Genomic DNA, 54,825 nt, shown 5'->3' on the forward strand with positions numbered 1-54,825 from the left:
GATGGGGCAGTCCGGAGCGAAGGCTCCGGACCGCAATCGTTGCCCCGCGCATGGCGGGCCGCCGACGCGACGGGCGTCTTAAGAACCTACAACGCCCGTCAGCAAGCAGAACATCAAGCAGGCAACGCCTCAGGCACCCCAAGGTCGACGGCCAGCTTGGTAAGCCCGTCCCAAATCCGGCTATCAAACGTCAGCGCATCCTCGTTCAGCGCCCGGTTGCGAGCTTCGTACTCGCCCGGATACTGCACGCCTTCGACGCCCGGTTGCGGCTTGCAGGCGTGCAGGTAGTCGATGAACGCGCCCACCTCCATCGACCGCCAGTCCGTATTGAAGTCCACCTGCGGATCCAGCAGCAGCGCGAACATGTTGTTCGTCGCCACGCCGGTGCGCGGATGCTGCGGCTGGATCGTGCCGCCGCCGGACAGCACGCCGGCCAGTAGTTCGGCCACCAGGCCCAGCGCGTAGCCCTTGTGGCCGCCGAACGGCAGCAGGGCGCCGGGCGGGTCGGTGAACAGCGCGTTGGGATCGGTGGTCGGGTTGCCCTGGGCGTCGATCAGCGAGCCCGCGGGCGCTTCCTCGCCCTTGGCGGCCAGCACCCGCGCCTTGTTGACGGCGATCGAGCTGGTGGCCATGTCCACCAGGAACGGCGGACGGCCTCCCGGCAGCGGACCGGCGAAGCACAGCGGATTGGTGGTCAGGCAGGCCTGCGCGCCGCCGAAGGGCGCCACGGTCGGCGAGCGGTTGATCACGTTGGTGAAGGCCAGCAGGATCAGGCCCTTGGCCGCCACCATTTCGCCATAGTGGCCCATGCGGCCCAAGTGATGGCTGTGGCGCAGCGTCAGGATGCACTGGCCGTGCTCCTGGGTGCGCTCGATGGCCTTCTCGATGACGACCTTGCCGACATATTGGCCCAGCCCGTGGTGGCCGTCGTAGGCCAGCATCGCGCCGCGGTCGTTGACCAGCTCGGGCCGGCCGTCGGCCTGGGCCAGGCCCTCGGACAGCACGCGCCGGTAGTTCGTCAGGATGGACAGGCCGTGGCTGGTGTAGCCCACCCGGTCGGACTCGACCAGGTGCTCGGCCACGTCGCGGGCGATGTCCTCGGGCACGCCTTGGGCCATCAGCACGCGGCGGCCGTATTCATTGGCTTGGGCGATCGAAATCTTCATGATGCGACCTCCTTACAGCCAGCCCAGCCAGCGCCAGTAGGTCATGCCCATCAGCAGCATCAGCAGGTAGCCGACGATGGTGACGATGATGCCGACCTTGGCGAACTGCTTGGCATTGAAGGTCTCCGTACCCAGGCACACCATGTTCTGCGGCGCGTTGATGGGCAGGATGAAGCCGTAGCTGACGACGAAGCCCAGCAGCATGGTCATGCCCAGGCGGCTGAAGTCGCCCGGCAGCGTGGCCAGCACCGAGATCAGGATCGGCAGCATGGCCGAGGTCAGCGCGGTGGCGCTGGCGAAACCCAGGTGGATGACGATGAGGAAAGCGGCCAGGATCGCAAAGATTGCCAGCGGTCCCAGGTGGTCCAGTCCGGTGTGCGCCACGACCTGGTTGCCCAGCCATTGGCCGGCCTGGGTCGTCAGCAGGGCGGTGCCCAGGCTGATGCCGACGCCGAACACGATCACGGTGCCCCATGGGATGCGCGATTGCACGTCTTTCCACGTCATCACGCCAAAGCGCGGCAACAGCAGCAGGACCAGGCCGAAGTAGGTGGTGGAGGTGGTGTCGAACTTGTGCAGCTTGCCTTCGGTCGACCAGAACAGCAGCAGCATGAGCGACACGGCCATCAGGCGCTTTTGCGCGCCGGTCATGGGGCCCAGTTCAAGCAGCGACTTCTCGACGGCTTCCTTGCCTCCCGCGATGCTGTCGCTTTCCGGCGGCAGCAGCTTGAGCACGATGATGATCAGCACGGCCGACATGATCAGCGACCAGGGGGCGCCGGCGATCAGCCAGTCCGACCACGCCACGCGTTCGCCCAGCATCTTTTCCATGAAGCCGACGGTCAGCAGGTTCTGCGCGGCGGCGGTCTGGATGCCGACGTTCCAGATGCTGGTGGCCTGTGCCACGATGATCATGATGCCGGCGGCGATGTTGGACCGCTTGTCCACGCCGAAGGCAGCGATGACGCCCATCATGATGGGCACCACGGCCGCGCTGCGCGCGGTGGCGCTGGGCACCACCAGGCTCAGCACAATGGTCACGGCGATACATCCGATCAGGATGCGGCGCGTGCTGGTGCCCACCTTGGCCAGCGTCACCAGCGCGATGCGCCGGTCCAGCCCGGTGAAGGTCATGGCGGCCGCAATGAACAAGGCGCCGGTGACCAGCGCCAGCGCCGAGTTCGCGAAGCCGGTCAGCGCCATGCTGATCGCGGCCGAGGTGCCATAGAGCACTTGCGGGTCTTTGATTGTCGGAGCCGTGCCCAGCAGGAAGGCCATCAGCGTCGTGATCATGATCGCGCTGGCTTCGTAGGACACGGCTTCGGTAATCCAGACCACCACTGCGAATGCCAGGATGGCGAGCATCCGGTGGCCCGCGACGGGCAGGTCGGCGGGCAAGGGCATCATCAGCACGCCGATCATCACTAGGACGCCGGCGATGAGTCCGATTGGAATTTTGGTTTTCTTTGGGGCTTGCGAGGCAGGGACGGCGGCTTGCGCGGTCATATCCATCTCCGGTTGAGGTCAAACTGCCGACACACCGCCCCGCGAGCAACGGGATAGGTCAAATCGGTGTGTCGACGCTACAGCATGATCGTGACGGCATTGCGGAAAACCCGTATTGATACTGATCAAACCTGTGGAGAATTGGGCTTGTGGAAAACCTCTGACGGGCATTATGCTCGTCGCCCCGCGCCGCCGGCAAGCGAAGATTGTTGCATTGAACAATGCAAATCTGCCGAAATAGAGACGGATGGAAAATTAATTGGATCGTGCCACGATGCTAATTGGCACGACGGCCGGATGACCCGGCCTCCAGCTCAGCCCAGCGCCAGGCGCAGCTGTTCGTCCAGATGCAGCGTGGGCGCGATGCGCCAGCCGCTCTGCGCATAACGCAGCCAGCGGCCCAGCACCAAGTGCGTCAGCAGGCTGGCGTGCGCCGCCACATTGGCCTGCGGCGGCAAGCCGCCATCGGTGACCGCGATGCGCAGCGATTGCTTCAACGACGCTTCGATGCGGTCGTTGATGTGGTTGATGCGTTCCTGCAGGCGGTTGTCTTCCGTGACCAGCGCGTCGCCGGTCAGCACCCGTGTCATGCCCTTGTTGCGTTCCGAAAAGGTCAGCAGCATGGAGACGGTCTGGTGGGCCTGGGTCAGGCCATGGGGTTCGGCGATGGCGATCTGGTTCACCAACGTGAAGATGCTGGTTTCGATGAATTCGATCAGCCCTTCGAACATCTGCGCCTTGCTGGCGAAGTGCCGGTAGAGCGCGGCTTCGGAGACTTCCAGGCGCGCGGCAAGCGCGGCCGTGGTGATGCGGGATGCGTGCGGCTGCTCCAGCATCTCGGCCAGGGTCTGCAGAATCTGGGTCTTGCGCTCGCCGGGTTTGCTCGCCATGGAAGGGTCTGCTCTCGCGCAGGCTTGACGGTGAAGGGGAGGGGAGGAGCGCGCCGCTATCCCCGCAGGGGGCGTCGGCGTAACAGCAAATCACTGACGGAGTTTACCCGCAAGTCGACGTAGGCCGGCCGCTGCGAGCGGCCGCGGGCGAACGGCGTGCCCGGGTGATACACGTGGACGGTGCGCAGCCCGGCCTGGCGCGCGCCGCGCAGATTGGCCAAGGTGTCTTCCACCAGCACCGCGTTGCGCGCCTGCACGCCTTCGCGGGCCAGCACGTGGCGCAGCAGGGCGGGCGAAGGCTTGGGTCGGAACTCGCCATGCAGGCGCATGTGCTCGATGGCCCACAGGCTGTCGAACTGCCGCAGGATGCCCAGGCGCGCGAGCACCGCGCGGGCATAGTGCAGCGGCGCGTTGGTCAGCAGCACCTTGCGGCCGGGCAGCCGGCTCAGCTTGTAGGCCAGCGCCTTTTCCGCGCGCACCAGCGGGCCGACGTCGAAGTCGTGGCTGCGGTGCAGGAATTCGTGCGGGTCCACGCCGTGATGGCGCACCATGCCTATCATGGTGGCGCCGTAGCGTTTCCAGTACTGCGAACGCACGCGGTTGGCGGTGTCGATGTCGACGTTCAGCGCCTCGACCACGGCCATGGTCATGCCGTGGTCGATCTTGGGGAAGATGGCGTGCGAGGTGTCGTGCAGCGTGTTGTCCAGGTCGAACAGCCACAGGCGTTCGGAAACGCCCGTGGCGGTGCGGCGGGAGCGGCGCACGCGCACCGCCGGCCGCAGCAGGTAACGCTGTGCCCGCATCAGTGCGAGCTGATCATCGTGCCCACGCCCTGGTCGGTCAGGATTTCCAGCAGCAGGCAGTGCGGCACGCGGCCGTCGACGATGTGCACCGAGTTCACGCCGTTCTTGGCGGCGTCCAGCGCGGACGAGATCTTGGGCAGCATGCCGCCGGAAATCGTGCCGTCGGCGAACAGTTCGTCGATGGTCTGGGCCGACAGGCTGCGCAAGAGCTTGCCGCCCTTGTCCAGTACGCCCGGGGTGTTGGTCAGCATCAGCAGTTTTTCGGCGCCCAGCACTTCCGCCATCTTGCCGGCGACGACGTCGGCGTTGATGTTGTAGGCCGTGCCGTCCTCGCCATAGCCGATGGGCGAGATGACGGGGATGAACTGATCGTCCTGCAGCGCCTTGACCACGGCCGGCTCGACCATGGTGATGTCGCCGACGAAGCCGATGTCGATGGGCTCGGACGGATTGTCCTTGTTGGCCATCAGCTTCTTCTGGGCCTGGATCAGTCCGCCATCCTTGCCGGTCAGGCCCACGGCCTTGCCGCCGACCTCGTTGATCATCATGACGATGTCCTGCTGGACCTGGCCGCCCAGCACCCATTCGACCACTTCCATGGTCTCGGCGTCGGTGACGCGCATGCCCTGGATGAAGGTGCCTTGCTTGCCGATGCGGCGCAGCGCGTCGTCGATCTGCGGACCGCCGCCGTGCACCACCACCGGGTTCAGACCCACCAGCTTCAGCAGCACGACATCGTGCGCGAAGCTACGCTGCAGACGCTCTTCCGTCATGGCGTTGCCGCCGTACTTGACCACGATGGTCTTGCCGTGAAATCGTCGGATATACGGCAGTGCTTCAGACAGCACAGCGGCTTTGACAGCAGGAGACGAAACGGCAGCAGGGTCGGGGGTGTCGGTCATGGCAGCTAAGTCGGCAAATATACGTATGAGTGGTTAGAAAAAATGCCTGCACAAAAACGCGTTCGGGACGCGGTAGCGCAAGCATACGACGGATTGTAGTACCCACAGGTTTCTTATGCTTTAAACCCATGTTCATATGCCCGACAAATAACCGGCATTCAGGTAAATTGGGGGCGATTTCGCAACGGCCGGCCCCGCAAAAGGGGGCAGGGCCACACCGGCAGGGGCATCGGCCCCCGATTTTTTACCCATAAAAGAGGCAACACATGCGTTTGAACTTTGTCCGGTCCGCCCTGGCGGCGTCGGTGTTCCTGATGGCGGCAAACGCCGCCCATGCCGAAAAAATCGTGGTGGGCGCGACCCAGGTTCCCCATGCCGAGATCCTGGAAGTAGTGAAGCCGCAGCTGGCCAAGGAAGGCGTGGAGCTCGACATCAAGGTGTTCAGCGACTACGTGCAGCCCAACCTGCAATTGGCCGACAAGCAGCTGGACGCCAACTTCTTCCAGCACAAGCCGTACCTGGACTCCTTCAACAAGGACCGCAAGGCCACGCTGGTGCCGGTGGCGCTGGTGCACGTCGAGCCCTTCGGCGGCTATTCCAAGAAGATCAAGAGCCTGTCCGAGCTCAAGGACGGCGCGACCGTCGCGATCCCGAACGATCCCTCCAACGGCGGCCGCGCGCTGGTGCTGCTGCAGAAGCAGGGCGTGATCAAGCTGAAGGACCCGTCCAACATCCTGGCGACGGCCGCCGACGTGGTCGAGAACCCCAAGAAGCTGAAGTTCCGCGAGCTGGAAGCCGCCATGCTGCCGCGTTCGCTCGATGACGTGGACCTGGCGCTGATCAACACCAACTACGCCCTGGAAGCCGGCCTGGTCCCGACCAAGGACGCCCTCTTCATCGAAGGCTCGGATTCGCCCTACGCCAACATCCTGGTGACCCGTTCGGACAACAAGGACGCGCCGGGCATCAAGAAGCTGGTCCAGGCCCTGCACACGCCCGAGGTGAAGAAGTTCATCCAGGACAAGTACAAGGGCGCCGTGGTTCCGGCGTTCTGAGCCTGGCCCGCCGCGGCCTGATCTGGAAACCGCCCGTCGGGCGGTTTTTCTTTTGGGCGCCGTCGTGGCGGGCCTGGCCGCCGGGCGAAAAAAAACCGCCCTGTCTGGGGCGGTCCTTTGTGGGGCTGCGGCGCTCAGCCCGCCGCCAGGGCCTTTTCCACGGTGGCGTGGAATTCCGCCACATCGTATTCGCCCAGGTAGCGCTTGATGATGCGCCCCTGCTTGTCGATCAGGAAGGCCGTGGGCGTCAGGCGGATGTCGCCGAAGGCGCGGGCGATGTCGCCCTTGGTGTCCAGGGCCACCGGGAACGGCAGCTTGCGCGTTTCGGCGAAGTTCAGCACGAAGTTGGGCGGGTCGTAGTTCATGGCGACCGCGACCGCCTGATAGCCCTTGGAGGCGTACTCGTTGTAGGCCGAGATGGTTTCCGGCATCTGCTTCACACAGGTCACGCAGCTGGTGGCCCAGAACTTGACCAGCACGACCTTGCCGCGCAGGTCCTGCATCGAGAAGGTCTTGCCTTCCAGCGTGGTGAAGGTGACGTCGGGCGCGGTCTGGGCGGGGCGCATGACAAACCAGGCGCCGATGCCGACCGCCACCAGGACGGCCAGTGCGATGATGGCTTTCTTCATTTGATGGGCATGGCCTCTACGCCACTGCTGGTGCCGGCCGCGTTGTCGCTGGCTGCGCCGGCGCCGCTTTCGATGGGCGCTTTGGTTTCCGTGGAAGTGTTGGACTTGGAACCGGTGTTCGACAGCCGGATGGCTTCCTCGCGGCTGATCGTCTCGAACAGTTTAACCACCTTGGCCACGCCGCCGACGTCGGCGGTGGCGTTGGCGGCATACTCGCCTTCGGCCTGCGTTACCTTGCCCATCAGGTAGACCACGCTGTGGTCGGTCGTGACCGCGATGGTGCCGGACGGCACGTACTTGGTGTTGAGCAGGGCGGTCTTGACCTTGGAGGTCAGCCAGGTGTCGTTGGAGCGCGTGCCGAACGAGGCGATGGGGCCCACGTTCAACTGGTTGATGACCTGTTTGACGTTTTCCACGCCCTGGGCGATGGCGGTGGCCTGGCTCTTGGCTTCTTCGGTGGGCACGTCGCCGGTCAGCAGCAGGTGGCCGCCGTAGGCCATGGCATTGACGCGGGCGGTGTCGCCCAGCTTCTGCGAGATCTGGCTCTGCGCCTTGAACGCCATGTTCTGGTCTTCGAGCTGGACGCCGGAGGTGCGGCGGTCCGTCACGACGACCGCGGTGGTGGCGGCCGCGCCGCCCACGATCAGGGGCGCGCAGGCCGTCAGCGAGAGCGCGGCGGTGGAGAGCGCCGCGGCGAGCATCAACGGGCGGGCTGCGGTACGGACGTCAGAAATCATTCGGTGTCTCCAAGCAGAAGAGCGTCAATGCCGTCGCACAGCGCGTGCAGCAGCAGAATATGGACTTCCTGGATGCGCATCGTGCGATCGCTGGGAACACATAGATGGACGTCCATCGGCGTAATGAGTTCCCCCATCACGCCGCCGCCCTTGCCGGTCAGGGCAAGCACGTGCATTTCGCGGGCGCTGGCGGCTTCCATGGCGCGCACCACGTTGGGGGAATTGCCGCTGGTGGATATGGCTACCAGCACGTCGCCGGCCTGGCCGAAGGCGTTGACCTGGCGTTCGTAGATTTCGTCGAAGCCGTAGTCGTTGCCCACCGCGGTGAGGATCGAGGTGTCGGTGTTGAGCGCGATGCCGGCCAGGGGCAGGCGTTCGCGTTCGAAGCGGCCCACCAGTTCGGCGATGAAATGTTGCGCGTCGGCGGCCGAGCCGCCATTGCCGCAAGCCAGAATCTTGCCGTTGTTTGCCAGGGCGCCGAACAGCACGTCCACCGCCACCGCCAGCGGCTCGGCCAGGACGTTCATACTTTGTTCGCACGCAGCCATGGCGTCGCGAAAGTGCGACGTCATACGAGAGGTCATATCCATGGGCGCGATTATCTCACGGGGCCATGGCGTGGTTCTGTCCAGGCGTAACGACTGTTAGGCAGGTCGTTACCGGGGCAGGCGTAGGCTCTCGGCCTGCCAGAACGCGTCGCGCAGCCATTGGGGATCGCCGGTGTCGAAGACGACCGCGTCAAAGCGTGCCGCCGGCAGCCTGCCGTGCCAGTGGCGCCGGGCCAGCTCCGGCAGCCAGTAGGCCGCGGCGCGGGACAGCCGGGCCTGCTTGTCCGGGCCGATGCTGGCCGCGGCGCCGCCATAGCGGCTGGGGCCGCGCGCGCGGACTTCGACGAACACCAAGGTGTCGCCTTCGCGCATGGCCAGGTCGATCTCGCCGGCGCGGGTCTGCAGGTTGCGCGCCAGCAGGACCAGGCCGCGCGACTGCAGCAGGCGCAGGGCGGCGTCCTCGTGGTGGTCGCCCTTGCGTTGGGCGGGCGAGCGCCGCGGCGGCGGGCGATCCGCGGGCGCCGCGCGGGTGGAACGGCGCCGGCGCTTGGCCGCGCGGCGGCGGGCCGCCAGGGCCAGTTCGCAGGCCAGTCGCAAGGTGTCATCCGTCATGGGCGCTCCGGAAGTGGCGGGCATAGGCGGCTACACTGACATGGTTTCCCGTGTCCGTAGGCTGCAATGAATCAAAATGTCTCACCTCCCCCTGCCGGAGATGCCTGGTCCCGCGTGTCTGAACGCGTGGCGGGGCAGCATTGGCCCGCTGCGACGCTGTATGTCGTGGCCACGCCGATCGGTAACCTGGGCGACTTGGGGCTGCGCGCCTGGCACGCCTTGCAGCGGGCCGACGTGATAGCCGCCGAAGACACGCGCGCCAGCCGCGCCTTGCTGGACGCCTGGGGCGTGGGCACGCCGCTGATGGCCGCCCACCGCCACAATGAAGCCGCCGCGGCCCAGGCCATCTGCGAGCGCCTGGCCCAGGGCCAGCGCGTGGCGCTGGTGTCCGACGCCGGCGCACCCGCCGTCAGCGATCCGGGCGCGCGCATCGTGCGCGCCGTGCGTGAAGCGGGCTTTGGCGTGGTGCCGGTGCCGGGGCCCAGCGCCGTCATCGCGGCGCTGATGGGCAGCGGCGTCACCACGGATGAAAACCCGGGCTATGCCTTTGCCGGCTTCGCGCCGCCCAAGACGGTCGCGCGCCAGCGCTGGCTGCGCACCTGGTGTGCCTTGCCCGCGCCCGTGGTGATGTTCGAATCGCCGCACCGACTCGCGGCCACGCTGGCCGACCTGCTGGAAGTGTGCGGCCCGGACCGGCTCTTGACCGTGGCGCGCGAACTGACCAAGCGCTTCGAGGAGATCGCGACCTTTCCGATGGGCGAGGGCGCGGCCTGGTTGGCCGCGGACTCCCACCGCGAGCAGGGCGAGTTCGTGCTGATCGCGCATGCGCCCGCCGAGCAGGAGATAGATGAAGAAGCCGATCCGCGCACCGATGCGCTGCTGGACGCCTTGCTGGAGTCGCTGTCGCTGCGCGACGCCGCGCGCGTGGCGGCCAAGGTTTCCGGCTTGCCGCGGGACGTGCTGTACAACCGGGCCCTGGCCCGCAAGAAATCGGCGGAGTAAGGCATGGTGTATTCGACTGTCGTGTCCAACAAGCCTGCGGATCCCAACGAGCGCCTGGTCTATCGCGATATCCCCACGCCGCTGGGCGACATGCGCCTGGTCGCCAGCCCCAAGGGCCTGCGCGGCGCCTGGTTCACCGACCAGGAACTGCTGCCTTCGGCGGAAGGCTGGATCCTCACGCAATCCGATCCCATCCTGGAGCAGGCGCGCCGTGAGTTGGACGAATGGTTTGCCGGCCAACGCCGTATTTTCGAGGTGCCGCTGGACCCCGTGGGCACGACTTTCCAGCACCAGGTCTGGCACGCCTTGTGCGATCTGGAGTTCGGCGTGTTGACCAGCTACGGCGCCCTGGCGCGCACCGTGGGGCGGCCCAAGGGCGCCCAGGCGGTCGGCGGAGCGGTCGGACGCAATCCGATCAGCATCATTATTCCGTGCCACCGGATCATCGGCGCGGACACCTCGCTGACCGGCTTCGGCGGCGGGCTGCCACGCAAGCAGGCCTTGCTGGCGCACGAAGGCAATTTCTATCGCAGCCGCAGCGCCAGTGCGCGCCGGGTGTGCGACGGACAGGCGGAACTGCCCTGGTAGCGTGGGGCAGCCTTGACAGGCCTGAGGCTTACTGCGAGGCGATGCTGGGCAGGATGCCGATGCGGTCCGACACCAGCGGCACGGCGTTCAAGGCGCTTTGCCGGTCGGGGTAGGGGCCGATCTTGACCCGGTAGAGGTTGTTCGACTGTTCGACCGACGCGGGCGGCGCGCCTTCGGCGCCGAGTTGCGTGTTGATGCGGCTGACCAGTGATTGCGCGTTGGCCGGCTGGCTGAACGCGCCCACTTGCAGATAGACGCTGCCGATGCCGCCCGCGGCCGGCTGGCGCACCGGCGCGGAACCCGGGGCGGGCCCGGGCAGCGGTTCGGCCGCCAGCGCCACCGGCACGGCGGCGATGGGCGCCGCCACGGGTGAAGAGCCCGTCGCCGACGAGGGCTCGGGCACGGCCGTGGCCGAGCCCTGCGAGGCCAGCCGCCGGATCTCGTCCTGCGGTATGGCCTCGACGACTACCTGGCCGCTGCCGGGGCCGATGATGCCCAGCTTGTACGCCGCGACATAGGACAGGTCCATGATGCGGTCGCTGTGGAACGGGCCGCGGTCGTTCACCCGCACGATGATGGTCTTGCCGTTGACCATGCTGGTGACGCGGGCGTAGCTGGGCAGCGGCAGCGTGGTGTGGGCTGCCGTCATGGCGTACATGTCGTAGGACTCGCCGATGGACGTGGAATTGCCGTGGAACTTCTTGCCGTACCACGAGGCGGTGCCGCGCTTCTTGTAGGGCTGGCCGCTGGTATCCGGCACATAGCGCTGGCCGAACACCACATAGGGCCGGTTCGCGCCGCTGGCGTAGGGTTCGACCCTGGGCACCGCATCGGGCACCTGGTCCAGGTTCGAAGGCGGATTGGCGTCCGGCCCGTCGTCCTTGTAGTACCCGCCGCCCTTCTTGCGTCCGCCGGTGGAGGAGCAGCCAGCCACGGCAATGGCCAGCAGCAGCATCATGAACAGGCGGGTCGGGCGGGACAGGGTCATGCGGATTCGTCAGGCAGTTGGGTGCGATGGCGCACCAGCAGCGGGTCGTGGTCGGCAAAGCGCAGCGCCAGCTGTTCGACCACATACACCGAACGGTGCTGGCCGCCGGTGCAGCCGATGGCGACCGTGAGGTAATTGCGGGTGTCTTGCGTGTACTGCGGCAGCCAGCGGTTCAGGAAACCGGCGATGTCGTCGATCATCTGCCCCACCAGATCGAAGCCCGCCAGCCAGGCGGCCACGGGCTCGTCGCGGCCGGTCAGCGGCCGCAGGTCGCGGTCGTAGTAGGGATTGGGCAGGCAGCGCACGTCGAACACCAGGTCCGCGTCGCGCGGCACGCCGCGCTTGTAGGCGAAGGATTCGAAGGTCAGCACCAGCGGCGCGCGGTCGGCCTTGATCAGGTCGCGGATCCAGACACGCAGCTGGCCCGGCGTCAGGTCCGAGGTGTCGATGACGTGTTCCTGCTCGCGCAGCGGCGCCAGCAGTTCGCGTTCCAGCGCGATGCACTCGGACAGCGTCGGGGTCTTGCCGCCGCGCTGCAGGCGGTCGGTCAAGGGGTGGCGGCGGCGGGATTCGGAATAGCGCTGCACCAGCGTTTCCGTGCTGGCGTCCAGGAACACCACGCGCAGGCTGGTGCCCATGGCGCGCAGCGCGGTGACCACGTCGGGCAGTTCGGCCAGTTCGCCGGGGGAGCGGACGTCGATGGCGACCGCGACGCGTTCCATGCCGTCATCCCGGGCGTTGGCGATGAATTCGGTCAGGAACCGCACGGGCAGGTTGTCGACGCAGGTATAGCTCGCGTCCTCAAGCATGCGCAGGGCGACGGACTTGCCTGAGCCAGAGATGCCGGTGACGAGGACGACTTTCAACATGGACATGATTGTGGCACGCTTTTCGAGGACGATGCCGGCGGGATGACATCTGATATGGCCGTAAACTGCCAATCTGCGCCTGTACCGTTTTGGCTCCCCTGGCGTAAGCTTGGGGCCGGATACTCGACAGATTCACATACGCGCCCCGCCGTCATGCGTTTCGGGGGAATGGAATTCGACCTAGATGTTAGCCTTCATTTCCTTTCGTAGTATTTCACTGCCGCGTTTTTGGGCAATTTCCCTACTAGGGGCCGCTGCCGCCCTCCTGGCAGCGCCCGCGCCGGCCCAGCCCGCGCCCCAGGAACGCCTGCGCCCCGACACCATGGACGCCCGCGTCGCCGCCTGTACGGCCTGCCATGGCGCGCAAGGCCGGGCCGGCGCCGACGGCTACTATCCGCGCCTGGCCGGCAAGCCCCAGGAATACCTGTACCACCAGTTGCTCAATTTCCGCGACGACCGGCGCCAGTACCGGCCCATGACGCACCTGCTGACCGGACTGCCCGACGACTACCTGCGCGAGATCGCCGCGTATTTCTCCTCGCAGCATGTGCCGTATCCGGCGCCAACGCGCGCCGAGGTCTCCGCCGCCACCCTGGAGGCCGGGCGCAAGCTGGCCCTGAACGGCGATGCCGCGCGCGGCCTGCCCGCCTGTGCCGCCTGTCACGGCGCCGCCCTGGGCGGCGTGCTGCCCGCCATCCCCGGCTTGCTCGGCCTGCCGCGCGACTACATCGGCGCGCAGATCGGCAGCTGGAAGAACGGCTTGCGCCGCGCGGCCGAGCCCGATTGCATGGCCGACATCTCCAACAAACTGACTCCCCAGGACATCGGCGCGCTGGCCGCGTGGTTGTCCTCGCAGCCCGTCGTGGAACCCTACGCGCCAGACGCCGCGGGTTCGATACGCCTGCCCGCGGAATGCGGCAGTCAGGCGCAACGGTAAGGGAGAGGCCGGATGTCGCTCATGAAGAAAGTCCTGTCGGTCCTGTTGCTGTTCGTGATCGCCGCCGTGGGCGGTCTCTACTGGCTGGGCACGCGCGACGATGCCAGCACGGGTCCCGCCGCGGCCGCGGCCGACGCCGCAACGCTGGTCGAGCGCGGACGCTACCTTGCGCTTGCCGGCAATTGCATGGCCTGCCACACCAGCCGGGGCGGCAAGGCGCTGGCGGGCGGCACGCCTATCCCCACGCCATTCGGCACGGTGTACGGCCCGAATATCACGCCCGACCAGAAATCCGGCATAGGCGCGTGGACCGCGGACGATTTCTGGCAAGCGCTGCACAACGGCAAGTCGCGCGACGGCACGCTGCTGTATCCCGCTTTCCCTTACACGGAATACACGCGCGTGACGCGCGCCGATTCCGACGCGCTGTACGCCTATCTGCGTACCGTCGCGCCCGTGGACCAGCCCAACCGGCCGCCCGAGATGGAATTCCCCTACGACCAGCGGGCGCTGCTGGCCGCCTGGCGCGCGCTGTACTTCAAGCCGGGCGTGCAGGAGGCGGATGCCGGGCAATCGGTGCAGTGGAACCGCGGCCGTTATCTGGTCGAAGGGCTGGGGCATTGCGCGGCCTGCCATACGCCGCGCAATAGCCTGGGGGCGCTGCGTTCGGCCGACCCGTTGGCCGGGGGCGTGATCCCGGTGCTGGACTGGTACGCCCCGCCGCTTACCAACGACATGGAAACCGGCATGGGCAGATGGTCCGCCGAAGACATCGCGGCTTTGCTCAAGACCGGCATTTCGAAGCATTCCAGCGCCAGCGGGCCGATGGCCGAGGTGGTGCTGGGCAGCACGCAGCACCTGACCGACGCGGACGCATTGGCCATCGGCGTCTACATCAAATCCCTGCCCGCCACGGCGGCTTCAACGGAGCGCACGCGGACGGCTGTCGCGCCGGCGGCGATGGAATTGGGCGGCAAGATCTACCGCCAGCAGTGCGTGCAATGCCATCAGTCCGCAGGCGAAGGCAGCGGCATGGCATGGCCCGCGCTGGCCGGCAACCCGACCGTGACGGCGCCGTCGCCCGTAAACGCCATCCGCATGGTGCTGGACGGCGGCTACGCTCCGGCCACGGCGGCGAACCCGCGGCCTCACGGCATGCCGCCCTTCGGGCAACTGCTCAACGACAGCGACATCGCGATGCTGGTGACGTACATCCGCAATAGCTGGGGCAACGAGGCGGGCGGCGTGACTCCGCTGGAGGTCAAGCGCGCGCGCGCCGCGTCGACCTTGAACTGAGGCGCGGCTAGCGCGCCTTCAAGGCTTGCGCGCAGGCCTCGCGCGCCAACTCGCCCAGTACGCGGATGGCGGCCTGCGCAGCGGCGTCCCAAGGGTGCCCGTAGTTCAGGCGCAGCGCGCTGCCGAACTGGCCGCTGGCCGAGAAGATCGGCCCCGGCGCCACGCTGATGCCGCGCGCCAGCGCCTGGCGGTGCAGCGTCAGCGCATCCACGGCGGCCGGCAGCTCCAGCCACAGGAAGAATCCGCCTTGCGGGCGCGTCACGCGCGTGCCGGCCGGGAATTCCCGGGCGATCGCCTCGGCCATGCGCTGCTGCTGCGTCTGCAGCGTTTCGCGCAGGCGGCGCAGGTGACGGTCGTAGCCGCCTTGCTCCAGGTACTCGGCGATCGCGCCCTGGGCCGGGCCGGACGCCGATAGCGTCGATGACAGTTTCAGGCGCTGCACGCGTTGCGTGTAGCGGCCGGCAGAGGCCCAGCCGATGCGGTAGCCGGGCGCCAGGCACTTCGAAAACGACGAGCAGTGCAGCACCAGCCCTTGGGTGTCATAGGCCTTGGCGGGCACCGGCCGCGCCGCGCCGAAATACAGCTCGCCGTACACATCGTCTTCGATCAGCGGAATGCCGTGGCCTGCAAGCAGCTGGACCAGCTGCCGCTTTTTTTCGTCGGGCATCAGGCTGCCCAGCGGGTTCTGGAACTGTGTCATCAGCCAGCAGGCCCGCGGCGCATGGCGTTCGATGGCGGCCTGCATCGCGTCCAGGTCGATGCCGGTGCGCGGATGGGTCGGGATTTCCAACGCCTTCAATCCCTGGCGTTCGAGCGCCTGCAAGGCGCCGTAGAACGTGGGGGCTTCGACCATGACGGTGTCGCCGGGCTGCGTGACCGCTTGCAGGCAGAGGTTCAGCGCTTCCAGCGCGCCGTTGGTGACGACGATGTCGCTGGCCGGCACGTTGATGCCGCCGATCAGGTAGCGCAGCGCGATCTGGCGGCGCAGGCTCGGATTGCCCGGCGCCAGGTCTTCCACCGTGTCCAGCGGATCCTGGCGCTTGAGATGGGCGGCCATGGCCTGGGCCAGCCGCGGCAGCGGGAACAGCAGCGGCGAAGGGAAGGCGGAGCCCAACGGCGTTACGTCGCGGTTGCGCACCGAGCCTAGGATGTCGAAGATGCGCTCGCTGATCGCGAGTTCCGTCGATTCGCCATCCGGATTGGAGGCGCCGGGTTCCGGCGGCAGGGAGGCGGTGGGGGCGTTGACGTAATAGCCGGAGCGGGGCTGCGCCCGGATCAGGCCGCGCGCTTCCAGCAGGTAGTAGGCCTGGAACACCGTCGACGGGCTGAGTCCGCGCGCCGCGCAGGCGTCGCGCACGGAGGGCAGTTTGTCGCCCGTGCGCAGCACGCCGTCGCGGATCGACTTGGCGATCTCGGCGGCCAGGGTTTCATACAGGCTCAAGGTGCCGCCGGCCGATGCGCGCCTACTTGCTGCTTTGCAGGATCGCCATGGCCTGGCGTTCCATGAATTCGCCCAGCGTGTCGATGCCGCGCAGCTTCAGGATGGTGTTGCGCACGGCGGCCTCGACCAGCACCGCCAGGTTGCGGCCCGCGGCCACTTGCAGCATGACCTTGCGCACCGGCAGGCCCAGCATGTCCTGGGTGATGTCCTGCAGCGGCAGGCGTTCGAACTTGTCCTGCGCGGTGGCGCGCACCAGGTGCACGATGAGCTTGAGGCGCATCTTGCGGCGCACGGAGGTCTCGCCGAAGATGGTGCGGATGTCGAGCAGGCCCAGGCCGCGCACTTCCAGCAGGTTCTGCAGCAGTTGCGGACAGTGGCCTTCGATCATGTTGGGGGCGGTGCGCGAGAACTCCACGGCATCGTCGGCCACCAGGCCGTGTCCGCGCGAGATCAGTTCCAGCGCCAGTTCGCTCTTGCCCAGGCCGGACTCGCCGGTGATCAGCACGCCCAGTCCCAGCACGTCCAGGAACACGCCGTGCACGGTGGTGGTGGGCGCCAGCTTCTTGCCCAGGTAGATGCGCAACAGGTCGATCAGCTGCGCGGCTGCCACCGGCGTGGACAAGAGCGGCACCTGATGCTGGTCGCACTGGTCGATGAGGTCTTGCGGCGGGGTCAGGCCGTCGGCCAGCAGGATCGCGGGCACGCCGCCGATCAGCAGCTCGTCCATGTGGTGCATGCGGCGGCGCAGGTCGAAGCGGGTGTAGTACGCCAGCTCTTCCTGTCCGAACACCTGGATGCGGGACGGGTGGATCAGGTTCAAGTGGCCGACGAGGTCCGCGGCCGACATGCCGTCGTCGGGAATCGCGCGGTCCGCGGCGCCCTGGCCGGAAATCCAGTTAAAGGGGATTTTGTCGGCGTTGTCGTCGACGAGTTCCTGCACCGTGAGCATGGCAGCGCTTCCGCGTGGAGTTCAGAGTTGGCCGGTCGTGAGCATCTTGTGGACGATGGCCGGATCGGGCTCTGTGGCCAGGGCTTCGCGCAAGGCCTTGTTCGACATGAGCTGCGCCAGTTCGGCCAGGATGTCCAGGTGCTGCTGCGTGGCCGTTTCCGGCACCAGCAGGCAGAGCAGCATCGACACGGGTTGTCCGTCAGGCGCATCGAAGGTGATGGGCTGGGCCAGGCGGATAAAGGCTGCCAGGGCCTGCTCCAGGCCCTTCACCCGGCCATGCGGCACCGCCACGCCCTGGCCGAGCGCGGTGGAACCCAGGCGTTCCCGGGCAAACAGGCTGTCGAACACGAGTGCGCGCGCCAGGCCATGGTTGTTTTCAAAGAGAAGGCCGGCCTGTTCGAACGCACGTTTCTTGCTCGTTGCGAGCATATCGAGCACGACGTTGCCGGCGGGTAGGATGCGCGACAAATGATTCATCGGGGCATTATATGGTTATATGACGCACTGCAATAATCGGCCTCTGCGATGCGTCCTTGGCTCGGTCGCATCATGGGGCGGCAAGAGCGACAGCATAGACCGATAGCGGGGGATTGTGGGCATTCTCGCGCCTGGCGCCGGTGCGCAGCCGTGGGAAAACGTCGGAAACCTGGGAAAACGGAATCGCCGGCGAGGCCGGGAATGGGGGACAAAGAAGGAAGGGGTACTGCAGGAGGGGTAGTTTGCCGATGCCCCAGCTGGACGTTGCGTCTAGCGGGACACCGGGACTCAGGCAGGATTTCTAGAATCGCTGTTTAGCTAGTCTCGCAGTGCGAGTGCTCATGAAGCGCGTTACTGCTGGGGTGGCGTGAGATTCGCCGCTTGCCGCTTCACGGACTCCGCCGTGTGACTTCGTACCTTGTCCTTGTGCTTGATGACCTGACGGTCGACTTTGTCAGCAAGAAGGTCTATGGCTGCATAGAGGTTTTCATCGGTTGCTTCACAATGAATGTCCTTACCGCTTAGACGCATGGTGATTTCGGCTCTATGCCGCAGGGGCTCTACCGAGAGCATGACCTGGGTATCGATGACGTGATCGAAATGCCGCAGCACTCGCGCCAGTTTGTTCATGACATATTCCCGGATGGCCGGGGTGACGTCGAGGTGACGACCGCAGATGCTCAGGTTCATAGTGTGCTCTCCTTCTAAAAGAGGAAAAAAGGGTGCGCAAAAAGCGCGGCTGATTCGTTAGGCGTTCTCCTTGATCGAGAGGGTTCGTTTAGTACTAGTGTATAGACTCGGGCCGATAAAACAAGCTGACCTAGCGCAAGTTCATGGCATTTTTATGGCTGAGCCCCTAGGGTGCATGCGTCTTTGCGCAGGCGGCGCCTAGGGGTCTTCCCCAGGACCGCATTACATGCGGAAATGTTCTCCCAGATAGACCCGGCGCACGGCGGGATCGCCCACGATTTCATCGGGGTGGCCGTCGGTCAGGACCTTGCCTTCGCTGATGATGTAGGCGCGGTCGCAGATGCCCAGGGTTTCGCGCACGTTGTGGTCGGTAATCAGCACGCCGATGCCGCGTCCTTTCAGGAAGCGCACGATGCGCTGGATCTCGATCACGGCGATGGGGTCCACGCCGGCGAAGGGCTCGTCCAGCAGGATGAAGCGCGGGCTGGTGGCCAGCGCGCGCGCGATCTCCACGCGGCGGCGTTCGCCGCCTGACAGGGAGATGGCGGCGTTGCTGCGGATATGGCCGATCTGCAGCTCTTCCAGCAGCGATTCCATCTGCTCGTTGATCTTGGGCGTGGACAGCGGACGTCCATCCGGCCCCGATTGCAGTTCCAGCACGGCGCGGATGTTCTGTTCCACCGTGAGGCGGCGGAACACGGAAGCGTCCTGGGGCAGGTAGGACAGGCCCATGTGCGCGCGCTTGTGGATCGGCATCGAGGTGATGACGGAACCGTCGATCTCGATGCGGCCCGCATCCGCGGGCACCAGGCCCACGATCATGTAGAAGCTGGTGGTCTTGCCCGCGCCGTTGGGGCCGAGCAGGCCGACCACTTCGCCGCTGACCACGGACAGGGACACGTCCTGGACCACGGTCCGGCCGTTATAGGTCTTGCGCAAGCCGGTTGCGCGCAGGCTGCCCTGCTTGACGCCCGAGGGCGCGGAGGTTACCGGAGTCGGCACTGAAGGTTGGTTCATCGTGGCTGCGAGTGGTGTTGCATGGGAGGCGTTCAACGCCCCTTCTTGGCTGCCTGCTGCTTGCGGCATTCGGCGATGGCTGCATCCGACTTGGCGCGCGGTTCTGCCACCGAGCGGACCCGGCCGCCGGCTGCGGCGGAGTTGGGGCCGCCATGGGCTTCGTAGGTGCCGGTCTTCTCGTTGTAGCGTACCCGCTCGCCGCGAATCGTGTCGAACGGTTTTCCACAGACAAAGCGGGTCACGACCGCCTGGCCGATCAGGTCGAAGGTGCTCTTGGTGCCGTCGTACTCGGCGCGCAAGCCGGTGCCTTCGATGAGTTCGAAGGTTTCCGGGCGTTCCTGGCGGATGGTCACGATCTTGCCCTTGTTGGCGGTGGCCGTGCCGTACTGGTTGCCCTGAGCGTCTTCGTTCATCTCCAGCACATCGGAGGTCAGGGTCATGAGGCCGCGCGTCATGTTGACGTTGCCCGTGAAGACGCTCTTTTTCTTCACGTCGTCGTAGTGCAGGGTGTCCGACAGGATCAGCGTGCTGGGCTCTTCAGCCGGCGTCGCTGCCTTGGGCGCCGGATCCGCGGCATGGGCCGGAGCCAGCGCCGAGGCCGTCAGCAGGAGGGCGCCGAGCAAGCGGGCCGTCGGGGCAAGGAGAATCCGGAGGTCGGTCATGGTTTTTTCTGGTCAGTGTTGTTGGCGGGAATTTCGGTCCGGCGTTGCTGCTTGCCTTCGGATCCGGCAATTTCCACATCGGTCGATGCCGAAACCTGCAGTTGGCGCGTCTTGTTGTTGTAGTGCATGCCCGTGCCGTTCATGCGCGAACGGCCCTTGATGACTTCCGCCGGCAGGTCGGTGTAGACCACGTCGTCGTCGGGCAGGATGATCAGTTGCTGGCTGCGCACGTCCAGCAGGTCGTTGTTGGCGTCGGGCTGGCGGCGCACATGGGCGTCGCCGTTCATGACGATGCGCTTGCCGCCTTGTTCCATCACGGCGGTCTTGGAGATGGCCACGGTGATGGGGTTGTCCTCGCGCTGGCCCACGGCGCGCGGCGAGGTCACATGATAGGAGTCGTCATCCGGGAAATGCTCCGCGTATACGCCTTCGAGCCGGTTGATGGGCTTGCCGTTCGGGTCGGTGCGCAGCATGACGAAGTCGCGCGACCAGGCGTCCATTTCGTGGGTGATGCGGCGCGGCGGATCCGTCTGGATGGCCCGCTGCGCGTAGTCTGCCGCCCACCACGAGCTGGCGACCAGCACCAGCAGCAGGAACAGCGCGATCAGGGAGGGAAAACGTTCTTTCATCGGGTCTGCCGCAAGGGCGTATGGGTTGTCCTGGCGGTCATTATTGGATGGCGCCCGGACCGAGCAGGCCCGGCGCCGCCAGGAAGGCGCCTAGGCGTCCCTGGGCCGCCAGCAGCAGGTCGCAGCATTCGCGCACGGCGCCGTTGCCGCCGGTGTGCGTGGAGATCCAGTGGGCGGCCTGGCTGACGTAGCCCGGCGCGTTCGGCACGCTGGCGGCGAAGCCGGCGCGCTGCAGGGCAGGCAGGTCGATGACGTCGTCGCCCATGTAGCCGGCCTGGTTCAGTTGGACACCGCAGCGCTGCGCAAGTTCGGCCAGGGCGCCGCCTTTGTCGCGGACGCCCTGGATGACCTCGGCGATGCCCAGTTCGGCGGCGCGGCGTGCCACGATCGGGCCGGAGCGTCCGGTCATCAGGGCAACCTTCAGGCCGCCTTCCATCAGCAGGCGCAGTCCGTGGCCGTCCAGCGCGTTGAAGCGCTTTTGCAGCTCGCCGTTTTCGCCGTAATAGAGGCTGCCGTCGGTCAGCACGCCGTCCACGTCGAACACCATCAGGCGTACCGCGGCGGCGCGTTCGCGCACGCCTGCGGGGATGCGGGCCAGGACCAGCGCCTCGGCCGGATGCGTCATGGGTACAGAAAGAGTCATAGTCATACCACTTTGGCGGCCATCAGGTCGTGCATGTGCAGGGCGCCGAGCAGAACGCCGTCGCTGTCCAGCACGAGCATGTGATTGAGCCGTTGTTTGTCCATTTGCTGGGCGGCCTCGACGGCCAGCGCGTCGGGGGTGATGCTGCGCGGTGAACGCGTCATGCCGGATTCGACGGTCAGGCTGCGGATGTCGCCCTGGCGGGCGATCAGGCGGCGCAGGTCGCCGTCGGTGAAGATGCCTACGGGGCGGTGCTGGGCGTCGGTCACGACGGTCATGCCCATGCCTTTGGCGGACATGACTTCCAGCGCCTGCGATACCGGGGTGCCCGCCATGACGATGGGCAGGGCGTCGCCCTGGCGCATGACGTCGCGCACGTGGGTCAGCAGGCGGCGGCCGAGCGCGCCGCCCGGGTGCGAGCGGGCGAAATCCTGCGGGCCGAAGCCGCGGGCCTCCAGGCAGGCGACGGCCAGGGCGTCGCCCAGGGCCAGCGCGGCGGTGGTGCTGGCCGTGGGCGCCAGGTTCAGCGGGCAGGCTTCCTGGGCCACGCTGGCGTCCAGGTGGACATCGGCCAGCTGGGCCAGTTCGGACTGCGGGTTGCCGGTAATGGCGATCAGCTTGGCGCCCATGCGGCGGGCGACGGGCAGAATCGTCAGCAGTTCCTGGCCGGAGCCGGAATAGGAAATCGCGATGAGGACGTCATCCTGGGTAATCATGCCCAGATCGCCATGGACGGCCTCGGCGGCGTGGACGAAAAAGGCTGGCGTGCCGGTCGAGGCCAGCGTCGCCGCGATCTTGCGGGCGACGTGGCCAGTCTTGCCGATGCCGCTGACGACCACCCGGCCGCGGCAGGCCAGCAGCATCGCGACGGTCTGCGTGAAGCTGTCGTCCAGCCGTGCCGACAGGTCCATCAGGCCCTGGCATTCAATTTGCAGCGTTCTGCGCGCAGATGCCAGCGCGGTCTCGGACGATGTTGTGGGATGGTCAGTCATACGTGGATTTTAATATCAGTATGCGGGTTTGCCCCCAGAAAGGGCATATGGCATGCTGGCGGGTCATTTCAACGGCTTTCCAACTTTCTTCCAGGCCCGCTCCATGTCCAGCATTTCCAGCCCCGTTCTTGGCACGCCCCTGTCCCCCTTGGCCACCCGCGTCATGCTGCTCGGGTCCGGCGAATTGGGCAAAGAGGTCATCATTGCCCTGCAGCGGCTGGGCGTGGAAGTCATTGCCGTGGATCGGTATGCCGATGCCCCTGGCCACCAGGTGGCGCATCGGGCGCATGTGGTCTCGATGACGGACCCGCAGGCGCTGCGCAAGGTCATCGAACAGGAACGGCCCCACGTTATTGTCCCCGAAATCGAAGCCATTGCCACCAATTTGCTGGTGGAGTTGGAAGAGGCGGGCGTGGCCCGGGTGACGCCGACCGCGCGCGCGGCCCAGCTGACCATGAACCGCGAGGGCATCCGCCGGCTGGCAGCCGAGACCCTGGGGCTGCCGACCTCGCCCTACCGCTTTGTCGACACCGAAGCAGAACTGCGCGCGGCCATCGACGGCGGCATCGGCTATCCCTGCGTCATCAAGCCGGTCATGTCCTCCTCGGGCAAGGGCCAGTCCGTGATCAAGGGCGCCGACGACGTCGAGTCCGCCTGGCGCTACGCCCAGGAGGGCGGCCGGGTGGGCGGCGGGCGCGCCATCGTCGAGGGCTTCATCCGCTTCGACTACGAAATCACCCTGCTGACCGTGCGCGCCCGCGGCGCCGACGGCCAGGTCGAAACCCGCTACTGCGAACCCATCGGCCACAAGCAGGTCGACGGCGACTACGTGGAAAGCTGGCAGCCGCACCCGATGTCTCCCGCCGCGCTGCAGCGTTCCCGGGACATCGCGCTGGCGGTCACGTCCAATCTGGGCGGCCTGGGCATCTTCGGCGTGGAGCTGTTCGTGGCCGGCGACCAGGTCTGGTTCTCGGAAGTCAGCCCGCGTCCGCACGACACCGGCATGGTCACCATGATCACCCAGGCCCAGAACGAATTCGAGCTGCACGCCCGGGCGTTCCTGGGGTTGCCGGTGGACACCAGCCTGCGCCAGCCCGGCGCCAGCAGCGTCATCTATGGCGGCGTCGAGGCCGCGGCGGTCTCGTTCCACAACGTGGCCGAAGCGCTGGCCGAGCCCGGCACCGACATCCGCCTCTTCGGCAAGCCCGAGTCCTTCGTCAAACGCCGCATGGGCGTGGGCCTGGCCGTGGCCGACGACGTGGCGGCGGCCCGGGCCAAGGCCAAGCGCGTTTCGGCGGCAGTGTCCGTCAAGGCCGGCTGAGCCCTCTTTTTCCCTTTTCTTCTTCTTTAGGCGGCCACCAGCCCATGGGTTGGTGGCCGCTTGCGTTTGTCCGCGGCTATCCCAAAGACCCGGCAAGGCGGGTCGTCGCTGCCTCGGCGCGTTGCCTTGAGATCTTCCCCCTGCCGCCAGTGTGGTTTGCGCTTTCGCATGGTTTGTTTGATAATTTCGGAAATTTCAGAATTTTCTGAAAGCGGTGTAACTGATATTTATCGACCCAGGGCTGAGGCCCTGACCCTGCCGGTGTAGCTCGATCATGGCCCTGTCCCCCCAAAACGAACGCTTTGTCCTGCATTTCGGCGAAATGGGCAGCCGATGGGGGGTGAACCGCACGGTCGGGCAGATCTACGCTCTGCTGTTCCTGTCGCCCAAGCCGCTGAATGCGGATGACATCGCCGAGACCCTCGGCTTCTCGCGCTCCAACGTCAGCCTGGGGCTGAAGGAGCTGCAGTCTTGGCGCCTGGTCAAGCTCATGCATCAAGTCGGCGACCGCCGCGACTACTTCGAAACTCCCAAGGACGTCTGGGAGATCTTCCGCATCCTGATGGAAGAAAAGCGCAAGCGCGAAATCGATCCCACGCTGACCCTGCTGCGGGACACGCTGCTGGAGCCCCCCGCCGGCCCGGATGAGGCCTACGCGCAACAGCGCATGAACGAAATGCTGGAGCTCATCGAACTGTCCACCGGATGGTTCGATGAGGTTCAACGACTGCCGCCAGAAACCCTGCAGAACCTGATGAAGCTCGGTTCGAAAGTGCAGAAGGTGCTCGGTTTCGCCGGCAAATTGCGGGGCAAGGGCTGACATTGATCCGCCCCGATTTTTCAGGAAACCTCTATGAAGTTGTATGCAACGCTCGTAACATGGCGCGAGAGACGGCCTGGGAACCATGCCGGTTGCCGCGGCACCTCAACTGCTTGGGAGCGACCCAATGATTGATCTCGACGTCGTAAATCTGTCGCGATTCCAGTTTGCCGCGACCGCGCTTTACCACTTCCTTTTCGTTCCCCTCACGCTAGGCCTGTCGTTCATCCTGGCCATCATGGAAAGCGTGTACGTCATGACCGGCCGCCCCATCTGGAAGCGGATGACCATGTTCTGGGGCACGCTCTTCGGCATCAACTTCGCATTGGGCGTCGCCACTGGCGTTGTGATGGAGTTCCAGTTCGGCATGAACTGGTCCTACTACAGCCACTACGTGGGCGACATCTTCGGCGCGCCGCTGGCGCTCGAAGGGCTGATGGCCTTCTTCCTGGAAGCCACCTTCGTCGGCCTGTTCTTCTTTGGCTGGAACCGCATGTCCAAGGTCAGCCACCTGGTGGTGACCTGGCTGGTGGCGTTCGGCACCAACTTCTCGGCGCTGTGGATCCTGATCGCCAACGGCTGGATGCAGAACCCGGTCGGTTCGATCTTCAACCCCGACACCATGCGCATGGAGATGACCGACTTCGCCGCGGTGGTCTTCAATCCGGTGGCCCAGGCCAAGTTCGTGCACACGGTCAGCGCGGGCTACGTCGCGGGTGCCATGTTCGTCATGTCGATCAGCGCCTGGTACCTGCTGAAGGGTCGCCACATCGACCTGGCCAAGCGCTCGATGGCGGTTGCCGCCAGCTTCGGCCTGGCCTCGGCGCTGTCGGTCGTGGTGCTGGGAGACGAAAGCGGCTACCTCACCACCGAACACCAGAAGATGAAGATCGCGGCCATCGAGTCCATGTGGCACACCGAGCCGGCCCCCGCGTCCTTCAACCTGATCGCCATCCCCAATCAGGCCGAGCGCAAGAACGACTTCGCGATCGAGATTCCCTACGTCATGGGCATCATCGGCACGCGCTCGCTCACCACGCCGCTGCTGGGCATCGACGACCTGATCCGGCGCGCCGAAAACCGCATTCGCGACGGCATGGTGGCGTATGACGCCTTGCAGAAGATCCGCGCCAATCCCAAGGACGTGGACGCGCGCATGGTGTTTGACAAGACCTGGCCCGACCTGGGCTATGCGCTGCTGGTCAAGCGCTATCAGCCCGACATGAGCAAGGTCACCGAAGACGACATCAAGAAAGCCGCCGTCGATACCGTGCCCAACGTGGCGCCGCTGTTCTGGGCGTTCCGCATCATGGTGGCGGTGGGCATGTACCTGATCCTGTTCTTCGGCGTGGCGTTCTGGCTCGCTTCGCGCGGGCGGCTGGACAGCCGGCGCGGCCTGCTCAAGGTGGCCTTGTGGAGCCTGCCGCTGCCCTGGGTCGCCATCGAAAGCGGCTGGTTCGTGGCCGAGTACGGCCGCCAGCCCTGGGTGATCGAAGGCGTGCTGCCGACCTATTACGCGGCTTCCGGCCTGACCATCGTCGATCTGGCCATCAGCCTGACGATATTCCTGGTGCTGTACACGGTGTTGCTGATCATCGGCGTGAAGGTGATGCTGCACGCCGTGAGAAAGGGACCGAAAACCGATGGGCCGGCGCCCGGCACTGCCGCCGCCGATCCTGTGCGCGCAGCCGTGCGGGCCTGAGGGAGAGACAGCGATGGATACTCTTATTCCTTTCGACTACGGCACGCTGCGCGTGGTCTGGTGGGTTCTGCTGGGCGCCTTGCTCATCGGTTTCGCCGTCATGGACGGTTTTGACCTGGGCGTGGCCGCGCTGCTGCCGGTGGTCGCCAAGACCGACACCGAGCGCCGGGTGGTGATCAACGTGGTGGGGCCGGTCTGGGAAGGCAACCAGGTCTGGCTCATCACGGCGGGCGGCGCCATTTTTGCCGCCTGGCCCCTGCTGTACGCCGCATCGTTCTCCGGCTTCTATCTGGCGATGATGCTGGTGCTGATCGCGCTGATCCTGCGTCCGGTGGGTTTCAAGTACCGCAGCAAGATGGAAGGCACCAGCTGGCGCAACCGCTGGGACGGCGTGCTCTGTTTTTCGGGCGTGGTGGCTTCGCTGGTATTCGGCGTGGCCATGGGCAATATCGTCCTGGGCGTGCCGTTCACCTTCGATCCGGTGACGTTGCGCCCGATCTATGAAGGACATTTCTACCAGCTGTTCATGCCGTTCGCGCTCTTGGCCGGCGTGCTCAGCGTGGTGATGCTGGCCATGCACGGCGCCGTGCTGCTGGCCTGGCGCACCGAGGACCCGATCTCGTCGCGGGCCCGCAACTGGGGCAGGCTGTGCGCCTTGCTGACCGCGGCGCTGTTCGCGGCCGGCGGCTTCTGGGTGGCGGGCGGCGTCGGCGGCCATGTCATCACCAGCGCGGTGGACATGGCAGGCCCGTCCGACCCGATGCTCAAGACCGTGACGGTACAGAACGGCGCGTGGATGGCCAATTACGCGAAGTGGCCGCTGATGTGGATCGCGCCAGCCCTGGGCGTGGGCGGCGCCGTGCTGGTGGCATTGCTGCTGACCGTGCGCGCCAACGTGCTGGCATTCCTGGCATCCGCGCTTTCGATCGCCGGCGTGATCCTGACGGTGGGCTTTTCGCTGTTCCCCTTCATCATGCCGTCGTCGTCGAATCCGAAGGCCGGCCTGACCATCTGGGACGGCTCGTCCAGCCACTTGACGCTGTGGATCATGGTGATCGCGGTCGCCATCTTCCTGCCCCTCATCACGCTCTACACATCCTGGGTCTACCGCGTCATGCGCGGCAAGGTCACCGAGGAATCGGTGAGCGACACGCCCAACTCATACTGAAAAAGGAGCCTCCACCATGTGGTATTTCTCGTGGATACTCGGTCTGGGCCTGGCGTGCGCCTTCGCCATCCTGAATGCAATGTGGTTCGAGCTGCGCGAGGGTCATACCCATGATCCGCGCGCCAGCCGCAACGACGAGTGAGCGGCGGCGCCAACGGCCTCGAGCACGATCCTTCGGCAACCCTGAACAAACCGCCGCGCGCCCAGTCGCGGTGGTTGATGGCGCTCGCCAAGGCGGCCAGGCTGCCGCTGATGCTGGCGGGCGCCGCGCCCCTCGTGAGCGGCGCCTTGCTGGTGGTGCAGGCCTGGCTGCTGGCCAGCGTGCTCGACGCGGCCATCGTCAGGCAGGCGCCTCGGCAGGAACTGCTGGGCGACATCCTGGCCATAGCCGGACTCATGCTGCTGCGCGCCTGCATCACCTGGGCGGGCGAGCGCGCGGGCGCGGACGCGGCTGAGCGCATCAAGCGCCACTTGCGGCTATCCCTCTTCAGGCGCCTGGTGCAGAAGGGTCCGTACTGGAGCCGGGGGCAGGCGTCGGGTGAGCTGGCGAGCGCGGTGGTGGACCAGGTCGAAGCCCTGGACGGGTTCTTCGCCAAGTACCTGCCCGCCATGGCCGCGGCAGCCATGCTGCCGGTGGCGTTTTCCGTGGTGTTGTTGCCGATGGACGTGATCGCCGGGCTGGTCCTGCTGATCACGGCGCCCTTGATTCCCTTGTTCATGGCCCTGGTGGGCTGGGGCGCCCAGGGCGCCAGCCGCCGGCATCTGCGCGCCTTCGCCCGTTTGTCGGGCTTCTTCGCCGACCGGCTGCGCGGCCTTTCCACGCTGAAGCTCTACGGCCGCGCCCAGGCCGAAGCCGAGTCGGTCGTGGCGGCCAGCGACGCGCTGCGTCAGCGCACGATGTCGGTGCTGCGCATTGCCTTTCTCTCGTCGGCGGTGCTGGAGTTCTTCGCGGCGCTGGGCGTGGCCGGGGTGGCGGTCTATATCGGTCTTACCTATCTGGGATTCCTGGACCTGCGCTGGTCGCCGCTGACCTTGCAGGCGGGGCTGTTCTGTCTGCTGATGGCGCCGGAAGTCTACGCGCCGCTGCGCCAGTTTGCGGCGCACTACCACGACCGCGCGGCTGCGCTGGCGGCGGTTTCGCAGATCTCCCTGCTGTTCGATGGCTTGCCGCAGGAAGGCGATGGCCCGGCAGGCGGCGAATCTGGCCCGGGCAAGCTGGCCGAGGCCGCCGCAGGCCCAGGACGCCGTGGCCCAGGCGCTGCCCTTGCCATCGCGGATTTGAATCTGGACGCGCCGGGCCGCAGCCAGGCGGTGCTTGCGCAAGCCTGTCTGACGCTGGCGCCGGGCGAGCATGCCGCCCTGATGGGGCCCAGCGGCATCGGCAAATCCTCTCTGGTCGAGGCGATCGCGCGCCTGCGTCCGTTCCAGGGCGACATCCGCATCGACGGCCTGCCCTTGGCCGATTGGGACGAGGCGGCGCTGCGTCAGCGCGTGGCGCTGATCGGACAGAAGCCGCAACTGCTGACGGGTTCCATCGCCGACAACATCCGCCTGGGCCGCCCCAATGCTTCCGATGCCGAGGTGCAGGCCGCTGCGCGCCGCGCCTGCGTGCTGGAGTTTGCCGAGGCCTTGCCGCAAGGGCTGGCGACGCAACTTGGCGGCCGCGGACATGGCCTGTCCGGCGGTCAGGCGCAGCGCGTCGCGCTGGCGCGTCTGTTCCTGCGCGACCCGGGCTTGATCCTGCTGGACGAACCCACGGCGCATCTGGACGAGGCCACGCAGGCGCGCGTGCTGGACGAGATCCTGGAATTCTCCGCTGGCCGCACCTTGCTGCTGGCGACGCATGCGCCCGCGGTGGCGGCCCGGCTGGGCCGGACCCTGCGCGTGGCTGGCGGAAAAGTGGAAGACGCATGAAGAATCTGTTGTTGCTCCTGCCGCTGTATGCGCGCCGAAAAAGCGGGCTTTTGCTCGCATTGTTCTGTGCGCTGGCCACCGTGGCCGCCGGCGTGGGCCTGTTGGGCGTGTCGGGCTGGTTCCTGACCGGCGCGGCCTTGGCGGGGGCAGGTGGCGCGTTCAATCTTTTTGCGCCCTCGGCGCTGGTGCGCGGCTTGTCGTTCCTGCGGATCGTCGCGCGCTATGCCGACCGCGTGGTCGGCCATTCGGCCACGCTGCGCCTGTTGGCGGACCTGCGTGCGAAAGTCTTTTCGGCGCTGATCCGGCTGACGCCGCGGCAACTGGCGCGCTATCGCGATGGCGACCTGGTGGCGCGCATGACGGGCGACGTCGACGCTCTCGATACGGTCTTCCTGTTCGTGCTGGCGCCCTTGATCACCGCCGTCCTGGCGGGCGCGGTGCTGACCGCGGTGCTGGGATCATGGGTGCCCGCCGCCGCGCTGGCGCTGGCCCTGGCCTTGCTGATCGCGTGCGTGCTGGTGCCCCTTTGGCTGCTGCGGGCCGCGCGCAAGCCGGGCGCGGCGGCCCAGGAAAGCGCAGCGGGCTTGCGGGCCGCGACGCTGGACGCCGTGGATGGACACGCGGACATGGTGGCCCTGCATGCGCAGGCGCAGACGGCCGCGCATTTCGAGCGCCTGTGTGCAGCCAGCGCGCTGGCTCGCCGCAGCCAGGCGCGGGTGGCGGCCCGGGGACAGTTTTTCCTGCAGGCAGCCGCCGGCGCATCGGTGCTGGCCTTGCTCTGGTTCGGCCTGGACACGCTGGAGTCTGGGCGGATCGAAGGTCCGGCGCTGGCAGGCCTGCTGCTGGCGGTCATCGGAATTTTCGAGGTGGCCGGTCCCATCATGCGGGGGGCGTCGCGCATGGGTTCGGCGATATCGGCGGCGGCGCGCATCCGCGAGGTGACGCAATGCGAGCCGGACATGCAGGATCCCTCCGCGCCGCGCGCGTTGCCCAGTAGCGGCGCGCTGGAACTGGATGGCGTGCGCTTTGCCTATCCCGCGCGCGTGGAAGGCGCGAGTCCGCTAGTGCTCGATGGCGTCAGCCTGCGCGTGGAGCCGGGCGAGCGGGTCGCCATCGTCGGCCCCAGCGGCGCGGGCAAGTCGACCTTGTTGCACCTGCTTTTGCGCCTGGAGGATCCGCAGGCGGGGCAGGTGCGTTTCGGCGGCTGCGATGCCCGCGCCTGCACACAAGCTGATTGGCACCGGCGCATCGCGCTGCTGTCGCAGGACGCTCCGGTATTCCTGGGGACCCTGCGCACCAACCTGCTCATCGGTGATCCCGAGGCGGACGACGCCGCCTTGTGGCGCGCGCTGGATGCGGCGAGGCTGGGCGACTTCGTGCGCGGCCTGCCCGATGGCCTGGATACCTGGGCGGGCGAGACGGGGTCGCAGCTGTCGGCCGGACAGGCGCGCCGCCTGTGCCTGGCGCGGGCGCTGTTGTCGCCAGCTGCGGTCATCGTGTTGGACGAGCCGACCGCGGGGCTGGATGTCGAAGCCGAAGCGGCGTTCTACACCGATCTGGCAGGCGCCGTGCGGGGACGCACCGTGGTGCTCGCCACTCACGCGGCCTTACCCTCCGGGGCAGTCGATCGCCGCTATGTATTGCAGGGCGGCCGGCTACAGCAATGTGAATTGTCATCGGGGACGGCAACCCTGGCTTAAGCGCGGTTGCGAGGTTATAGTTCGCCTTGCTTCAATTCTTCAGGGCCGTCTTCCATGCAGACCGACAACGCCGAGTACATCCGGCGCACCATCCGCAGCGTTCCAGACTGGCCCCAACCTGGTGTCATATTCCGCGACATCACGCCCGTGCTGCAGGATCCGCGCGCGTTCCGGGTGCTTATCGATCTTTTCGTCTACCGCTACATGCGCCAGCGCCTGGACCTGGTGGCTGGCGTGGATGCGCGCGGCTTCATCGTGGGCAGCGTGCTGGCCTACGAACTCAACCTGGGTTTCGTGCCGGTGCGCAAGAAGGGCAAGCTGCCGTTCCGCACCGTGGCCGAGGAATATTCGCTCGAGTACGGCAACGCGTCGGTCGAGATGCACACCGACTCCGTGCGTACCGGCCAGCGCGTCCTGTTGGTGGACGACCTGATCGCCACGGGCGGCACCATGCTGGCCGCCATCAAATTGCTGCAGCGCCTGGGCGCCAACGTGGTCGAGGCGGCCGCCATCATCGATCTGCCCGACCTGGGCGGTTCAGCCAAGGTCGCCGCCACCGGCACACCGCTCTACACGGTCTGTCAGTACAGCGCCGACACCGCTGCGTAGCGGTTACGTGTCCGACAAACGCGGCTGGATAAAGTCCAGGAATGCCTTGGTCTTCGCTGGCAACATGCGCGAAGGCAGCAGGGCAAAGAGCGGCAGGGGCGTCAGGCTCCATTCCGGCAGCACCCGCACCAGGCCGGCCTGCTTGATGGCGCGTTCCATCGCGTCGAAGACCAGCAGCGGCGTGATGCCCAGGCCTTGTCCGGCCAACCGTCCCAACATGCCGACGTTGTTGGCCGACAGGCGTCCCGACACCTGCACGCGCTCCACTTTATCGCCCGAATGCAGCATCCAGAAGGATGATTCCTCGCGCATGGTGGGGCGCAGGCATTCGTGATGGCTGAGATCCGCCGGCACCCGCGGTTCGCCGTGGCGGGCCAGGTACTCGGGCGAGGCATACAGCTGGTGGGCCATCAGCACGATCTTGCGCGAGATCAGGCTGGAGTCCGGCTGCTGGCCGAAGCGCAGGATCAGGTCGAACGGATTGCTGATGGGATCGATCGGCCGCATGCTCAGATCGAAGTCGCACTCGATGTCCGGATGCTGCTCGCGGAATTCGCTGATGACGGCGGGCAGGAACAGCTGCGCCAGGCTGGTCGGCAGCGAGATGCGCAGGCGCCCCTTGGGCTGCACCGCCATGTCCAGCAGCTGGTCGTGCGCGATGCGCGCCTCTTCCACGATGTGCCGGCAACGCTCGAAGTAGATGGCGCCGGCCTCGGTCAGGTCGATCTTGCGGGTGCTGCGGTTCAGCAGCCGCATGCCTATGCTGCGCTCCAGCTCACTGACGCGGCGCGAGAGCGTGGACGTCGGAATATTCAAGGCTTCGGCCGCGTGGCTGAAGTTCTTGCGCTTGGCGACTTCGACAAACAGAGCGATGTCGTTCAGCTGGATATCCATGGGGCCCTCGAAGTTCAAAATTCCATTTCTGGCAGATTCGTATCATAAATGGAATCATTGTCCCGCCAGCAGAAATGTCTATTTCCCCAAGCGCAACGGTGCCTCCATCGGATCACCCGCACATCTTCCGTTACCCAGCTTGCTTGCGGCTGAACGTCGGCAAGGCTTGCCCTTGCTTGATCCGGCGCTTTGGTGTGCAGAAAATGCGCAGATTCTGGCGGCGACAACCGCTAATTGTCCCATCTGTGCAAATATGTTCACCAAAATAAGGGTTTTTACTAACCCGCAATCGCCAGATACTTCGTCCCAGCAATCAAATTGTCATATCGCACCTGCCAGCCTGGCAGAAGACGATGTGCAAGGTTTAGGATGGAGTCATCTCAATGAAAGCCCTAGCTACCGCACTCATGGTTACCGCAACGTTGGTGGGTATGTCCGCCGCTCACGCTGATGGCAAGACGCGTGAACAGGTCCAGCAGGAACTGCAAGCCGCCAAGGCCGCCGGCCAGGTCACGTTCGGTGAACTGGACTACCCGCCCGCCACCGTCGAGCGCACCAGCCTGTCGCGCGAACAAGTCCAGCAGGAACTGCAAAGCGCCAAGGCCGCCGGCCAAGTGACCTCGGCCGAACTGGACTACCCGCCCAAGGCCGCCGTGTCGCAGAGCGCCGGCAAGAGCCGCGAACAAGTGCGCCAGGAACTGGCCGAGGCCAAGGCCCGCGGCGAGTACACCTTTGGCGAACTGGACTATCCGCCCCAAGGCCGTTAAGCCGTTCCGCAGGCAAGGAAAAGCCCCTACGGACGCCGAGGGGCTTTTTTTCTGCGCGGGACGCATGGCTGTCCAATGGCCAATAGTGTCGCGTTTGCGCATCAGAATTGTCCGGATCCACCAACAACTCTTGTTGGTCTTTCAGGCCCGGCAGGAGAATATTCAAGGCCCGCCGGATGTTTTGCGAGCCTTGATTCGCATTTGATATCAATACGTTAACGCAGGTTTCCAAAGAGAGCAGCTAGTAAGAAGGCCGTCATTATCCCAACCATGGAAAGTAGTTCTTCGAAATCCGGGTTACTTCGAATTGGCGCAGGCTGGACACTGATTCCAGTGCATGCGCCGCTAACTTGTTCGCAGCGGCACGCAGATTCCCTGCCCTGTGCGCGGTGGGTTTGCGGTTTGCCTTTCATCTCGCCATTTTGGGGACTTATATGAAGAAGACGCTATTGGCTGTCGCGCTGCTGGCTGGTTTTGCCGGCGTAGCGCAAGCCGCTGACTCCGTGACGCTGTACGGCTTGATCGACGCCGGTATTGGCTACGAGAAGGTCAAGTTCGACGGCAATTCGCAAAGCCGCTTCGGCGGCGTGCAGGGCGTGAGCAGCGGCTCGCGTTTCGGCCTGCGCGGCACCGAGGATCTGGGCGACGGCCTGCGCGCCGTGTTCACCTTGGAAGGCGGCTTCGGCCCCATGAACGGCAAGTCGCTGCAGAACGGACGCCTGTGGGGCCGCCAGGCCACCGTGGGCCTGGACAGCGATACCTGGGGCCGCCTGGAATTCGGCCGCCAGACCAACCTGGCTTCCAAGTACTTCGGTTCGATCGACCCGTTCTCGATCAGCTACAACACCGCCAACATGGGTACGACGTTCGGCAGCGCCAACACGATGCGCCTGGACAACATGGTCCTGTACCAAACCCCCAGCATGGGCGGCTTCAAGGTGGGCGTGGGCTACTCGTTCAGCGCCGATGACGCCGTCAGCGATACCTCGCAGACCGGCTTCCAGACCGGCAACAACAACCGCGTGCTGACCGCGGGCGTGCAATACGTCAACGGCCCGTTGAACCTGGCCGCGGCCTATGACCGCTTCAACCCGTCCAATGGCCAGACCGGCGGCAAGTCCGAAGCGCGCATCCAGGAATACATCCTGGGCGGTTCGTACGACTTCGAAGTCGTGAAGGTTGCGGCGGCGTTCGGCCAGACCCGCGACGGCTGGTTCGTCGGCCAGAACATGGGCACCACGCCCGCCGGCATGCAGAACCTGGGCACGTTCAAGCTGGCCGATGGCTTCCGCGCCAATTCGTACATGATCGGCGCGACCGTGCCGCTGGGCCGCCACGCGGTCTTCGGTTCGTGGCAGCGCGCGACCGCCAGCAACGACAAGCTGACGGGCGACGATGCAACGTTCAACGTCTACAGCTTGGGCTACACCTACGACTTCACCAAGCGCACCAACCTGTACGCGTACGCCTCCTACGGCGACAACTACGCGTTCCAGCGCGATGCGACCGACACGGCAGTGGCCGTGGGTGTGCGCCACCGTTTCTAAGCGCTAGGACGTCTGGCAAGACCTTGCTGAATGCGCGGCTCATCTCCGTGGGCCGCCGAGTGACAGCGAACCCCCCCTACTGGTTGCCGCCGGACGTTTCTAGAGCAGGGAAGGGAAGGGCCTCCGCAAGGAGGCCCTCTCGTTTTCCATGTGCCCGCGTGAAGGACGTGGTCTTACAGGAACAGCTTGTAGGCCGGGTTGTCGGTCTCGTTCCAGTGGGGATAGCCTAGCTCCGCCACGAAGCTGCGGAACTGCTTCTTGTCGGCGGGCGGCACCTGGATGCCGATCAGGATGCGGCCGTAGTCGGCACCCTGGTTGCGGTAATGGAACAGGCTGATGTTCCAGTCCGGATTCATGGCGTTCAGAAAGCGCATCAGCGCGCCGGGACGTTCCGGAAATTCGAAGCGGTACAGCAGTTCGTTGCGCGCCAGCGCCGAGCGGCCGCCCACCATGTGGCGCAAGTGGGTCTTGGCCATTTCATCGTGGGTCAGGTCCAGCGTGTCGAAGCCGTGGCGGCGGAAGTTCGCGGCGATCTTGTCGGGTTCGGACGCCGAGGACACCTGGATGCCGACGAAGACATGCGCGCGGTCCGCGTCGGAAATGCGGTAGTTGAACTCGGTCACGCTGCGCTCGCCGACTAGTTCACAGAAGCGGCGGAAGCTGCCGCGCTGCTCCGGCATGGTGACGGCGAACACGGCTTCGCGCATTTCGCCGACTTCGGCGCGCTCCGACACGAAGCGCAACCGGTCGAAATTCATGTTGGCGCCGCAGGCGATCGCCACCAGCGTCTTGCCCTTCAGGTGGTGCTCGGCCGCGTACTGCTTGGCGCCCGCGACCGCCATCGCGCCGGCCGGCTCCAGCACGCTGCGCGTGTCCTGGAACACGTCCTTGATGGCCGCGCAGATCGCATCGGTGTTGACCACCACGAAGTCGTCCACGTACTGGCGCGTGAGCTTGAAGGTTTCCGCGCCCACCATCTTGACCGCCGTGCCGTCCGAGAACAGCCCCACGTCGTTGAGCTGCACGCGGCGGCCCGCACGCACGCTGCGCAGCATGGCGTCGGAATCTTCCGTCTGCACGCCGATGATCTTGATCTCCGGGCGCAGCTGCTTGATGTAGGCGGCCACGCCCGCGATCAGCCCGCCGCCGCCGATGGCGACGAAGATGGCGTCGATCGGACCCGGATGCTGGCGCAGGATCTCCATGCCCACCGTGCCCTGGCCGGCGATCACGTCGGGATCGTCGAAGGGGTGCACGAAGGTCAGCTTCTCTTTCTTTTCCAGGATCTGCGCATGCGCGTAGGCGTCAGAAAAGCTCTCGCCGGCCAGCACCACTTCGCCGCCCAGGCGGCGCACCGCGTCGATCTTGACCTGCGGGCTGGTGGTCGGCATGACGATGACGGCGCGGCAGCCCAGCCGGCTGGCCGCCAGCGCCACGCCCTGGGCGTGGTTGCCGGCCGAGGCCGCGATGACGCCGCGGTTGCGGGCGGCCGGGCTCAGGTTGGCCATCTTGTTGTAGGCCCCGCGCAGCTTGAAGCTGAACACCGCCTGCGTATCCTCGCGCTTGAGCAGCACCGTGTTCGAGAGCCGCTGCGACAGCAGCGGCGCCGTCTCCAGCGGCGATTCGACCGCGACGTCGTAAACCTTGGAGGTCAGGATGCGTTTCAGATAGTCAGTGGACATGGGACAGCGGCTGGCGGCAAGAAGTAGGGAAGTGGGGCAGATTATGCACCCGCGCGCGGCTACACTCGCCCCACTATGGAAGAAAGTCTGTTATCCGCTGTGCATTGGATGCTGGGGGTGCTGTCGCTGCCCTCGGTCGGCCTGTCCGCCATCTTCACGGTTTCGCTGGTGTCCGCGACCCTGCTGCCCTTGGGTTCGGAGCCCGCCGTGTTCGGCTACATCAAGCTGGCGCCGGACATGTTCTGGCCGGCCATCCTGGTGGCGACCGTGGGCAATACCGTGGGCGGCGCCATCAGCTACGCCATGGGCCTGGGGGCCGAACGCGCGGTGCAGCGCTGGAAGGAACACCATCCCCATCCGCATCCCGACGCCACCGAAGGCGGACGCATGCGCGGGCGCTGGAACGAGCGGGCCCACGACTGGATCCACCGCATGGGGCCGCCGGCCCTGCTGCTGTCCTGGCTGCCCGCCGTGGGCGATCCGCTGTGCGCGGTGGCGGGGTGGCTGCGGCTGTCGTTCTGGCCTTGCGTCGTCTACATGGCCATCGGCAAATTCCTGCGCTATCTGGTCATGACGGCCAGCCTGCTGTGGTTTTTCCCCGGGCAGATCTAGCGCCGCGTTTGCAATTAATTGGGGGCACATTACCCCCGCCATTTCCGGGTTTCGAGCGCGTCCCTAGGGGTATTAGGGGTCAGACTCAGCCTATGGCATAAAATAGTTTTTTAAGGGCCCCCTTCTTGCAGCCATGAACGCCCCACTCGCTAGCCACATCTTGAACGGGGCGATGCCGCCCGCAGCACCCGCGCGCTTGCGCGAAATCCCGTACAACTACACGTCGTTTTCCGACCGCGAGATTGTCGGCAGGTTGCTGGGCGACGACGCCTGGAGCCTGCTGAGCGACCTGCGCGGCGAGCGCCGCACCGGCCGGTCCGCGCGCATGCTGTACGAGGTGCTGGGCGACATCTGGGTGGTGCGCCGCAATCCCTATCTGCAGGACGACCTGCTCGACAACCCCAAGCGCCGCAAGCAGCTCATCGAAGCCCTGCATCACCGCCTGGGCGAAATCGACCGCCGCCGCGAACCGGACGTGCCCGCCGAGGCCGGCCACGATCCGCACCGCGATGAGAAGGTGGTCGGCCTGCTGGCCCGCGCGCGTTCCGCCATCGCCGCGTTCGAGGGCGAGTTCGACCAGACCGCCATGATGCGCAAGCAGGCGCAGAAGGTGCTGGGCCGCATCACCGCGCGCGACAACATCAAGTTCGACGGCCTGTCGCGCGTCTCGCACGTGACCGACGCCACTGACTGGCGCGTGGAATACCCCTTTGTGGTGCTGACGCCGGACTCGGAAGACGAGATCGCGGCGCTGGTCACCGCCTGTATCGAGCTGGGGCTGACCATCATCCCGCGAGGCGGCGGCACTGGCTACACCGGCGGCGCCATTCCGCTGACCTGGAAGTCGGCGGTGATCAACACCGAGAAATTCGACAAGCTCGGCAAGGTCGAGTCCTGTCTGCTGCCCGGGCTGACCGAGCCCGTGGCGGTCATCCATGCCGGCGCCGGCGTGGTGACCAAGCGCGTCTCCGAGGCCGCCGAGGCCGCGGGCTTCGTGTTCGCCGTCGACCCGACCTCGGCCGAGGCTTCCTGTGTGGGCGGCAATATCGCCATGAACGCGGGCGGCAAGAAGGCCGTGCTGTGGGGCACCGCGCTGGACAACCTGGCCTGGTGGCGCATGGTCGACCCGAACGGCAACTGGCTGGAAGTCAGCCGCCTGGACCACAACATGGGCAAGATCCATGACGTGGACGTGGCGCGCTTCGAACTCAAGTGGTTCGACGGCCGCGGCAAGCCGGGCGAGCGCCTGCTGAAGACCGAAACCCTGGAAATCCAGGGCCGCGTGTTCCGCAAGGAAGGCCTGGGCAAGGACGTCACCGACAAATTCCTGGCCGGCCTGCCAGGCATCCAGAAGGAAGGCTGCGACGGCCTGATCACGTCGGCGCGCTGGGTGCTGCACCGCATGCCGCGCCATACGCGCACCGTCTGTATGGAGTTCTTCGGCCAGGCGCGCGACGCGATTCCGTCGATCGTCGAGGTCAAGGGCTACCTGGATGGCGAAGGCCGCGCCCGCGGCGCCATCCTGGCCGGTCTTGAACACCTGGACGAACGCTATCTGCGCGCGGTGGGCTACGCCACCAAGAGCAAGCGCGGCGTGCTGCCCAAGATGGTCCTGATCGGCGACATCGTCGGCGACGACGAAGACGCCGTGGCCGCGGCGTCCAGCGAAGTGGTGCGCCTGGCCAACACGCGCCATGGCGAAGGCTTCGTGGCCGTCAGCCCCGAGGCGCGCAAGAAGTTCTGGCTGGACCGTTCGCGCACCGCTGCCATCGCGCGCCACACCAACGCCTTCAAGATCAACGAAGACGTGGTGATCCCGCTGCCCCGCATGGGCGAGTACACGGATCACATCGAACGCATCAACATCGAACTCTCGACCAGCAACAAGCTCAAGCTGCTGGGCGAGCTGGACGCCTATCTGTGCACGCCGCTGCCGGTCGGCAAGATCGATGACACGGATGTCGAGACGACCCGCGCCGAAATGCTGGCCGAGCGCACGCGCCAGGCGCTGGAGCTGGTGGCCGCCGTCAGGCAGCGCTGGCAGTGGCTCCTGGACAACCTCGACCTGCCGTTGCTGCAGGCGCTGCCCGAGCTGCATGGCCTGGGCCTGGGCGAATTGCAGCCGGCCTTGTCGGACCGCCTTGCTGCGCAGCCGGGCGCGTGCGTTTTCGACGTGGTGCAGGATCGCACCATCCGCCTGTCCTGGAAGACCGAAGTGCTGGCCGGCCTGCAGCGCACGTTCTCGGGCGCGGCCTACAAGAAGATCGTCGACGAGATGATCGCCATCCACGGCCGCGTGCTCAAGAGCCGCGTGTTCGTGGCGCTGCACATGCACGCCGGCGACGGCAACGTGCACACCAATATTCCGGTCAACTCGGACGACTACGGGATGCTGCAGGAGGCCCACCAGGCCGTCGAGCGCATCATGCAGATCGCCCGCGACCTGGACGGCGTGATCTCGGGCGAGCACGGCATCGGCCTGACCAAGTACGAATTCCTGACCGAAGCCGAACTGGCCCCGTTCCAGGACTACAAGCGCCGCGTCGATCCCAACGGCCACTTCAACGCCGGCAAGCTGATGCCGGGCGCTGACCTGCGCCACGCCTGGACGCCCAGCTTCAACCTGATGGGCCACGAGTCGCTCATCATGCAGCAAAGCGACATCGGCGCCATCTCCGAATCCATCAAGGACTGCCTGCGCTGCGGCAAGTGCAAGCCGGTGTGCGCCACCCACGTGCCGCGCGCCAACCTGCTGTATTCGCCGCGCAACAAGATCCTGGCGACCTCGCTGCTGGTGGAAGCCTTCCTGTACGAAGAGCAGACCCGGCGCGGCGTCAGCCTCAAGCACTGGGAAGAATTCGAGGACGTGGCCGACCATTGCACGGTCTGCCACAAGTGCTACAACCCCTGTCCGGTCGATATCGACTTCGGCGACGTGTCCATGAACATGCGCGCCGTGCTGCGCCGCATGGGCCGCAAGTCGTTCAATCCGGGCACGGCCAGCGCCATGTTCTTCCTGAACGCCAAGGATCCGGCCACCATCAACGCCACTCGCAAGGCGATGGTGGGCGTGGGCTACAAGGTCCAGCGCGCCGCGCACGACCTGCTGTCGGGCCTGGTGAAGAAGCAGACCGCCGCGCCTCCGGCCACGGTGGGCAAGCCGCCGCTGCGCGAGCAGGTGGTCCACTTCGTGAACAAGAAGATGCCCGGCGGCCTGCCCAAGCAGGCGGCGCGCAAGCTGCTGGACATCGAGGACGCGAACTACGTGCCCATCATCCGTGATCCCAAGGCCACCACGGCCGACACGGAGGCGGTGTTCTACTTCCCGGGTTGCGGCTCGGAGCGCCTGTTCTCGCAGGTCGGCCTGGCCACGCAGGCCATGCTGTGGCACGCGGGCGTGCAGACCGTGCTGCCGCCGGGCTACCTGTGCTGCGGCTATCCCCAGCGCGGCAACGGCATGACGGACAAGGCCGAGCAGATCATCACCGACAACCGGGTGCTGTTCCACCGCGTCGCCAACACGCTGAACTACCTGGACATCAAGACGGTGGTGGTCAGCTGCGGCACCTGCTACGACCAGCTGGCGGGCTACGAGTTCGACAAGATCTTCCCCGGCTGCCGCCTGATCGACATCCACGAGTACCTGCTGGAAAAGGGCATCAAGCTGGAAGGGGCCAAGGGCGTGCGCTACATGTACCACGATCCCTGCCATACGCCCATGAAGCTGCAGGAGCCCATGAAGACCGTGCGCGCCCTGGTCGGCGACGACGCCATCAAGAGCGATCGTTGCTGCGGCGAATCGGGCACGCTGGCCGTCAGCCGTCCCGACATCTCCACGCAGGTGCGCTTCCGCAAGCAGGAAGAGCTGCTCAAGGGCGATGCCGCCTTGCGCAGCGACGGCTTCACCGGCGACGTGAAGGTGCTGACCTCCTGCCCGTCGTGCCTGCAGGGCCTGTCGCGCTATGAAGGCGACACCGGCATGGACGCGGACTACATCGTGGTCGAGATGGCGCGCCACATCCTGGGAGAAGGCTGGATGGAAGAGTACGTGCGCCGCGCCAACGCGGGCGGCATCGAGCGGGTGCTGGTCTAGGCCGGCGGTCCACGCAAGAGACGCGCAATAAAAAACCGCGGCCAGCGATGGCCGCGGTTTTTTGTTGGGGCAAGGCTGGAAGGATTATTCCAGCTTGATGCCGGCCTTCTTGATCACGTCCGCCCAGGCGGCGCGTTCCTGTTCGGCGTAGGCCTTGAATTCCTGCGACGACAGCGGCATCGGGATGACGCCCATGTCCAGGATCTTCTGCGACACGGCGGGCGACTTCAGCGTGGCTTCCAGGTCGGCGGCCAGCTTCTTGACGACGGGCTCCGGCAGGCCGGCCGGGCCGACCAGGCCTTGCCAGGCATAGGCGGTGAAGTTGGGCACGCCTTGCTCGGCCATGGTGGGCACGTCCGGCAGCGCGGCGACGCGTTCCGGGGTGGCCGCGGCCAGCACGCGCAGCTTGCCGGCCTTGACGTTGGGCAGGCCCGAGGCCAGATCGATGAACATCAGGTCCACCTGTCCGCCCAGCAGGTCCTGGACGGCGGGAGCCGCGCCCTTGTAGGGCACGTGCAGCACGTTGGCGTTGGTGCGCTGCTTGAACAGTTCCAGCGCCAGATGATGCGGCGAGCCCGCGCCAGCGGAGGCCGCCGACAACTTGCCCGGCTCTTTCTTGGCGGCCTGGAGCACGTCGTCCACCGTCTTGAACGGCGAGTTGACGTTCACGGCCAGCAGCAGCGGGAACTTGGCGATGCCGCCGATGTAGGTGAACTTGGACGGATCGTAGGACAGCTTGGCGTACAGCGACGGGTTGAAGGCCAGCGTGCCCGAGTCGGCCGTGCCGACCATGTAACCGTTGGCCTCGGCCTGAGCGATGGCGGTGGCGCCGATGATGGTGGCGGCGCCGGGGCGGTTCTCGACCACGATGGTCTGGCCCAGCGGCTTTTCCAGGCCGCTTGCCACCGTGCGTGCCACGACATCGGTGCCGCCGCCGGCCGGGTAGGGCACGATCCAGCGGATCGGCTGGGCGGGCCAGGATTGGGCGGCGGCGGTGCCGGCGGCCAGGGACAGGGCGGCTAGCGCCAACAGGCGCTTCGCGTGCTTGTGCATGGGGTGTCTCCAAGTGCGGAATTGAGTATGGGCCGCCGCCGCAGGGCGTGCGGGGGGCCTGTTATGCGCCGTTATTATGCCTTGCGTCCCCGGCAATCGGCAGATGTTTTGTGCCCTGTTTTCAGCGGCTTATTGCGGATCGGGGTAGCTGCGGGCGCCGAAGATCGCCGAGCCGATACGCACTTCGGTGGAGCCTTCCTCGATCGCCAGCTCGAAGTCTCCGCTCATGCCCATGGACAGCCGGTCCAGCGATACGCCCGGCAGGTTTTCGTGGCGCAGGCGGTCGCGCAGCTCGCGCAGGGCGCGGAAGCAGGCGCGCACTTCGGCGGGGTCCGGTGAATTCACGGCCAGCGTCATCAGGCCTTGCACGCGCAGCGTCGGGAAGTCGGCGGCGATGCGGCGCAGGAAGGCGGGCACGTCGGCGGGGGCCATCCCGTACTTGCTCGGTTCGGACGAAGTCTTGACCTGCACCAGCACGTCCAGGGTCCGGCCTTCGTTGGCCAGGCGGCGATGCAGGGCTTCGGCCAGCTCCACCCGGTCCAGCGACTGGACTTCGGCGGCGTCGCGCGCCGCGTCGCGGGCTTTGTTGGTCTGCAGATGGCCGATCAGCACCCATTGCAGGCCCAGGCCGTCCAGCGCCGCGGCTTTCTGGCGGATTTCCTGCGTCTTGTTTTCGCCGTAGCGAGTCAGCCCCAGCGCCATGGCCTCGCGGATGGCGTCCACGCCGAAGGTCTTGCTGACGGGCAGCAGCGTCACGCTGTCCGGGCTGCGGCCGGCGCGCGCGCAGGCGTCGGCGATGCGTTGCTGGATCCGGGCAAGGCGCCCGGCCATGGTGTCTACGGCGGTCATTCAGCTCTCTGGTAGGAACGGGATGTCCCATAGTGTAGGACTGCGCCCGATCGTTTCGCCACAACGCCCGCGCGCGTCGTTGACCCTGTCTGATCGGCAGGCTTAGAATTTGAAGATATTTGTTTATATTTCAATGTTCTATGCCATCCGGCGCCGCCCCAGCGGGCGACACGGTTCTCCACCTTTCCAGTCTCCCGCCATGTCCACCGCAGCGCCTGAATACGCTTTCGCCACGCCTTTCCTGAATCCCCCCGCTTCCCCCATCCGATCGCTCATGCCGTATGCCTTGCGGCCGGGCACCATTTCGCTGGCGGGCGGCTATCCCGCTCAGGAACTGTTCGACGTGGAAGGCCTGTCGATCGCGTCGACCCAGGTCCTGGCCCGCCTGGGCGCCTGCCTGCAATATTCCAACATCGACGGCCAGGCCAGCCTGCGCCACGAGCTGGCGCGCCTGTCGGCCGAACGTGGACTTATCTGCAACGCCGATACCGAGCTGGTCGTGACCGGCGGCTCGCAGCAGGCGTTGGCGCTGCTGACCCGCGTCATGCTGCAGCCCGGCGACCACGCCATCATCGAATCGCCCGCGTTCCCGAATTCCGTGCAGGCGTTGCGTTACACCGGCGCAACGGTGCATACGGTGCAGTCGGGCCCCGAAGGCATCGACGTGGACGCGCTGGACGAACTGGCGGGCCGCATCAAGCCCAAGATGGTCTGCGTGGTGGCTTCGTTCTCCAACCCCTGCGGTGCGACCCTGACGCGCGAGCGCCGCCTGCGGCTGCTGGAACTGGCGGTGAAGCACCGCTTCCTGATCGTCGAGGATGATCCCTACAGCGAGCTGCGCTTCGCTGGCGAGGCGGTGCCGCCCATCGCCGCGCTGGCCGAGGGCGAGGCCCGCCACTGGGCCGTGTACCTGGCCAGCATGTCCAAGACCATGGCGCCCGCGCTGCGCATCGGCTGGCTGGTGGCGCCGCCGGAAGTCCGCCGCCGCTGCGTCAGCGCCAAGGCGGCCGACGACATGGCTTCGTCCGCCTGGATCCAGGAAGTCGTGGCCCAGTACCTGGCCAACGGCCGCTACGGCGAGCACGTGCCGCGCATCCGCGCAGCCTACGGCCTGCGCTGCGACGCCATGGCGGAAGCGCTGGCCCGCGAACTCAACGGCCGCGTCACCTTCAGCAAGCCCGAGGGCGGCATGTTCTTCTGGGCCCGCCTGACGGGCGAGATCGATGCCACGCGCCTGTTGCCCTACGCCATCGAGCACGAGGTCGTCTACGTGCCGGGCAAGGCCTTCTACGCGGACGCGGCGCAGGCCGACCTGCACGCCATGCGCATGTCCTTCGCCACCATGAATGAAAGCCAGATCGCCCAGGGCATGGTGCGGCTGGGCCGCGCTCTGGACGCCTGCGAGGCCAACGAACCCGTGTCGATTTCGCTGGCCGCCTGATGCCGGCTTGACGGCGCGCATGCGCCGCCGCCCGGCGTGTTGCTATGCTCTGCTGCCTGTCCGTCCCGGCGCTCGCGCACCGGGACGCGCATACCTAAATAAGCGCTCGTTATTTGGTTCGGGCGCTTCATGTCTATAAGCTTCTTGCCTCGGCGCGTCCCCGCGCCCGCAAAGCAGAACAGGAAACGAGGTCATGAACATTGCAAAAGGGTTGATCGGCGCGGCGTTGCTGGCGGCAGCGGCGCAGGGCGCGCAAGCGGCCACGCTGGACGTGGTGCGCCAGCGCGGCGCGGTGGCTTGCGGCACGACCACGGGTTTCGCGGGTTTCTCCGCGCCCGACGCGCAAGGCAAGTGGCAGGGGCTCGACGTGGACCTGTGCCGCGCCATCGCCGCCGCGGTCTTCGGCGACGCCAACAAGATCAAGGTGGTGCCGCTGAATTCGCAGCAGCGCTTCACCGCCCTGCAATCCGGCGAGGTGGACGTGCTGACGCGCAATACCACCGTGACGCAGCAGCGCGACACCGCGCTGGGCATCATCCACGCCGGCATCAACTTCTACGACGGCCAGGGCTTCCTGGTGCCGAAGTCCCTGGGCGTGAAGAGCGCCAAGGAGATCAACGGCGCCACCATCTGCCTGCAGACCGGTACCTCCAACGAGAACACGCTGGCCGACTGGGCGCGCGCCAACAACGTGAGCTACAAGCCGGTCGTGATCGAGACCTTCAACGAGGTGGTCAACGCCTTCGCCGCGGGCCGTTGCGATGTCTTCAGCACCGACGCCTCGGGGCTGGCCTCGATCCGCATCTCCAAGCTGCAGAACCCCGACGACTACGTGGTGCTGCCGGAAATCATCTCCAAGGAACCCTTGGGTCCGTTCGTGCGCCAGGGCGACGACGCCTGGTTGAACATCGTCCGCTGGTCGCTGTCGGCCATGATCGAGGCCGAGGAGTACGGCGTGTCGTCCGCCAACGTGGACGAACAGGCCAAGAGCGCCAACCCCAATATCAAGCGCATCCTGGGCGTCACGCCCGGCGGCGGCGCCAACCTGGGGCTGGACGAGAAATGGGCCTACAACATCGTCAAGCAGGTGGGCAACTACGGCGAGAGCTTCGAGCGCAACGTCGGCCAGGGCAGCCCCCTGAAGATCAAGCGCGGCCTGAATGCGCAATGGACGCAGGGCGGCTTGATGTACGCGTTGCCGATACGGTGATGGCGGCGGGTTTCGCGCGTCGGGCAATGGATTGCCCGCGCGCGCAGCCCGATGGCGTTATCCGCGCCGGTACAACTCCGCGATTTTCACGAACGCGGCGCGCAATTCCCGCGTGCCGCCCTGGAAGATCATCGGCCGGCCGCGGTGCGTGAACACCACCAGCCGCTTGGAGAACAGCATGGGCACGAAGCGCGCATAGCGCACGTCTTCCCAGGCGACTTCGCGGCGCGTGAACCAGGTCTGGCGCAGGCCGCGTTCGTCGATGGTGGTGATGGACGTCTGCATGTGCCAGGACACGAACAGCAGCCCCAGGAAACATAGCGCCACCACGGCGGCCAGCAAGGTGTCGAAGGGTTGCGAGGGGGCGCGGATCGCGGTGGTGACCACCTGCACGCCCAGCACCGCCAGGATGACCCAGGTCAGGATGCGGACCCAGTCCGGCCAGGCCTGGCCCGACAAGGGCAGGGGGCCGATGGCCCGCAGCAGCGCCGCGTGTTCCTCGGCCGAGGGCGTGCTGGCGGAAGCGTTCATGCGGTCCGTCATGCCGCCCGTTTGGCGGCGATGGCGTTGCCGGCGCGGCTGGAACCCTTGCGGTTCAGGTGGGCCGACATCCATTGGCCGATGTCGACCACGGCGTCGAAGTCCACGCCGGTGTCGATGTCCAGTCCGCGCAGCATGTACAGCACGTCTTCGGTGGCGACGTTGCCGGTGGCGCCTTTGGCATAGGGGCAGCCGCCCAGGCCGGCCACCGAGGTATGGAAAATCGAGATGCCGGTTTCCAGCGCCGCCAGGATGTTGGCCAGCGCCTGCCCGTAGGTGTCATGGAAATGGCCCGAGATGCGCGCCGGGTCGGCCACGCGCGTCACTGCGGTCATCACTTCGCGCACGCGCTTGGGCGTGCCCACGCCGATGGTGTCGGCCACGTCGATCTCGTCGACCTGCATCGCCAGGTAGCGTTGCGCCACGTCCACCACCGCTTCCACCGGCACTTCGCCCTGGTAGGGACAGCCCAGCGCGCAGCTGATGCTGCCGCGCACGCGGATGCCGGCGGCGCGCGCCGCCTGCACCACGGGTTCGAAGCGCGCGATTGATTCGGCGATGGAACAGTTGATGTTCTTCTGCGAGAAGGCTTCGCTGGCGGCGCCGAAGATCACGATCTCGTCGGCGCCTGCGGCCAATGCCCCTTCGAAGCCCTTCATGTTGGGCGTCAGTACGGAATAGATCGTGCCCGGGCGGCGCTCGATGCGGGCCATGACTTCGGCGCCGTCGGCCATTTGCGGCACCCATTTGGGCGATACGAACGAGGCGGCTTCCACATTGGGGAAACCGGCAGCGGATAAGCGATTGACCAGTTCCACCTTGATGTCGGTGGGCACGAATTCCTTTTCGTTCTGCAGGCCATCGCGGGGCGACACCTCGACGATCTTCACGCGGGAGGGCAAAGCCATGTCTATTCCTGTCTCGGGATGGGGTAGGCGGCGCGGCGGGGCGGCGCTATCTGCTCAATATTAGCGCCATAGCGCCGACCCTGTTTTGCAGGGAGGTCCAAGGGGACCAACCCTATTTCATGCGCTGGTAACGGCCGTCGTCCAGCCGGACGATGCGGCCTTGCAGCTCCAATTGGACCAACTGCGTCTGCAGGTCGGCGGTGTCCATCCCGCTGCGGCCCTGGATCGCGTCCAGGTGCAGCGGATCGTAGCCCAGCGCGTCGAGCACGGGGTGGCCGGGCAAGGTTTCCTCGGCGGCGGGCTGGGCGCGCGCCGCGGGCGTCGGATCGCCGCCAAGTTCATCGGTGATGTCGCGGGCGGTCTCCACCAGCTTGGCGCCCTGGCGGATCAGTGCATGGCAGCCGCGTGAAAGCGGCGAATGGATGGATCCGGGAATGGCGAAGACCTCGCGCCCGCCCTCGGCCGCCAGCCTGGCCGTGATCAGCGATCCGCTCTGGCGGGCGGCTTCCACCACCAGCACGCCGCGCGCCAGTCCCGCCACGATGCGGTTGCGCTTGGGAAAATGCTGCGGCAGCGCGCCCGTGCCCAGCGGCAGTTCCGAGACCAGCGCGCCGTGCGCCGCGATGCGGTGCGCCAGGTCGCGATGCTTGGCGGGGTAGATGCGGTCTATGCCGGTGCCCATGACCGCCACCGTGCCGGCGCCCTCGGGGCCGGCGTCCAGCGCGCCTTCGTGGGCCGCGCCGTCGATGCCCAGCGCCAGTCCGCTGACCACGCGCCAGCCGTGCGCAGCCAAGTGCCGGGCAAAGGCGCGGGCGTTTTCCTGGCCGCCGGGGGTGGCGTTGCGCGCGCCCACCACCGCCAGCGAGGGGCCCTGCAGGAAGGCCGGGTCGCCGGCCACGTAGAGCAGGATGGGCGGGTCGGCGATGGTGAGCAGGCTTTGCGGATAAGTGGGATCGGCCAGCGTCAGGATGTGCCGGCCGGGGGCGGCCACCCATTCCAGCGCGCTGTCGACCTGCGCCGCCATTTCCGCCGGCATGGGGGCGGCCAGTTGCCGCGCCAGCGCCTCGGGCAGATGGCGCGACAAGGCCGTGGCGCGTTGGGCGTAGATCTGTTCCGGCAGGCCGAGCGCGCCCAGTAGCTGGCAGGCGGTGGCGGAGCCTATGTTCGGCTCCAGGGACAGGCGCAGCCAGGCGGCCAGTTCGGAAGGGGATTGGGTAAGCGGCATCGTGCGGGCGCGTAAGGGCGTCGGTGGTGCGAGAGTGTCGCATGGCGGGCGCCGGGCAGCGGGCCGGGGGGCGGATTGATTTGCGGCGCGGCGCGGCCAGGAAACGCCGCGGACATGGCAATCCGGCCAATCCCGGGATTAGCCGAAAACTATTAGAAATCAAGAGTCTAATGAATTAAACTCTTATGTAAACCTGACTACTGGCATTTCCCCCGCAATGGCTTTACTTCCTATTCTTCGCTACCCGGACCCGCGCCTGCACAAAAAGGCCAAGCCGGTCGCCGAGGTCAACGACCGCATCCGCCAACTGGTGCGCGACATGGCCGAAACCATGTACGACGCGCCGGGCGTGGGCTTGGCCGCGACCCAGGTCGACGTGCATGAGCGCGTCGTCGTGATCGACGTGTCCGAGGAAAGCAACCAGTTGCTGGTGCTGATCAATCCCGAGATCACCTGGCACAGCGACGACTACAAGATCTACGAAGAGGGTTGCCTGTCCGTGCCCGGCGTTTATGACGACGTCGAGCGCGCTTCGCGCATCCGCTGCAAGGCGCTGGACATCGACGGCAAGCCCTTCGAGTTCGAGGCCGACGGCCTGCTGGCCGTGTGCGTGCAGCACGAACTCGACCATCTGGAAGGCAAGGTGTTCGTGGAATACCTGTCCAACCTGAAGCAGAACCGCATCAAGACCAGGCTCAAGAAGGCCGAGCGCGAAGCGTTGCGCGCCTGATTTTTTCCATTTCCCGGTCTTCTCCCCATGCGCATAGTCTTTGCCGGCACGCCGGAATTCGCCCGTATCGCCTTTGACGCCCTGCGCGCCGCCGGCCACGAGATCCCGCTGGTCATGACCCAACCCGACCGCCCGGCAGGGCGCGGGTTGAAGCTGACGCCCAGCCCCGTCAAGCAGGCGGCGCTGGAAGCCGGCATCGAGGTCGCCCAGCCGCGCAGCCTGCGCTTGGACGGCCGCTATCCCGAAGAGGCCAGCGAGGCCCGAGCCCTGCTCGAGCGCGTGGCGCCCGATGTGATGGTGGTGGCGGCCTACGGCCTGATCCTGCCGCAGTGGGTGCTGGACCTGCCGCGCCTGGGCTGCCTGAATATCCATGCCAGCCTGCTGCCGCGCTGGCGCGGCGCCGCGCCCATCCAGCGCGCCATCGAAGCCGGCGACGCGCAGACCGGCGTGACCATCATGCAGATGGATCAAGGCCTGGATACCGGCGACATGCTGCTCGAACGCATCGTGCCCATCGGCGGTGACACCACGGCGGCCGAGCTGCACGATGCGCTGGCGCTGGCCGGCGGCGAGGCTATTGTTGAAGCACTGGCTGCCCTGGCTCAGGATGGCTTGACGCCGCGCAAGCAGCCCGAGGCGGGCGTGACCTATGCCGCCAAGCTCGACAAGGCCGAGGGCGCGCTCGACTGCACCCAGCCCGCGGAACTGCTGGCGCGCCGCGTGCGCGCCTTCAACCCCGTGCCGGGCGCCAGCATCCGCCTGCCCGGCCTGGCAGATCCGGTGAAGGTCTGGCGCGCGCAGGCGCTGGATGAGGCCGCCACGGCCGCGCCCGGCAGCGTGCTGCGCGCCGATGCCGCGGGCATCGACATCGCCACCGGCAGCGGCGTGCTGCGTCTGTTGGAACTGCAGAAAGCGGGCGGCAAGCGCCAGCCCGTGGATGTGTTCGTGCGCGGCTGGCAGCCGGCCTGAACCCGCCGGGGCCAGGCGGCCCCGGGATCTTTCTTCAATACAAGGTGCTGGCCACGCGGCCAGGCAATTCGCGGTCGTAGGTGACGCCGTCGAAGGTGCCCGCCGTCAGGTCCGACAGGATGCGGCCCACGCTGGGCAGCGCGGTGCGCGGCACCTGTGTCGCCGGATCCCACAGCTTGGAGCGCAGCAAGGCGCGCGAACACTGGAAGTACACGGTGTGCACGTCCACGACCAGCACCGAGCGCGGCAGCTTGCCGTCCATCTCGAAGCGCGCCAGCAGCGCAGGGTCCACGCTGATGCGTGCCGCGCCGTTGACCCGCAGGGTCTCGCCCACCCCTGGCACCAGGAACAGCAGCGCGACCCGAGGATCGGCGAGGATGTTGCGCAGGCTGTCGATGCGGTTGTTGCCGCGGCGGTCCGGCAGCAGCAGCGTCTTGTCGTCCTCCACCACCACGAAACCGGCGGGATCGCCGCGCGGTGAAGCGTCCAGGCCATCGGGGCCCGCGGTGGCCAGCACCGCGAAAGGCGCCGCCTCGATGAAGGCGCGGTAGTGCGGATGCACGTGATCCACTTCCTTCTTGATGGAGGCTTCGCCGGACGCGCCATACAGCGCCTGCAAGGCGTCTGCGTCGGAGACCAGATGGGCGGGATCGATGTGCATGGCTTCGGGGTCCAGGTTCAGGCCAGCGCGGCTGGCAAGTCGGCAACGGTCAGGAACAGCTCGTCGGGGCCGCGTTCGCGCAGCGCCTCTACATGGTTATAGCCCCAGGCGACGGAACCGACGCGCACGCCGGCCTTGCGGGCGGCGTCGATGTCGCGCATTTCATCGCCCACCAGCAGGAAGCGCTCGGGGGCGGTGCCGTGCTGCTTGAGCAGGCGGTCGATCTTGGCGGATTTGCCGAACAGGTCGGTGCCGCATTCGTAATCGTCGAACAGGGCGGCGCTTTCCGCGCCCAGCACGCGCTGCACGTTTTCGATGGAGTTCGAGCTGACCACCGCCAGGCGCAGCCCGCCCGCCTTCAGGCGCGCCAGCGCGTCGGGGATGCCGTCGAACAGGTGCACGCTGGGATCGATCTCCTGCATCAGCGTGCGCACGTGGGCCATGATGGCGGGCAGCTTCCACAGCGGAATGCCGAGGAACTTGAGGATATCGGCGGCGTCGCGGTGCCGCAGCTGGTCGCGTTCGGAAGCGTCGATCTTGCGGAAGCCGTATTTGTCGGCCACCGTGTTCAGGATGGAATTGAACCATGGCATGGTGTCCGCCAAGGTTCCATCGAAATCAAAAGCGGCGATGTCGTATTTCAAGTCGCGGATCTCTAGAGCCTGTTGATACTGGAAGGTGCCTTGCGCGGGCCCTTAGATGCCGTTCGGGTGCAGCAGATAGTGCACGACGGGAGCCAGGCCTTCGAGCGGCGGCGCGCCGGCCACGACGCGGGCGGCGTTGGTCCAGGGGTAGTCCAGCGCCAGCAGCCAGCCGAAAACCACTTCGGCGTCGTGCGCGGGCAGCGTCACCATGGTTTCGATGGTGATGACGAGATTGCTGGCGCGATAGGGCTCGGGCTGGAACTCCCAGTCATAGCGGCCACAGCCCACGCGGACGTTGCCCGTGGCCTTTTCCGTCATGCCCACGATCCAGTCGCACTGGTAGGCGGGCAGGCGCGCGCCGGCCTCGGGCCGCGCCAGATAGAACGTGTAGACGTTTTCGTAGGTCTGGCCGAATTTGCGCACCAGCGTGTCGGCAATGGCGGCCAGGCCGTGCGACTCGGGCGGAAAGGCGATGGCCTGCGTGCGCAAGGCCATCTTCAGCACCGCGTCCGGCGCGAACGCGCGCGCCATGTAGTGCGGGCGGTTCTCGTCCTTGGCATGAAAGTAGTCGCGCAGGACGGATTCGGTGCTGGCGGGAGTCAACGCATGGGTGGGCATTGCGGGGCTTCCGTTGTGGTCTGGTGGATGGGTGGCGTCAGGCCTTGATCTGTTCGAACCACTTGGAGACATTGGGCGGTTCGTACATGGCGTAGCGGTCCAGCAGCAGGGCAGGGTCCTCTTCCACCACCAGCATGTCGCGATGCTGGGGGCGGATGAATTCTTCCTCGACCGCATGGTCCACGAACTGGACCAGCGCGTCGTAGTAGCCGGCAATGTTCAGCAGGCCGCAGGGCTTCTGGTGCATGTTCAATTGCGCCCAGGTCCAAACCTCGAAGAACTCTTCCAGCGTGCCCGCGCCGCCCGGCAGCGCGATGAAGCCGTCGGCTTTTTCCATCATCATGGCCTTGCGCTCGTGCATGTTCTGCACCAGGTGCAATTCGGTCAGGCCGCGGTGCGCCTGCTCCTTCTTCATCAGCAGCTCCGGGATTACGCCGATCACGCGGCCGCCGCCGGCCAGTACTTCATTGGCCACCACGCCCATGATGCCCACGACCGAACCACCGTACACCAGTCCCAGATCGCGCCGCACCAGTTCGCGGGCCAACACGCGGGCCTGCTCGATGTAATCCGGCCGGGCGCCCGGGTTCGAGCCGCAATACACGCAAATGTTCTTCAGAGTCATAGATCTTCGGGTAATGCCCATCCCGTTACAGATTGCGTCACGGGCTTTCGGGAAGCCCATAGTTTACGCAAGGTTCGAAAAGCGTTTTTGCCGGGCAATTTTGGGGGCGCGGGCAATGTTTGGACACAGCATGTTCCGCCACGATCAGTAGACTGGATTGTACGGAGAGACTGGAAGCCCAGTGTCGCAGTGCTTTCACTTAACCAAGAGGAGCCACGATATGGAACAAGCAACCCGTACCCAAACCCAGGCAAGCCGCCCGTTCGACATGGACGTGAAGGCCATACGCGCCAAGGCGCGCAAGGACATCGAGTCCGGCGCCGTGACCGACACCTATCGCGCCGACCGCCAGACCGTGCTGAAGCTGCTGAACGAGGCGCTGGCCACCGAGATCGTCTGTGTGCTGCGCTACAAGCGCCATTACTTCATGGCGCGAGGACTGAACGCCGAGCCCGTGGCCGCCGAATTCGCCGAACACGCCACGCAGGAACAGGATCATGCCGACCGGCTGTCGGAGCGCATCGTGCAACTCGGCGGCGCACCCGACCTGTCGCCCAAGGGGCTCCTGGAGCGCAGCCATTCCGAGTACGTCGAAGGCACCTCGCTGGAAGACATGATCAAGGAGAACCTGATCGCCGAGCGCATCGCCATCGACAGCTATCGCCAGATGATCGAGTACATCGGCGAGCAGGACACCACCACGCGCCGCCTGCTGGAAGAGATTCTCGCGGTCGAGGAAGAGCACGCCGACGATATGTCGGACTTCCTGGCCAAGCGCTAGCGGGCGCGTCGCACGGCTTGGGCGTCGTGGCGCTGCGCCGCCGCGTCCAGCGCCGCATGATGGGTCTCTGCCCAGCGGTCCAGCGCAATCAAGGCCACGTTCAGGGACTGGCCCAGTTCGCTCAGCCGGTAGCTCACGTGTGGCGGCACGGTGCCCAGGTCCTCGCGCAGCACCAGGCCGTGGCGTTCCAGTTCCCTGAGCGTCTGCGTCATGACCTTTTGCGAGATCCCCTCCAGCCGGCGCAGCAGCTCGTTGTTGCGCAGGGGGCCGTGTTCCAGGGCGGGCAGGATCAGGGGTACCCACTTGCCTGCGATCAGCTCCAGGGCGCGACGCGAGGGGCAGGTAGCGTCGAACACGTCGCCTGCGGGCGACGCTGTGGTCGTCTTTTTCATGGTTACCTAAAGGTGCGTACTTGTCTCTGGGTAACTATAGCCTCTACGCTAGCCGTTCCCTAGTCCTGGCAGGAGGCCAAGATGGCCTGGTTGATCCTGGTCGCCGCGAGCGCGGTGGAAATCGTGATGGCGCTGGCCTTGAAGTACGCGGACGGCTGGACGCGCTTCTGGCCCAGCGTGATCGGTATCGCCGCCGCGCTGGGCAGCGTGTTCCTGCTGACCTTGGCCATGAAGCAGCTGCCCGCGGGCACGGCCTATGCCATCTGGACCGGCATCGGGTCCGTGGGCATCACCGTGCTGGGGATCATGCTGTTCGGGGATTCGCCGTCCGCCGCGCGCCTGCTGTGCATCGCGATGATCGTGGGCGGGGTGGCTGGGCTCAAGCTGCTGGAAGCTTGAGCCGCGCGCGCGGCAGTCGCCGCGCGCGGGACTGGGCTCAGATCGCGTCGGCCCAGAGGTCGTATTCGTCGGAATCGGTGACGCGCACGCGCACCAGATCGCCTGCCTTCAGGGGCTTGTCCGAGCTGACGTAGACGCAGCCGTCGATCTCCGGCGCGTCGGCGCTGCTGCGGCCCACGGCGCCGTCTTCGTCCACTTCGTCGATCAGCACGTCGATCTCGCGGCCCACCTTCCTGGCCAGGCGGGCGGCGGAGATCGATTGCTGCAGCTCCATGAAGCGTTCCCAGCGCTCTTGCTTGACCTCGTCCGGCACCGGATTGTCCAGCAGGTTCGCGGGCGCGCCTTCCACCGGCGAATACTGGAAACAGCCCACGCGATCCAGCTGCGCTTCCTGCATCCAGTCCAGCAGGTACTGGAAGTCTTCCTCGGTTTCGCCGGGGAAGCCGACGATGAAGGTCGAACGTATCGTCAGGTCCGGGCAGATCTCGCGCCAGCGCTTGATGCGTGCCAGGGTCTTGTCCTCGAAGGCCGGGCGCTTCATGGCCTTCAGGATGCGCGGGCTGGCGTGCTGGAACGGAATGTCCAGGTAGGGCAGGATCTTGCCCTCGGCCATCAGCGGGATCACCTCGTCCACGTGCGGATAGGGATACACGTAGTGCAGGCGCGTCCACACGCCCATCTCGGACAAGGCCATACAGAGCTCGGTCATGCGGGTCTTCACCGGGCGACCGTTCCAGAAGCCGCTGCGGTACTTCACGTCCACGCCATAGGCGCTGGTGTCCTGCGAGATCACCAGCAATTCCTTCACGCCCGCCTTGACCAGGCGCTCGGCCTCGCTCAGCACGTCGCCTACCGGCCGGCTGACCAGGTCGCCGCGCATCGACGGGATGATGCAGAAGCTGCAGCGGTGATTACAGCCTTCC

Annotated in this window: 57 protein-coding genes (1 of these 57 only partly in view); 24 read left to right on the plus strand and 33 right to left on the minus strand. The window is 66.3% G+C overall.

Features of this window, described 5'->3' with window-relative positions:
- Positions 1-113 precede the first annotated feature (113 nt).
- From BRO63_RS29900 to argB, 5 genes are all read right to left on the minus strand, one after another.
- Complete coding sequence (locus BRO63_RS29900) at positions 114-1,166, minus strand: Ldh family oxidoreductase (RefSeq protein WP_054457780.1); 1,053 nt, start codon at positions 1,164-1,166, stop codon at positions 114-116.
- A 12-nt stretch (positions 1,167-1,178) separates the two neighbouring features.
- The gene (locus BRO63_RS29905; protein ID WP_088143219.1) at positions 1,179-2,672 is read right to left on the minus strand and encodes a DASS family sodium-coupled anion symporter; all 1,494 of its coding nucleotides are present in this window, start codon (positions 2,670-2,672) and stop codon (positions 1,179-1,181) included.
- A 314-nt stretch (positions 2,673-2,986) separates the two neighbouring features.
- Positions 2,987-3,562, minus strand: coding sequence for a nucleoid occlusion factor SlmA (gene slmA / locus BRO63_RS29910; protein ID WP_059378316.1), 576 nt, complete (start codon positions 3,560-3,562; stop codon positions 2,987-2,989).
- A gap of 56 nt (positions 3,563-3,618) precedes the next feature.
- Entirely contained in the window at positions 3,619-4,365 is a 747-nt protein-coding gene (locus BRO63_RS29915) for a pyrimidine 5'-nucleotidase (RefSeq protein WP_088143220.1), read from the minus strand.
- The gene (gene argB, locus BRO63_RS29920; protein WP_013396740.1) at positions 4,365-5,267 is read right to left on the minus strand and encodes an acetylglutamate kinase; all 903 of its coding nucleotides are present in this window, start codon (positions 5,265-5,267) and stop codon (positions 4,365-4,367) included. The genes BRO63_RS29915 and argB overlap by 1 nt, the downstream gene beginning before the upstream one ends.
- A 266-nt stretch (positions 5,268-5,533) precedes the next feature.
- Here argB and BRO63_RS29925 point away from each other — a divergent pair, with 266 nt between their 5' ends.
- A complete protein-coding gene (locus BRO63_RS29925) occupies positions 5,534-6,322 on the plus strand; it encodes a MetQ/NlpA family ABC transporter substrate-binding protein (RefSeq protein WP_088143221.1) in 789 nt (262 codons plus the stop codon).
- Between the two features lie 134 nt (positions 6,323-6,456).
- On the opposite strand, the gene BRO63_RS29930 is transcribed toward BRO63_RS29925, so the two are convergent.
- From BRO63_RS29930 to BRO63_RS29945, 4 genes are all read right to left on the minus strand, one after another.
- On the minus strand, positions 6,457-6,951 hold the full coding sequence (locus tag BRO63_RS29930; RefSeq protein WP_088143222.1) for a peroxiredoxin family protein: 495 nt from the start codon (positions 6,949-6,951) through the stop codon (positions 6,457-6,459).
- On the minus strand, positions 6,948-7,688 hold the full coding sequence (locus BRO63_RS29935) for a BON domain-containing protein (protein WP_088143223.1): 741 nt from the start codon (positions 7,686-7,688) through the stop codon (positions 6,948-6,950). The genes BRO63_RS29930 and BRO63_RS29935 overlap by 4 nt, the downstream gene beginning before the upstream one ends.
- Positions 7,685-8,278 (minus strand): phosphoheptose isomerase, encoded by a 594-nt coding sequence (locus BRO63_RS29940; RefSeq protein ID WP_013396736.1) that lies wholly within the window; start codon positions 8,276-8,278, stop codon positions 7,685-7,687. Before BRO63_RS29940 ends, BRO63_RS29935 begins: the two co-directional genes overlap by 4 nt.
- A 66-nt stretch (positions 8,279-8,344) precedes the next feature.
- Complete coding sequence (locus tag BRO63_RS29945; RefSeq protein ID WP_088143224.1) at positions 8,345-8,848, minus strand: YraN family protein; 504 nt, start codon at positions 8,846-8,848, stop codon at positions 8,345-8,347.
- Positions 8,849-8,914: 66 nt separating this feature from the next.
- On the opposite strand from BRO63_RS29945, the gene rsmI reads away from it, so the two are divergent.
- Positions 8,915-9,850, plus strand: a complete 936-nt coding sequence (rsmI, locus tag BRO63_RS29950; protein ID WP_088143225.1) for a 16S rRNA (cytidine(1402)-2'-O)-methyltransferase — start codon at positions 8,915-8,917, stop codon at positions 9,848-9,850.
- Positions 9,851-9,853: 3 nt separating this feature from the next.
- The gene (locus BRO63_RS29955) at positions 9,854-10,438 is read left to right on the plus strand and encodes a methylated-DNA--[protein]-cysteine S-methyltransferase (protein WP_088143226.1); all 585 of its coding nucleotides are present in this window, start codon (positions 9,854-9,856) and stop codon (positions 10,436-10,438) included.
- Positions 10,439-10,466: 28 nt separating this feature from the next.
- Here BRO63_RS29955 and BRO63_RS29960 read toward each other — a convergent pair whose 3' ends face one another.
- Together BRO63_RS29960 and rapZ are read right to left on the minus strand one after the other, a co-directional pair.
- Positions 10,467-11,426, minus strand: a complete 960-nt coding sequence (locus tag BRO63_RS29960) for a septal ring lytic transglycosylase RlpA family protein (protein ID WP_088143227.1) — start codon at positions 11,424-11,426, stop codon at positions 10,467-10,469.
- Positions 11,423-12,295, minus strand: a complete 873-nt coding sequence (rapZ, locus tag BRO63_RS29965) for an RNase adapter RapZ (RefSeq protein ID WP_088143294.1) — start codon at positions 12,293-12,295, stop codon at positions 11,423-11,425. Before rapZ ends, BRO63_RS29960 begins: the two co-directional genes overlap by 4 nt.
- A gap of 184 nt (positions 12,296-12,479) precedes the next feature.
- Here rapZ and BRO63_RS29970 point away from each other — a divergent pair, with 184 nt between their 5' ends.
- Together BRO63_RS29970 and BRO63_RS29975 are read left to right on the plus strand one after the other, a co-directional pair.
- Positions 12,480-13,232, plus strand: a complete 753-nt coding sequence (locus BRO63_RS29970) for a c-type cytochrome (RefSeq protein WP_088143228.1) — start codon at positions 12,480-12,482, stop codon at positions 13,230-13,232.
- 12 nt (positions 13,233-13,244) lie between these two features.
- Positions 13,245-14,528, plus strand: a complete 1,284-nt coding sequence (locus BRO63_RS29975) for a c-type cytochrome (protein ID WP_088143229.1) — start codon at positions 13,245-13,247, stop codon at positions 14,526-14,528.
- Positions 14,529-14,535: 7 nt separating this feature from the next.
- Here BRO63_RS29975 and BRO63_RS29980 read toward each other — a convergent pair whose 3' ends face one another.
- The 9 genes from BRO63_RS29980 to BRO63_RS30020 form a co-directional block, all read right to left on the minus strand.
- Complete coding sequence (locus tag BRO63_RS29980) at positions 14,536-15,969, minus strand: aminotransferase-like domain-containing protein (RefSeq protein ID WP_088143230.1); 1,434 nt, start codon at positions 15,967-15,969, stop codon at positions 14,536-14,538.
- Positions 15,970-15,991: 22 nt separating this feature from the next.
- Positions 15,992-16,918 carry an HPr(Ser) kinase/phosphatase gene (gene hprK, locus BRO63_RS29985; RefSeq protein WP_013396727.1) on the minus strand — a complete coding sequence of 309 codons (927 nt, stop codon included), beginning with the start codon at positions 16,916-16,918 and terminating at the stop codon, positions 15,992-15,994.
- A gap of 21 nt (positions 16,919-16,939) precedes the next feature.
- Entirely contained in the window at positions 16,940-17,395 is a 456-nt protein-coding gene (locus tag BRO63_RS29990; protein ID WP_057285696.1) for a PTS sugar transporter subunit IIA, read from the minus strand.
- Between the two features lie 351 nt (positions 17,396-17,746).
- Entirely contained in the window at positions 17,747-18,085 is a 339-nt protein-coding gene (gene hpf, locus BRO63_RS29995; RefSeq protein ID WP_013396726.1) for a ribosome hibernation-promoting factor, HPF/YfiA family, read from the minus strand.
- A 222-nt stretch (positions 18,086-18,307) separates the two neighbouring features.
- A complete protein-coding gene (gene lptB, locus BRO63_RS30000) occupies positions 18,308-19,102 on the minus strand; it encodes an LPS export ABC transporter ATP-binding protein (RefSeq protein WP_088143231.1) in 795 nt (264 codons plus the stop codon).
- A 32-nt stretch (positions 19,103-19,134) separates the two neighbouring features.
- Entirely contained in the window at positions 19,135-19,764 is a 630-nt protein-coding gene (gene lptA, locus BRO63_RS30005; protein WP_088143232.1) for a lipopolysaccharide transport periplasmic protein LptA, read from the minus strand.
- The gene (lptC, locus tag BRO63_RS30010; RefSeq protein WP_088143233.1) at positions 19,761-20,393 is read right to left on the minus strand and encodes an LPS export ABC transporter periplasmic protein LptC; all 633 of its coding nucleotides are present in this window, start codon (positions 20,391-20,393) and stop codon (positions 19,761-19,763) included. Before lptC ends, lptA begins: the two co-directional genes overlap by 4 nt.
- Positions 20,394-20,433: 40 nt before the next feature.
- Positions 20,434-21,042 carry a KdsC family phosphatase gene (locus BRO63_RS30015; protein ID WP_088143234.1) on the minus strand — a complete coding sequence of 203 codons (609 nt, stop codon included), beginning with the start codon at positions 21,040-21,042 and terminating at the stop codon, positions 20,434-20,436.
- Positions 21,039-22,028 carry a KpsF/GutQ family sugar-phosphate isomerase gene (locus BRO63_RS30020; protein ID WP_088143235.1) on the minus strand — a complete coding sequence of 330 codons (990 nt, stop codon included), beginning with the start codon at positions 22,026-22,028 and terminating at the stop codon, positions 21,039-21,041. The genes BRO63_RS30015 and BRO63_RS30020 overlap by 4 nt, the downstream gene beginning before the upstream one ends.
- A 103-nt stretch (positions 22,029-22,131) precedes the next feature.
- On the opposite strand from BRO63_RS30020, the gene purT reads away from it, so the two are divergent.
- The 8 genes from purT to BRO63_RS30060 all read left to right on the plus strand — a co-directional run bounded on the left by purT (position 22,132) and on the right by BRO63_RS30060 (position 31,262).
- The gene (purT, locus tag BRO63_RS30025) at positions 22,132-23,349 is read left to right on the plus strand and encodes a formate-dependent phosphoribosylglycinamide formyltransferase (protein ID WP_088143295.1); all 1,218 of its coding nucleotides are present in this window, start codon (positions 22,132-22,134) and stop codon (positions 23,347-23,349) included.
- A gap of 274 nt (positions 23,350-23,623) precedes the next feature.
- Positions 23,624-24,169 carry a GbsR/MarR family transcriptional regulator gene (locus tag BRO63_RS30030; protein ID WP_088143236.1) on the plus strand — a complete coding sequence of 182 codons (546 nt, stop codon included), beginning with the start codon at positions 23,624-23,626 and terminating at the stop codon, positions 24,167-24,169.
- A 127-nt stretch (positions 24,170-24,296) separates the two neighbouring features.
- A complete protein-coding gene (locus BRO63_RS30035) occupies positions 24,297-25,871 on the plus strand; it encodes a cytochrome ubiquinol oxidase subunit I (RefSeq protein WP_088143237.1) in 1,575 nt (524 codons plus the stop codon).
- Between the two features lie 13 nt (positions 25,872-25,884).
- A complete protein-coding gene (gene cydB / locus BRO63_RS30040; RefSeq protein WP_088143238.1) occupies positions 25,885-27,039 on the plus strand; it encodes a cytochrome d ubiquinol oxidase subunit II in 1,155 nt (384 codons plus the stop codon).
- A gap of 16 nt (positions 27,040-27,055) precedes the next feature.
- Positions 27,056-27,181, plus strand: a complete 126-nt coding sequence (gene cydX / locus BRO63_RS30045; protein ID WP_042796116.1) for a cytochrome bd-I oxidase subunit CydX — start codon at positions 27,056-27,058, stop codon at positions 27,179-27,181.
- A gap of 77 nt (positions 27,182-27,258) precedes the next feature.
- Positions 27,259-28,953: a thiol reductant ABC exporter subunit CydD gene (cydD, locus tag BRO63_RS30050; RefSeq protein WP_256943438.1), complete on the plus strand. Its 1,695-nt coding sequence runs from the start codon at positions 27,259-27,261 to the stop codon at positions 28,951-28,953.
- Positions 28,950-30,653, plus strand: coding sequence for a thiol reductant ABC exporter subunit CydC (gene cydC / locus BRO63_RS30055; protein ID WP_088143240.1), 1,704 nt, complete (start codon positions 28,950-28,952; stop codon positions 30,651-30,653). The genes cydD and cydC overlap by 4 nt, the downstream gene beginning before the upstream one ends.
- Before the next feature lie 54 nt (positions 30,654-30,707).
- Positions 30,708-31,262: an adenine phosphoribosyltransferase gene (locus BRO63_RS30060; RefSeq protein ID WP_088143241.1), complete on the plus strand. Its 555-nt coding sequence runs from the start codon at positions 30,708-30,710 to the stop codon at positions 31,260-31,262.
- A 3-nt stretch (positions 31,263-31,265) separates the two neighbouring features.
- Here BRO63_RS30060 and BRO63_RS30065 read toward each other — a convergent pair whose 3' ends face one another.
- Entirely contained in the window at positions 31,266-32,156 is an 891-nt protein-coding gene (locus tag BRO63_RS30065; RefSeq protein ID WP_088143296.1) for a LysR family transcriptional regulator, read from the minus strand.
- Between BRO63_RS30065 and BRO63_RS34350 the strand changes: the two genes are divergently transcribed.
- From BRO63_RS34350 to BRO63_RS30075, 3 genes are all read left to right on the plus strand, one after another.
- The gene (locus BRO63_RS34350; protein WP_179215258.1) at positions 32,155-32,607 is read left to right on the plus strand and encodes a hypothetical protein; all 453 of its coding nucleotides are present in this window, start codon (positions 32,155-32,157) and stop codon (positions 32,605-32,607) included. The genes BRO63_RS30065 and BRO63_RS34350 overlap by 2 nt on opposite strands.
- A complete protein-coding gene (locus BRO63_RS30070) occupies positions 32,540-32,923 on the plus strand; it encodes a DUF4148 domain-containing protein (RefSeq protein WP_088143242.1) in 384 nt (127 codons plus the stop codon). The genes BRO63_RS34350 and BRO63_RS30070 overlap by 68 nt, the downstream gene beginning before the upstream one ends.
- Positions 32,924-33,357: 434 nt before the next feature.
- The gene (locus BRO63_RS30075; protein WP_054457752.1) at positions 33,358-34,470 is read left to right on the plus strand and encodes a porin; all 1,113 of its coding nucleotides are present in this window, start codon (positions 33,358-33,360) and stop codon (positions 34,468-34,470) included.
- A 173-nt stretch (positions 34,471-34,643) separates the two neighbouring features.
- Here BRO63_RS30075 and ilvA read toward each other — a convergent pair whose 3' ends face one another.
- Positions 34,644-36,152, minus strand: coding sequence for a threonine ammonia-lyase, biosynthetic (ilvA, locus tag BRO63_RS30080; RefSeq protein WP_088143243.1), 1,509 nt, complete (start codon positions 36,150-36,152; stop codon positions 34,644-34,646).
- 75 nt (positions 36,153-36,227) lie between these two features.
- Between ilvA and BRO63_RS30085 the strand changes: the two genes are divergently transcribed.
- Positions 36,228-36,764: a YqaA family protein gene (locus BRO63_RS30085; protein WP_088143244.1), complete on the plus strand. Its 537-nt coding sequence runs from the start codon at positions 36,228-36,230 to the stop codon at positions 36,762-36,764.
- 133 nt (positions 36,765-36,897) lie between these two features.
- The gene (locus tag BRO63_RS30090) at positions 36,898-40,857 is read left to right on the plus strand and encodes a DUF3683 domain-containing protein (RefSeq protein WP_088143245.1); all 3,960 of its coding nucleotides are present in this window, start codon (positions 36,898-36,900) and stop codon (positions 40,855-40,857) included.
- 84 nt (positions 40,858-40,941) lie between these two features.
- Here BRO63_RS30090 and BRO63_RS30095 read toward each other — a convergent pair whose 3' ends face one another.
- Positions 40,942-41,910 carry a Bug family tripartite tricarboxylate transporter substrate binding protein gene (locus BRO63_RS30095; RefSeq protein ID WP_088143246.1) on the minus strand — a complete coding sequence of 323 codons (969 nt, stop codon included), beginning with the start codon at positions 41,908-41,910 and terminating at the stop codon, positions 40,942-40,944.
- Positions 41,911-42,039: 129 nt separating this feature from the next.
- On the minus strand, positions 42,040-42,759 hold the full coding sequence (locus BRO63_RS30100) for a YggS family pyridoxal phosphate-dependent enzyme (RefSeq protein WP_088143247.1): 720 nt from the start codon (positions 42,757-42,759) through the stop codon (positions 42,040-42,042).
- A gap of 199 nt (positions 42,760-42,958) precedes the next feature.
- On the opposite strand from BRO63_RS30100, the gene BRO63_RS30105 reads away from it, so the two are divergent.
- Positions 42,959-44,200, plus strand: coding sequence for an aminotransferase-like domain-containing protein (locus tag BRO63_RS30105; protein WP_088143248.1), 1,242 nt, complete (start codon positions 42,959-42,961; stop codon positions 44,198-44,200).
- Between the two features lie 193 nt (positions 44,201-44,393).
- The gene (locus tag BRO63_RS30110) at positions 44,394-45,410 is read left to right on the plus strand and encodes an amino acid ABC transporter substrate-binding protein (protein WP_013396703.1); all 1,017 of its coding nucleotides are present in this window, start codon (positions 44,394-44,396) and stop codon (positions 45,408-45,410) included.
- Between the two features lie 57 nt (positions 45,411-45,467).
- Here BRO63_RS30110 and BRO63_RS30115 read toward each other — a convergent pair whose 3' ends face one another.
- The 3 genes from BRO63_RS30115 to dprA all read right to left on the minus strand — a co-directional run bounded on the left by BRO63_RS30115 (position 45,468) and on the right by dprA (position 48,083).
- Positions 45,468-45,941, minus strand: a complete 474-nt coding sequence (locus BRO63_RS30115; protein WP_088143297.1) for a hypothetical protein — start codon at positions 45,939-45,941, stop codon at positions 45,468-45,470.
- 8 nt (positions 45,942-45,949) lie between these two features.
- Positions 45,950-46,858: a hydroxymethylglutaryl-CoA lyase gene (locus BRO63_RS30120; protein WP_088143249.1), complete on the minus strand. Its 909-nt coding sequence runs from the start codon at positions 46,856-46,858 to the stop codon at positions 45,950-45,952.
- 112 nt (positions 46,859-46,970) lie between these two features.
- Positions 46,971-48,083: a DNA-processing protein DprA gene (dprA, locus tag BRO63_RS30125; protein ID WP_088143250.1), complete on the minus strand. Its 1,113-nt coding sequence runs from the start codon at positions 48,081-48,083 to the stop codon at positions 46,971-46,973.
- A 217-nt stretch (positions 48,084-48,300) separates the two neighbouring features.
- Here dprA and def point away from each other — a divergent pair, with 217 nt between their 5' ends.
- Positions 48,301-48,813, plus strand: coding sequence for a peptide deformylase (gene def / locus BRO63_RS30130; protein WP_088143251.1), 513 nt, complete (start codon positions 48,301-48,303; stop codon positions 48,811-48,813).
- A gap of 27 nt (positions 48,814-48,840) precedes the next feature.
- Positions 48,841-49,782, plus strand: a complete 942-nt coding sequence (gene fmt, locus BRO63_RS30135; protein ID WP_088143252.1) for a methionyl-tRNA formyltransferase — start codon at positions 48,841-48,843, stop codon at positions 49,780-49,782.
- A 34-nt stretch (positions 49,783-49,816) separates the two neighbouring features.
- On the opposite strand, the gene BRO63_RS30140 is transcribed toward fmt, so the two are convergent.
- The 4 genes from BRO63_RS30140 to BRO63_RS30155 are packed head-to-tail and all read right to left on the minus strand — an operon-like array spanning position 49,817 to position 52,330.
- Positions 49,817-50,443 (minus strand): pyridoxamine 5'-phosphate oxidase family protein, encoded by a 627-nt coding sequence (locus BRO63_RS30140; protein ID WP_088143253.1) that lies wholly within the window; start codon positions 50,441-50,443, stop codon positions 49,817-49,819.
- 17 nt (positions 50,444-50,460) lie between these two features.
- Positions 50,461-51,087 (minus strand): HAD hydrolase-like protein, encoded by a 627-nt coding sequence (locus BRO63_RS30145; RefSeq protein ID WP_088143254.1) that lies wholly within the window; start codon positions 51,085-51,087, stop codon positions 50,461-50,463.
- Positions 51,088-51,138: 51 nt separating this feature from the next.
- Positions 51,139-51,705, minus strand: coding sequence for a hypothetical protein (locus BRO63_RS30150; RefSeq protein ID WP_088143255.1), 567 nt, complete (start codon positions 51,703-51,705; stop codon positions 51,139-51,141).
- A 37-nt stretch (positions 51,706-51,742) separates the two neighbouring features.
- A complete protein-coding gene (locus BRO63_RS30155; RefSeq protein ID WP_042796132.1) occupies positions 51,743-52,330 on the minus strand; it encodes an LOG family protein in 588 nt (195 codons plus the stop codon).
- 220 nt (positions 52,331-52,550) lie between these two features.
- Between BRO63_RS30155 and BRO63_RS30160 the strand changes: the two genes are divergently transcribed.
- Positions 52,551-53,111, plus strand: a complete 561-nt coding sequence (locus BRO63_RS30160) for a ferritin-like domain-containing protein (protein ID WP_088143256.1) — start codon at positions 52,551-52,553, stop codon at positions 53,109-53,111.
- Here the strand turns inward: BRO63_RS30160 and BRO63_RS30165 are convergent.
- A complete protein-coding gene (locus tag BRO63_RS30165) occupies positions 53,108-53,503 on the minus strand; it encodes a winged helix-turn-helix transcriptional regulator (protein WP_088143257.1) in 396 nt (131 codons plus the stop codon). The two genes, BRO63_RS30160 and BRO63_RS30165, sit on opposite strands and share 4 nt — an antisense overlap.
- An 81-nt stretch (positions 53,504-53,584) precedes the next feature.
- Here BRO63_RS30165 and BRO63_RS30170 point away from each other — a divergent pair, with 81 nt between their 5' ends.
- Positions 53,585-53,902, plus strand: a complete 318-nt coding sequence (locus BRO63_RS30170) for a DMT family transporter (protein ID WP_042796135.1) — start codon at positions 53,585-53,587, stop codon at positions 53,900-53,902.
- Between the two features lie 37 nt (positions 53,903-53,939).
- Here the strand turns inward: BRO63_RS30170 and rimO are convergent, their stop codons facing one another.
- Positions 53,940-54,825 carry the 3' portion of a 30S ribosomal protein S12 methylthiotransferase RimO gene (gene rimO / locus BRO63_RS30175; protein WP_088143298.1) on the minus strand. 452 nt of this gene lie beyond the right edge of the window, so 886 of the gene's 1,338 nt are visible here — the last part of the coding sequence; its start codon lies off the right edge, out of view; the stop codon is at positions 53,940-53,942.

Origin of the sequence: Achromobacter xylosoxidans (assembly GCF_002192695.1) — a bacterium.
In the GTDB taxonomy this organism is placed as follows: Bacteria; Pseudomonadota; Gammaproteobacteria; order Burkholderiales; family Burkholderiaceae_B; genus Achromobacter; species Achromobacter xylosoxidans_C.

Coding starts and splice junctions, on each gene's coding strand:
- BRO63_RS29935 (WP_088143223.1), bottom strand. CDS start 7,688: ATGATTTCTGACGTCCGTACCGCAGCCCGCCCGTTGATGCTCGCCGCG.
- dprA (WP_088143250.1), bottom strand. CDS start 48,083: ATGCCGCTTACCCAATCCCCTTCCGAACTGGCCGCCTGGCTGCGCCTG.
- BRO63_RS30070 (WP_088143242.1), top strand. CDS start 32,540: ATGAAAGCCCTAGCTACCGCACTCATGGTTACCGCAACGTTGGTGGGT.
- hprK (WP_013396727.1), bottom strand. CDS start 16,918: ATGCTCACGGTGCAGGAACTCGTCGACGACAACGCCGACAAAATCCCC.
- BRO63_RS30150 (WP_088143255.1), bottom strand. CDS start 51,705: ATGCCCACCCATGCGTTGACTCCCGCCAGCACCGAATCCGTCCTGCGC.
- lptB (WP_088143231.1), bottom strand. CDS start 19,102: ATGAACCAACCTTCAGTGCCGACTCCGGTAACCTCCGCGCCCTCGGGC.
- BRO63_RS30105 (WP_088143248.1), top strand. CDS start 42,959: ATGTCCACCGCAGCGCCTGAATACGCTTTCGCCACGCCTTTCCTGAAT.
- slmA (WP_059378316.1), bottom strand. CDS start 3,562: ATGGCGAGCAAACCCGGCGAGCGCAAGACCCAGATTCTGCAGACCCTG.
- BRO63_RS29955 (WP_088143226.1), top strand. CDS start 9,854: ATGGTGTATTCGACTGTCGTGTCCAACAAGCCTGCGGATCCCAACGAG.
- BRO63_RS29960 (WP_088143227.1), bottom strand. CDS start 11,426: ATGACCCTGTCCCGCCCGACCCGCCTGTTCATGATGCTGCTGCTGGCC.
- def (WP_088143251.1), top strand. CDS start 48,301: ATGGCTTTACTTCCTATTCTTCGCTACCCGGACCCGCGCCTGCACAAA.
- BRO63_RS30140 (WP_088143253.1), bottom strand. CDS start 50,443: ATGCACATCGATCCCGCCCATCTGGTCTCCGACGCAGACGCCTTGCAG.
- cydC (WP_088143240.1), top strand. CDS start 28,950: ATGAAGAATCTGTTGTTGCTCCTGCCGCTGTATGCGCGCCGAAAAAGC.
- BRO63_RS30120 (WP_088143249.1), bottom strand. CDS start 46,858: ATGGCTTTGCCCTCCCGCGTGAAGATCGTCGAGGTGTCGCCCCGCGAT.
- BRO63_RS29900 (WP_054457780.1), bottom strand. CDS start 1,166: ATGAAGATTTCGATCGCCCAAGCCAATGAATACGGCCGCCGCGTGCTG.
- hpf (WP_013396726.1), bottom strand. CDS start 18,085: ATGAACCTGAGCATCTGCGGTCGTCACCTCGACGTCACCCCGGCCATC.
- BRO63_RS30075 (WP_054457752.1), top strand. CDS start 33,358: ATGAAGAAGACGCTATTGGCTGTCGCGCTGCTGGCTGGTTTTGCCGGC.
- BRO63_RS30110 (WP_013396703.1), top strand. CDS start 44,394: ATGAACATTGCAAAAGGGTTGATCGGCGCGGCGTTGCTGGCGGCAGCG.
- BRO63_RS29975 (WP_088143229.1), top strand. CDS start 13,245: ATGTCGCTCATGAAGAAAGTCCTGTCGGTCCTGTTGCTGTTCGTGATC.
- BRO63_RS29940 (WP_013396736.1), bottom strand. CDS start 8,278: ATGGATATGACCTCTCGTATGACGTCGCACTTTCGCGACGCCATGGCT.
- BRO63_RS30155 (WP_042796132.1), bottom strand. CDS start 52,330: ATGACTCTGAAGAACATTTGCGTGTATTGCGGCTCGAACCCGGGCGCC.
- BRO63_RS29945 (WP_088143224.1), bottom strand. CDS start 8,848: ATGACGGATGACACCTTGCGACTGGCCTGCGAACTGGCCCTGGCGGCC.
- BRO63_RS30035 (WP_088143237.1), top strand. CDS start 24,297: ATGATTGATCTCGACGTCGTAAATCTGTCGCGATTCCAGTTTGCCGCG.
- argB (WP_013396740.1), bottom strand. CDS start 5,267: ATGACCGACACCCCCGACCCTGCTGCCGTTTCGTCTCCTGCTGTCAAA.
- BRO63_RS30030 (WP_088143236.1), top strand. CDS start 23,624: ATGGCCCTGTCCCCCCAAAACGAACGCTTTGTCCTGCATTTCGGCGAA.
- BRO63_RS30065 (WP_088143296.1), bottom strand. CDS start 32,156: ATGGATATCCAGCTGAACGACATCGCTCTGTTTGTCGAAGTCGCCAAG.
- BRO63_RS29905 (WP_088143219.1), bottom strand. CDS start 2,672: ATGACCGCGCAAGCCGCCGTCCCTGCCTCGCAAGCCCCAAAGAAAACC.
- BRO63_RS29915 (WP_088143220.1), bottom strand. CDS start 4,365: ATGCGGGCACAGCGTTACCTGCTGCGGCCGGCGGTGCGCGTGCGCCGC.
- BRO63_RS30165 (WP_088143257.1), bottom strand. CDS start 53,503: ATGAAAAAGACGACCACAGCGTCGCCCGCAGGCGACGTGTTCGACGCT.
- BRO63_RS29930 (WP_088143222.1), bottom strand. CDS start 6,951: ATGAAGAAAGCCATCATCGCACTGGCCGTCCTGGTGGCGGTCGGCATC.
- BRO63_RS30085 (WP_088143244.1), top strand. CDS start 36,228: ATGGAAGAAAGTCTGTTATCCGCTGTGCATTGGATGCTGGGGGTGCTG.
- BRO63_RS29925 (WP_088143221.1), top strand. CDS start 5,534: ATGCGTTTGAACTTTGTCCGGTCCGCCCTGGCGGCGTCGGTGTTCCTG.
- BRO63_RS30090 (WP_088143245.1), top strand. CDS start 36,898: ATGAACGCCCCACTCGCTAGCCACATCTTGAACGGGGCGATGCCGCCC.
- BRO63_RS30115 (WP_088143297.1), bottom strand. CDS start 45,941: ATGAACGCTTCCGCCAGCACGCCCTCGGCCGAGGAACACGCGGCGCTG.
- BRO63_RS29970 (WP_088143228.1), top strand. CDS start 12,480: ATGTTAGCCTTCATTTCCTTTCGTAGTATTTCACTGCCGCGTTTTTGG.
- BRO63_RS30100 (WP_088143247.1), bottom strand. CDS start 42,759: ATGACCGCCGTAGACACCATGGCCGGGCGCCTTGCCCGGATCCAGCAA.
- rapZ (WP_088143294.1), bottom strand. CDS start 12,295: ATGTTGAAAGTCGTCCTCGTCACCGGCATCTCTGGCTCAGGCAAGTCC.
- BRO63_RS30160 (WP_088143256.1), top strand. CDS start 52,551: ATGGAACAAGCAACCCGTACCCAAACCCAGGCAAGCCGCCCGTTCGAC.
- fmt (WP_088143252.1), top strand. CDS start 48,841: ATGCGCATAGTCTTTGCCGGCACGCCGGAATTCGCCCGTATCGCCTTT.
- BRO63_RS34350 (WP_179215258.1), top strand. CDS start 32,155: ATGGGGCCCTCGAAGTTCAAAATTCCATTTCTGGCAGATTCGTATCAT.
- purT (WP_088143295.1), top strand. CDS start 22,132: ATGTCCAGCATTTCCAGCCCCGTTCTTGGCACGCCCCTGTCCCCCTTG.
- rsmI (WP_088143225.1), top strand. CDS start 8,915: ATGAATCAAAATGTCTCACCTCCCCCTGCCGGAGATGCCTGGTCCCGC.
- BRO63_RS30170 (WP_042796135.1), top strand. CDS start 53,585: ATGGCCTGGTTGATCCTGGTCGCCGCGAGCGCGGTGGAAATCGTGATG.
- lptA (WP_088143232.1), bottom strand. CDS start 19,764: ATGACCGACCTCCGGATTCTCCTTGCCCCGACGGCCCGCTTGCTCGGC.
- lptC (WP_088143233.1), bottom strand. CDS start 20,393: ATGAAAGAACGTTTTCCCTCCCTGATCGCGCTGTTCCTGCTGCTGGTG.
- BRO63_RS30020 (WP_088143235.1), bottom strand. CDS start 22,028: ATGACTGACCATCCCACAACATCGTCCGAGACCGCGCTGGCATCTGCG.
- cydB (WP_088143238.1), top strand. CDS start 25,885: ATGGATACTCTTATTCCTTTCGACTACGGCACGCTGCGCGTGGTCTGG.
- cydX (WP_042796116.1), top strand. CDS start 27,056: ATGTGGTATTTCTCGTGGATACTCGGTCTGGGCCTGGCGTGCGCCTTC.
- cydD (WP_256943438.1), top strand. CDS start 27,259: ATGGCGCTCGCCAAGGCGGCCAGGCTGCCGCTGATGCTGGCGGGCGCC.
- BRO63_RS30095 (WP_088143246.1), bottom strand. CDS start 41,910: ATGCACAAGCACGCGAAGCGCCTGTTGGCGCTAGCCGCCCTGTCCCTG.
- BRO63_RS29990 (WP_057285696.1), bottom strand. CDS start 17,395: ATGAATCATTTGTCGCGCATCCTACCCGCCGGCAACGTCGTGCTCGAT.
- BRO63_RS30060 (WP_088143241.1), top strand. CDS start 30,708: ATGCAGACCGACAACGCCGAGTACATCCGGCGCACCATCCGCAGCGTT.
- ilvA (WP_088143243.1), bottom strand. CDS start 36,152: ATGTCCACTGACTATCTGAAACGCATCCTGACCTCCAAGGTTTACGAC.
- BRO63_RS30015 (WP_088143234.1), bottom strand. CDS start 21,042: ATGACTATGACTCTTTCTGTACCCATGACGCATCCGGCCGAGGCGCTG.